General features: G+C 31.2%; 43 protein-coding genes (2 of these 43 cut by a window edge). 30 read left to right on the top strand and 13 right to left on the bottom strand.

Features of this window, described 5'->3' with window-relative positions:
- The 5 genes from ABGB03_RS06845 to ABGB03_RS06825 all read left to right on the top strand — a co-directional run.
- Positions 1-2,099, top strand: partial view of a glycosyl hydrolase gene (locus ABGB03_RS06845; protein WP_347925970.1) — the 3' portion only. It extends 1,132 nt beyond the left edge of the window; the window shows 2,099 of its 3,231 coding nt (coding positions 1,133-3,231); its start codon lies beyond the left edge, outside the window; it ends in the stop codon at positions 2,097-2,099.
- Between the two features lie 70 nt (positions 2,100-2,169).
- Entirely contained in the window at positions 2,170-4,956 is a 2,787-nt protein-coding gene (locus tag ABGB03_RS06840) for a prolyl oligopeptidase family serine peptidase (RefSeq protein ID WP_347925969.1), read from the top strand.
- A gap of 216 nt (positions 4,957-5,172) precedes the next feature.
- Positions 5,173-5,532 carry a cupin domain-containing protein gene (locus ABGB03_RS06835; protein ID WP_347925968.1) on the top strand — a complete coding sequence of 120 codons (360 nt, stop codon included), beginning with the start codon at positions 5,173-5,175 and terminating at the stop codon, positions 5,530-5,532.
- Positions 5,533-6,297 carry an SDR family oxidoreductase gene (locus ABGB03_RS06830; protein ID WP_347925966.1) on the top strand — a complete coding sequence of 255 codons (765 nt, stop codon included), beginning with the start codon at positions 5,533-5,535 and terminating at the stop codon, positions 6,295-6,297. It begins immediately after the preceding gene.
- Complete coding sequence (locus ABGB03_RS06825) at positions 6,298-7,062, top strand: SDR family oxidoreductase (protein WP_347925964.1); 765 nt, start codon at positions 6,298-6,300, stop codon at positions 7,060-7,062.
- On the opposite strand, the gene ABGB03_RS06820 is transcribed toward ABGB03_RS06825, so the two are convergent.
- The 5 genes from ABGB03_RS06820 to ABGB03_RS06800 all read right to left on the bottom strand — a co-directional run bounded on the left by ABGB03_RS06820 (position 7,063) and on the right by ABGB03_RS06800 (position 12,341).
- Complete coding sequence (locus ABGB03_RS06820) at positions 7,063-7,818, bottom strand: LytTR family DNA-binding domain-containing protein (protein WP_347925962.1); 756 nt, start codon at positions 7,816-7,818, stop codon at positions 7,063-7,065. It abuts the gene before it with no gap.
- Positions 7,815-8,840: a histidine kinase gene (locus ABGB03_RS06815; RefSeq protein ID WP_347925960.1), complete on the bottom strand. Its 1,026-nt coding sequence runs from the start codon at positions 8,838-8,840 to the stop codon at positions 7,815-7,817. Before ABGB03_RS06815 ends, ABGB03_RS06820 begins: the two co-directional genes overlap by 4 nt.
- Positions 8,833-9,888: a histidine kinase gene (locus ABGB03_RS06810; RefSeq protein ID WP_347925958.1), complete on the bottom strand. Its 1,056-nt coding sequence runs from the start codon at positions 9,886-9,888 to the stop codon at positions 8,833-8,835. Before ABGB03_RS06810 ends, ABGB03_RS06815 begins: the two co-directional genes overlap by 8 nt.
- Before the next feature lie 69 nt (positions 9,889-9,957).
- Entirely contained in the window at positions 9,958-11,310 is a 1,353-nt protein-coding gene (locus ABGB03_RS06805) for a hypothetical protein (RefSeq protein WP_347925956.1), read from the bottom strand.
- A gap of 128 nt (positions 11,311-11,438) precedes the next feature.
- Positions 11,439-12,341 (bottom strand): serine hydrolase, encoded by a 903-nt coding sequence (locus tag ABGB03_RS06800; RefSeq protein WP_347925955.1) that lies wholly within the window; start codon positions 12,339-12,341, stop codon positions 11,439-11,441.
- 130 nt (positions 12,342-12,471) lie between these two features.
- Between ABGB03_RS06800 and ABGB03_RS06795 the strand changes: the two genes are divergently transcribed.
- Entirely contained in the window at positions 12,472-15,219 is a 2,748-nt protein-coding gene (locus tag ABGB03_RS06795; protein ID WP_347925953.1) for a prolyl oligopeptidase family serine peptidase, read from the top strand.
- 53 nt (positions 15,220-15,272) lie between these two features.
- Here ABGB03_RS06795 and ABGB03_RS06790 read toward each other — a convergent pair whose 3' ends face one another.
- On the bottom strand, positions 15,273-17,399 hold the full coding sequence (locus tag ABGB03_RS06790) for a DPP IV N-terminal domain-containing protein (protein WP_347925951.1): 2,127 nt from the start codon (positions 17,397-17,399) through the stop codon (positions 15,273-15,275).
- A gap of 102 nt (positions 17,400-17,501) precedes the next feature.
- Positions 17,502-18,962, bottom strand: coding sequence for an aspartate ammonia-lyase (gene aspA, locus ABGB03_RS06785; RefSeq protein WP_347925950.1), 1,461 nt, complete (start codon positions 18,960-18,962; stop codon positions 17,502-17,504).
- Between the two features lie 57 nt (positions 18,963-19,019).
- On the opposite strand from aspA, the gene ABGB03_RS06780 reads away from it, so the two are divergent.
- Both ABGB03_RS06780 and ABGB03_RS06775 read left to right on the top strand, forming a co-directional pair.
- On the top strand, positions 19,020-22,046 hold the full coding sequence (locus tag ABGB03_RS06780) for a hypothetical protein (protein WP_347925948.1): 3,027 nt from the start codon (positions 19,020-19,022) through the stop codon (positions 22,044-22,046).
- On the top strand, positions 22,047-22,964 hold the full coding sequence (locus ABGB03_RS06775; protein WP_347925946.1) for an EamA family transporter: 918 nt from the start codon (positions 22,047-22,049) through the stop codon (positions 22,962-22,964). It begins immediately after the preceding gene.
- 40 nt (positions 22,965-23,004) lie between these two features.
- Here ABGB03_RS06775 and ABGB03_RS06770 read toward each other — a convergent pair whose 3' ends face one another.
- Complete coding sequence (locus ABGB03_RS06770) at positions 23,005-23,847, bottom strand: M23 family metallopeptidase (RefSeq protein WP_347925945.1); 843 nt, start codon at positions 23,845-23,847, stop codon at positions 23,005-23,007.
- Positions 23,848-24,167: 320 nt separating this feature from the next.
- Between ABGB03_RS06770 and ABGB03_RS06765 the strand changes: the two genes are divergently transcribed.
- The 3 genes from ABGB03_RS06765 (at position 24,168) to ABGB03_RS06755 (ending at position 25,653) form a co-directional block, all read left to right on the top strand.
- Positions 24,168-24,710 (top strand): CIA30 family protein, encoded by a 543-nt coding sequence (locus ABGB03_RS06765; RefSeq protein ID WP_347925943.1) that lies wholly within the window; start codon positions 24,168-24,170, stop codon positions 24,708-24,710.
- Positions 24,711-24,800: 90 nt separating this feature from the next.
- Positions 24,801-24,992, top strand: a complete 192-nt coding sequence (locus ABGB03_RS06760) for a cold-shock protein (RefSeq protein WP_121907488.1) — start codon at positions 24,801-24,803, stop codon at positions 24,990-24,992.
- 199 nt (positions 24,993-25,191) lie between these two features.
- A complete protein-coding gene (locus ABGB03_RS06755) occupies positions 25,192-25,653 on the top strand; it encodes a cold shock domain-containing protein (protein ID WP_347925941.1) in 462 nt (153 codons plus the stop codon).
- Between the two features lie 122 nt (positions 25,654-25,775).
- Here ABGB03_RS06755 and ABGB03_RS06750 read toward each other — a convergent pair whose 3' ends face one another.
- A complete protein-coding gene (locus tag ABGB03_RS06750) occupies positions 25,776-28,013 on the bottom strand; it encodes a hypothetical protein (protein WP_347925939.1) in 2,238 nt (745 codons plus the stop codon).
- Between the two features lie 434 nt (positions 28,014-28,447).
- Between ABGB03_RS06750 and ABGB03_RS06745 the strand changes: the two genes are divergently transcribed.
- The 4 genes from ABGB03_RS06745 to ABGB03_RS06730 all read left to right on the top strand — a co-directional run bounded on the left by ABGB03_RS06745 (position 28,448) and on the right by ABGB03_RS06730 (position 32,390).
- Positions 28,448-29,461 (top strand): histidine kinase, encoded by a 1,014-nt coding sequence (locus ABGB03_RS06745; protein WP_347925937.1) that lies wholly within the window; start codon positions 28,448-28,450, stop codon positions 29,459-29,461.
- Positions 29,461-30,165 carry a LytTR family DNA-binding domain-containing protein gene (locus ABGB03_RS06740; protein WP_347925935.1) on the top strand — a complete coding sequence of 235 codons (705 nt, stop codon included), beginning with the start codon at positions 29,461-29,463 and terminating at the stop codon, positions 30,163-30,165. Before ABGB03_RS06745 ends, ABGB03_RS06740 begins: the two co-directional genes overlap by 1 nt.
- Positions 30,166-30,274: 109 nt before the next feature.
- On the top strand, positions 30,275-31,708 hold the full coding sequence (locus ABGB03_RS06735) for a serine hydrolase (protein WP_347925933.1): 1,434 nt from the start codon (positions 30,275-30,277) through the stop codon (positions 31,706-31,708).
- 1 nt (position 31,709) lies between these two features.
- Positions 31,710-32,390: a CPBP family intramembrane glutamic endopeptidase gene (locus ABGB03_RS06730; RefSeq protein WP_347925931.1), complete on the top strand. Its 681-nt coding sequence runs from the start codon at positions 31,710-31,712 to the stop codon at positions 32,388-32,390.
- Between the two features lie 282 nt (positions 32,391-32,672).
- Here the strand turns inward: ABGB03_RS06730 and ABGB03_RS06725 are convergent, their stop codons facing one another.
- Complete coding sequence (locus ABGB03_RS06725) at positions 32,673-33,356, bottom strand: LytTR family DNA-binding domain-containing protein (protein WP_347925930.1); 684 nt, start codon at positions 33,354-33,356, stop codon at positions 32,673-32,675.
- A complete protein-coding gene (locus ABGB03_RS06720) occupies positions 33,349-34,368 on the bottom strand; it encodes a histidine kinase (protein ID WP_347925929.1) in 1,020 nt (339 codons plus the stop codon). Before ABGB03_RS06720 ends, ABGB03_RS06725 begins: the two co-directional genes overlap by 8 nt.
- A gap of 204 nt (positions 34,369-34,572) precedes the next feature.
- On the opposite strand from ABGB03_RS06720, the gene ABGB03_RS06715 reads away from it, so the two are divergent.
- The 3 genes from ABGB03_RS06715 to ABGB03_RS06705 all read left to right on the top strand — a co-directional run bounded on the left by ABGB03_RS06715 (position 34,573) and on the right by ABGB03_RS06705 (position 38,844).
- Complete coding sequence (locus ABGB03_RS06715; RefSeq protein WP_347925928.1) at positions 34,573-35,817, top strand: serine hydrolase; 1,245 nt, start codon at positions 34,573-34,575, stop codon at positions 35,815-35,817.
- Between the two features lie 44 nt (positions 35,818-35,861).
- The gene (locus ABGB03_RS06710; protein WP_347925926.1) at positions 35,862-36,782 is read left to right on the top strand and encodes a hypothetical protein; all 921 of its coding nucleotides are present in this window, start codon (positions 35,862-35,864) and stop codon (positions 36,780-36,782) included.
- 76 nt (positions 36,783-36,858) lie between these two features.
- Positions 36,859-38,844 (top strand): serine hydrolase, encoded by a 1,986-nt coding sequence (locus ABGB03_RS06705; protein ID WP_347925925.1) that lies wholly within the window; start codon positions 36,859-36,861, stop codon positions 38,842-38,844.
- Positions 38,845-39,335: 491 nt separating this feature from the next.
- Here ABGB03_RS06705 and ABGB03_RS06700 read toward each other — a convergent pair whose 3' ends face one another.
- Both ABGB03_RS06700 and ABGB03_RS06695 read right to left on the bottom strand, forming a co-directional pair.
- Positions 39,336-40,037 carry a response regulator transcription factor gene (locus tag ABGB03_RS06700; protein WP_347925923.1) on the bottom strand — a complete coding sequence of 234 codons (702 nt, stop codon included), beginning with the start codon at positions 40,035-40,037 and terminating at the stop codon, positions 39,336-39,338.
- Positions 40,034-40,828 (bottom strand): histidine kinase, encoded by a 795-nt coding sequence (locus ABGB03_RS06695; protein WP_347925921.1) that lies wholly within the window; start codon positions 40,826-40,828, stop codon positions 40,034-40,036. Before ABGB03_RS06695 ends, ABGB03_RS06700 begins: the two co-directional genes overlap by 4 nt.
- Before the next feature lie 213 nt (positions 40,829-41,041).
- Here ABGB03_RS06695 and ABGB03_RS06690 point away from each other — a divergent pair, with 213 nt between their 5' ends.
- From ABGB03_RS06690 to ABGB03_RS06635, 12 genes are all read left to right on the top strand, one after another.
- Positions 41,042-41,929, top strand: coding sequence for an ATP-binding cassette domain-containing protein (locus ABGB03_RS06690; protein WP_347925919.1), 888 nt, complete (start codon positions 41,042-41,044; stop codon positions 41,927-41,929).
- 2 nt (positions 41,930-41,931) lie between these two features.
- Complete coding sequence (locus ABGB03_RS06685; protein ID WP_347925917.1) at positions 41,932-45,219, top strand: M1 family aminopeptidase; 3,288 nt, start codon at positions 41,932-41,934, stop codon at positions 45,217-45,219.
- 198 nt (positions 45,220-45,417) lie between these two features.
- Positions 45,418-46,254: an AraC family transcriptional regulator gene (locus ABGB03_RS06680; RefSeq protein ID WP_347925915.1), complete on the top strand. Its 837-nt coding sequence runs from the start codon at positions 45,418-45,420 to the stop codon at positions 46,252-46,254.
- A gap of 109 nt (positions 46,255-46,363) precedes the next feature.
- Complete coding sequence (locus ABGB03_RS06675; RefSeq protein WP_347925914.1) at positions 46,364-47,893, top strand: serine hydrolase domain-containing protein; 1,530 nt, start codon at positions 46,364-46,366, stop codon at positions 47,891-47,893.
- Positions 47,894-48,053: 160 nt separating this feature from the next.
- Positions 48,054-48,521 (top strand): hypothetical protein, encoded by a 468-nt coding sequence (locus ABGB03_RS06670; RefSeq protein ID WP_347925912.1) that lies wholly within the window; start codon positions 48,054-48,056, stop codon positions 48,519-48,521.
- A 794-nt stretch (positions 48,522-49,315) separates the two neighbouring features.
- Positions 49,316-50,365: a histidine kinase gene (locus ABGB03_RS06665; RefSeq protein ID WP_347925911.1), complete on the top strand. Its 1,050-nt coding sequence runs from the start codon at positions 49,316-49,318 to the stop codon at positions 50,363-50,365.
- A gap of 5 nt (positions 50,366-50,370) precedes the next feature.
- Positions 50,371-51,090: a response regulator transcription factor gene (locus ABGB03_RS06660; RefSeq protein ID WP_347925909.1), complete on the top strand. Its 720-nt coding sequence runs from the start codon at positions 50,371-50,373 to the stop codon at positions 51,088-51,090.
- Between the two features lie 94 nt (positions 51,091-51,184).
- Positions 51,185-52,999 carry a CocE/NonD family hydrolase gene (locus ABGB03_RS06655; protein ID WP_347925907.1) on the top strand — a complete coding sequence of 605 codons (1,815 nt, stop codon included), beginning with the start codon at positions 51,185-51,187 and terminating at the stop codon, positions 52,997-52,999.
- Positions 53,000-54,099: 1,100 nt separating this feature from the next.
- Positions 54,100-55,206, top strand: coding sequence for a DUF262 domain-containing protein (locus ABGB03_RS06650; RefSeq protein ID WP_347925905.1), 1,107 nt, complete (start codon positions 54,100-54,102; stop codon positions 55,204-55,206).
- Positions 55,203-56,345: a DUF3696 domain-containing protein gene (locus ABGB03_RS06645; RefSeq protein WP_347925903.1), complete on the top strand. Its 1,143-nt coding sequence runs from the start codon at positions 55,203-55,205 to the stop codon at positions 56,343-56,345. Before ABGB03_RS06650 ends, ABGB03_RS06645 begins: the two co-directional genes overlap by 4 nt.
- A 6-nt stretch (positions 56,346-56,351) precedes the next feature.
- Positions 56,352-57,266: a hypothetical protein gene (locus ABGB03_RS06640; RefSeq protein ID WP_347925901.1), complete on the top strand. Its 915-nt coding sequence runs from the start codon at positions 56,352-56,354 to the stop codon at positions 57,264-57,266.
- 3 nt (positions 57,267-57,269) lie between these two features.
- Positions 57,270-57,671, top strand: the 5' end (the start) of a protein-coding gene (locus ABGB03_RS06635) for a site-specific DNA-methyltransferase (RefSeq protein ID WP_347925899.1). 1,353 nt of this gene lie beyond the right edge of the window; only the first 402 of its 1,755 coding nucleotides appear in the window; the start codon lies at positions 57,270-57,272; the stop codon falls past the right edge of the window.

The following is a 57,671-nucleotide window of genomic DNA, read 5'->3' as shown; positions in this document are numbered from 1 at the left end:
TAACTAATAGCTGGAAATATGTTAGCAATCTGCCTATTACACAATTCTTTAAAATTGCTGTAGATGATAGTGAGCCTTTTTATAAAGTATATGGAGGGACACAAGACAATGGTTCTCAAGGAGGAGCTTCTAGAACAGTGTTTGCTGATGGAATAAAAAATATCGATTGGTGGAAAACCTTAGGAGCAGATGGTCATCAATCCGCAACTGAACCTGGAAATCCTAATATCACTTATGGAGAGTTCCAACAAGGTGCCTTATGGAGAATTGATCAAACTACTAGAGAAACAGTATTTATTCAACCTCAAGCTAGAGAAGGTGATCCTTTTGAGCGTTTTAATTGGGATGCGCCAATATTAGTAAGCCCGCATAATCCAACAAGACTTTATTTTGCATCACAAAGGGTTTGGAAATCTGAAAATAGAGGAGATGGTTGGACACCGATTTCATCAGATCTAACTTTAAATCAAGAAAGAATAACATTGCCTTTTTATGATGACAAACAGCAAAGTTGGGATAATGCATGGGACATTGGAGCCATGTCAAATTATAATACAATAACATCCTTAGCTGAATCTCCAAAAGAAGAAGGATTGCTATATGCTGGGACTGATGATGGATTAATTCAAGTGACTGAAAATGGTGGTGCAAATTGGAAAAAATTTGCTTTAGGAAATATCAAAGGGGTACCATCAACAGCTTTTGTTAATGATGTAAGAGCTGATTTATTTGACGCCAATGTTGTTTATGCGGCTTTGGATAATCATAAGTATGGGGATTATAAACCATATTTAATTAAAAGTACTGATAAAGGAAAATCTTGGACACTCATGAATGGAGATTTGCCAAAAACATTGTTAACATGGCGTTTAGTTCAAGATCATATAAAGAAAGATTTATTATTTGCAGCAACTGAATTTGGGGTTTACTTTACCAGAAATGGCGGAAAAAATTGGATGCAACTTAAAAGTGGTATTCCAACAATTGCAATTAGAGATATTACTATACAAAGAAGAGAAAATGACTTAGTAGCAGCTTCATTTGGTAGAGGAATTTTTATTTTAGATGATATTACTCCTTTACGTGAATTTGAAGATTCTATGTTATCAAAAGAAGCAACTTTATTTCCAATAAAAGATGCGCTTTGGTACAGTCCTAATAGTAGAGTTGGTAGTCAAGGAGATAATGAATACTCAGCAAAAAACCCTCCTTTTGGTGCAATTTTTACTTATTATATGTCGAATAAAGTAAAATCTCTAAAGGATGAACGTAAAGCTAGAGAAAAAACCAATACAGATTTCCCTAGTTGGGATGCTATAGAAACGGAGAACAGGCAACAGGGACCACACATTTTATTAATAATAAAAGATGCGAATGGAAATGTTGTTAACACTGTAGAAGGAACAAATCGAAAAGGATTTAATAGAGTTAATTGGTCTCTTACTTATCCAAATAAAGGTGGTGAAAGATTACAATCTCGCGGTAGCGGTTTTGGTGGAGGTGGTGTTATGGCTACTCCTGGAGATTATACCCTAACTATTGTAAAACGAGTAGATGGTATTAATACTGTACTAGAAGGACCAAAGTCTTTTAAAGTAGTACCTATGTATGATGGTGCTTTAAAGAGAAAATCATATGCAGAAATGAGCGCCTTTAGAAACGAAGCTTTTGCTTTCCAGCAGGATTTAACCGCAACTAATGTTGCATTATCAAGAAGTATTCAAACAATTGATGCTATGGAAAGAGCATTGAATAAAGCAGAAAAGCCAAATGATGATTTATTCAAAAGAATTAATGATGCGCGTATTGTTTTATTAGATATTGATAAAGAACTGAATGGTGATGATACTAAAGGAGAGATTGGAGAACGATCTAACCCAAGAGCTAGTGAAGGAAATTCTCTTGGTTGGAGAGCATCAGGAAACACATACGGACCTACAGATGAACACCAAGCGATGCTGAAAAGAGTAAAAAGTCAGTTAGAAAAAGTCAAGGCTAAACTCAAAACTGTTCTTAATAACACACTACCAGAAATTGAACGAGATTTAAAGGCTACTGGTGCCCCTTGGATTGAAGGGCAAGGAATGAAAAACGATTAATAGTATATTAAAGAGCTACTAATACTATTCTAGTAGCTCTTTTAAAATTTATAAAAGCAAAATTTAAAAGATGAAACAAGTACTATACATTACTTTATTATTTATTGGAGTTAATTCATTTGCTCAAAAAAAAATATTAGATCACAAAGATTTTGATATTTGGAATACCATAAAGAATCAAGCAATTTCTATTGATGGTAAATTTGTTGTATACACCTTAGAAAAAGGAGAAAAAGACAATCATTTAAAAATTAAAGATGCGAATGCTTCATTAATTTTTGAGCATGAACGTTCAGAAAATGGGCGATTAACCTACGATTCTAACTATGCATTATTCACTATAAAAGCATGGAAAGATAGTATTACAGAAATGAAACGACGTAAAGTGAAAAAAGATAAAATGCCAAATGATACCTTGGGTATTTTTAATTTAAAAACTAAGTCTTTAACAAAAATTGCTAATGTAAAATCTTATAAAGCACCTAGTAAATGGTCAGATGTAGTTGGTTATTATTTAACAGATATAAAGAAAGAAAAATCTGAAGATACTAGTGATACTAAAAAGAATACTAGCAAAAAGAAAACTAAAAAAGTAAGTAAAGATAATGGTTACCACTTAGTCGTTAGAGATTTAGTAAGCGGTAAAGAGGATACGTTAAAGTATGTAACAGATTTTAGTTTTGCTAAAGAAGGTAAGCGTTTAGTTTATGTAACCACAGGCGAGGATAATAAAGCAAATTCAGGTGTTTATATTAAGAACTTTGATAATGGAAGTATTTCTAATGTATTTGAAGCAAATAACAAAGCTAAATATTATCAACTACAATTTAGCGATTCTGGTAAAAACTTAGGTTTCGTTGTTGATACCGATACAACTAAAACACTTGTGAGACCAAATAAGTTATACCATTGGAGTGAAGGGCAAGCGAAAGCATCTATAATTGCTGATGACATCTCTGCTCCAAAAGGCTATCGTGTATCGTCTGATGGTAATATAAGTTTTTCGCAAGATGATTCTAAATTATATTTTGGCTTAGCAACACCTCCAATTGTAAAAGATACCACACTTTTAAAAGAAGAAATAGTGGATGTAGAAGTTTGGACTTATGACGAACCGCGTTTGTATACAGTTCAAGAGATTCAAGTAAAAAATGACCAAAAGAAATCATACCAAACAGTTGTGCACTTAAACAATAAAAAACTTGTGCAACTTGCTACAACTGAATTTCCGAACGCTAGATTAACAGATAAAGGCAATGCATCAATTGCATTAATAAGTAATCCTGAGCCATATATGTTAGAAAGTCAATGGACTGGAAGAAGAAATAGTGATTATGCAGTTATCGATGTAACTAGTGGAACTAGTAAACAAGTGCTAACCAATGCTCCTTCATCGATGAGCTTGAGCCCAAAAGGGAAGTATGTGTTTGGTTATCATTCAATAGATAGTACTTGGATAGCATATAACTTAGCTACAAACAAGCGCATAAATTTAACAAAAGGGAAAGTGTTTTATAACGAGTTAAACGATTCTCCTAACTATCCAGGATCTTATGGTTCTGCTGGTTGGACTAAAAATGATGAGTCTGTGCTAATTTATGATAGATACGATATTTGGAAGTTCAATCCAAGCAATGGTTCAAGTATTAGATTAACTAAAGGAAGAGAACAAAAAGTAACCTATCGTTATGTAAGACTAGATATTGATGAAGATTTTATTGATGATTCTGGCGAGTGGCTATTAACGACTTTTGATGAAAACAATAAGAACTCTGGTTATTATGAATACAATGCTAAAAATGGAAAAGGAAAACAATTGCTGTCTGGACCTTATTCATATTCTAGACCTATTAAAGCTAGAAATAGCGATAAAGTAATTTTTTCAAGACAATCTTTTGAAGAGTTTCCAAACATTAGAATTTCCGATTTAAGTTTTAAAAATAGCAAAGTTATTAGCAATGCTAATCCGCAACAAAGTGAATATAATTGGGGAACTGCTGAGATAGTTAAATGGACATCTTTAGATGGTATGGAATTAGAAGGTATGCTTATTAAACCAGAAAATTTCGATCCAAATAAAAAATACCCAATGATTGTTAACTTTTATGAAAAGAGTTCAAATGGACTTTATAGACATAAAGCACCATCTCCAGGACGATCATCAATTAATTATAGTTTTTATGCAAGTAGAGGATATTTAATTTTTAACCCTGATGTGTATTACCGTGAAGGTTACCCAGGTGAAAGTGCTTTTAATTGCGTTATTCCTGGAATTACATCTTTAGTTGAAAAAGGCTTTGTAGATAAAGACAATATTGGAACCCAAGGGCACAGTTGGGGTGGATATCAAATAGCATATTTAGTAACAAAAACAGATATTTTCAAAGCAGCTGAATCTGGCGCTCCAGTAGTTAATATGATTAGTGCATTTGGAGGAATTAGATGGGATTCTGGTTTAAGTCGTCAATTTCAATATGAGCATACGCAAAGTAGAATAGGAGGAACGCCTTGGGAATATCCACAACGTTATGTAGAAAACTCACCAATTTATAATATGGATAAAGTAAATACTCCATTATTAATTATGCATAATGATAAAGATGGCCATGTACCATGGTATCAAGGTATTGAATATTTTACCGCTCTTAGACGATTAGGAAAGCCATCATGGTTATTAAATTATAACGGAGCAAGACATTGGCCATTAAAAATGCAAAACAGAAAAGATTTCAATATTAGAATGCAACAATTTTTTGATCATTATTTAAAAGGCGCTCCAAAACCAGTTTGGATGGAAAGAGGAGTTCCAGCTATTGAAAAAGGGATTAACCAAGGTTTAGAATTGATAAAGAATTAATGACGTTAAGTTCTTTATTGAATATTATTCTTGCTTTTGTATCCATTATTTTTGGAATAGCTTTAATATACTTTTATGAAGTAAAAATTAAGAATAGAGAATCAAAGGGAAGTTGAGAGTTCAAAATAAGAACTGGTGGAATAGGTTTTATTATGATTGGAATTGCACTTATATTACGAGAATTTGGCGTTTGTTGTTAATTAAATAAAAGATAATATGGTTAAAAAAGTTAATTGGGATGATGTACCTGTAGAACAGGTTACTGATAAAATGCAACGTAGAATGATTTATGGAGATAAGGTTATGGTTGCAAAAATGAAATTTAAAGATGGGTTTTTAGTGCCGCTTCATGAGCATCATAACGAGCAAGTTACACAGGTAATTTCTGGAACAATACGTTTTTGGTTTGGTGCCAATAAAGAGCAAACTATGGATTTAGGACCAGGAGACTCTGTAGTGATTCCAGCTCATGTACCACATGAAGCCCTAATGATTGGTGATGTTGAAGAAATTGATACTTGGTCACCAATACGTGAAGATTGGCTAGATGGTACGGACGATTATTTGCGAAAATAAATGGATTTAGGTTTAAAAGGTAAAATAGCCTTTATTGCTGCGTCTAGTGACGGTTTGGGTAAAGCTGTTGCTGTAGAATTAGCAAAGGAAGGTGCAACTGTCATTATTAATGGTAGAAATAAAGATAAATTAGAAACCACCAGAAATGAATTAGAGCATAAGTTTCAAACTAAAGTTCTAGCTATTTCTGGTGATTTAGCTAATGAAAAGGAAAGAGCTTCCGTTTTAAAAACTGTTTTTAATCATCATAAGAAAGTTGATATTTTAATAACAAATACTGGAGGGCCACCTTCAGGAAAATTTGAAGATTTATCGATGGACGACTGGGACAACACTTACAAGCTATTATTAGCAAGTACTGTGTCATTAATAAAAGCTGTTATCCCTGGTATGAAACAGCAACAATGGGGAAGAATCATTGCCATCACTTCACAAGCAGTAAAACAACCTGTTGATAATTTAATTTTGTCAAATTCCGTTAGAGCGTCGGTTGCTGGTTTAACAAAAACTTTGGCAAGCGAATTAGGGAAACACAATATTACAGTAAATAATGTGATGCCTGGATACACAAAGACTAATAGGCTTTTATCTTTAATTGATAGCAATCCTTCATTTGCATCAGCCATTAATGAAATTCCTCTTAAACGTTTCGGTAATCCAGAAGAATTCGCAGCAGCAGTCACTTTTTTAGCAAGTGAAAGAGCGAGTTATATTACTGGTACCTCCTTAGCTGTTGATGGAGGTTGGATTAAACATATTCTGTAAATGACACATATAGATTTAGCTGATAAAAACATACTAATTACTGGTGCTTCTAAAGGGATAGGACAAGCTATTGCTGAGTACAACATGAAGATGGGAGCAAGGGTAGCTATACATTATAATTCGGATAAAACATCAGCTAAAGCTTTAGTTTTAAAGTATCCAGAGACCAATTCAAAAGCATTTCAAGCAGATTTAAGTAAAACGAGAGAGGTTATCAATTTATTTGAAAATGTTGTCGCTGAATTTGGACATATAGACACTATTATCTTAAACGCTGGCGTGTTTTTGAAACATTCAATTAAAGATAGTTTTGAAGATTGGTTAAATGTTTGGAAATCTACTATAACAATTAACTTAGATTCGGTTGGTATGATGACCAAACTAGGAATTGACCACTTTAGAATTCAAAAAGGAGGACGCTTTGTTTACATTGGAAGTCGTGCTGTGTTTAGAGGTGAAACAGAAGAATACTTGGCATATGCAGCGTCAAAAGGAGGATTAACATCGTTGGCAAGAAGTGTAGCACGATCTTTTGGAAAAGAGAACATAAAATCGTTTGTTATTGCACCTGGATTTACCAGAACGCAAATGGCAGAATCGTTTATTGAAACCCATGGTGAAGAGCGTGTTTTAAATGAAATTGCTTTAAACAAATTGACAAAGCCGAGTGATATTGCACCTTTAGTTGCATTAATGTGCAGTGGCGATATGGATCATGCTACTGGAGCAACAATTGACGTGAATGCAGGAAGTCATATACGTTAATTAGTAACCGCCAAACCAAGTTTTAAACCTTGAAACACGGTCTCTACTTACAATAATATCACTATCTGTATTAACATTTAATTTAAGCTTTAATCGGCTATTTGAATAAACGATAGCATCTTTTATAGCATCAAGGTTAATAATAAAGGTTCTGTTTACTCTCATAAAGTTTTGAGGGCTTAATATTTGGTTTAAATCCTCTAGCTTATAGTCTAAAACAAATTTTTTGGTATCGTTAGTTATCAAAAATACTGTGCGTCCTTCGGCATAAAACAAAGCTATTTTATTTGTCTTGATTGAGTGGATGTGATTTCCTAGACGCACTAAAAATCTATCCTTAAATAATTTATTTACAATTGCATTTGATACACTCTTTAAAGTGTTGCTTGATAGTATCGATTTAAAATTCTTAAATTTTGTAAGTGCCTTGGAAACATCTGTAAATGTAATTGGTTTTAATATGTAATCAATACTGTTAAGCTTAAATGCATCAATAGCAAATTCGTCGAATGCTGTCGTGAAAATAATAGGTTTTTCCAGCTGAATTTGATTGAATATTTCAAAACTTAGTCCATCACTTAATTGTATATCCAAAAAAAGCATATCGACTGAATCCTTATGTCTTTGCAACCAGGTAACAGTATCTTGAATACTAGTAAGTTTTGCTAAAATATTAATAGTATTATCATATTTTAGAATATAGCGTTCTAACTTTTCTAATGCTGGAATTTCATCTTCAACAATTACTACATTCATAGGTTGGGTTTTGTTATTAATTTTGGAATACTAATAATGCGCTTATCTTGAATGTTTTTAATAGTTAATTTTTGTTTACTATAAAACGTATAGCGCTTTTTAATATCGCTTAATAAGCTAGAATTAAATTCTGAATTAATTTTATCATTCTTTACATAGCTTAGCGCTAAGCTATCATGTGTTTCATTAATTTCAATGTCTAAAGAGTCGCTACTATTTATGGTATTTTTAATAACATCCTCTAGGATTGTTAACAGGCTTCCTGGTACAATTAAAAAGTTAGAATAAGTTTGAGTAGTTAACGTTATGACTCTATAAGGCAAATAATTAAATAATTGTACTAATTCTTTTGCTGCATTAAGTTCTTCACCTAAAGTTACAAGCTGTTTATTCTTCGTTGAAAGTATATAACGATATACTATCGCAATATGGTCAATTAAGTCGTCAACATTATCAGACTTTTTTCTAGCAAGTACAATAATAGCTTCAAAGCACTCAAAAAGCAAATTAGGATTTATTCCTTTTTCAAATTGTATAAAATCATCTTCTATAAGTTGCTTTTTTATATACTCATTATTAAGAATTTTAGTATTTTCCTTATATAGATATTGATGACTTAAATGTAACATTACGTATATAAATGTAATGCTACAAAAAATACTATTAAAAAGCCATAATTCGTTTGTGCTAGGTGAAAACCCAAGTATAACCTTATAGTAAACAACAATGGCAATCGTTACTAAAATAGCACAAAGTAGCATAGAGCCAATTACTTGTATGAGTAATTTAAAAGAAGAAGATAACTTCGATGGCAATTTATTAAAAACCCATAGCAAGAGTCTAGAAAATTCTTGTATGACAAAAGATAAACCAATACAGAAATATAGTTCTTTACCTAAAAATTGTTCCTGAAGTTGCTCTACATCATTATTAATTAAAAGAATAAGTAAATACACAACAATGCCACTAAAGATAGGACTGAATAACCTAAATAACGGATTATGTATAAACAACCTAGTCATTGTCTACTATTATTGGAAGTTTTACTGTAAAATTATCGTCTTTAATGATTGATATTTGCTTGTTAAATAAAAGCTGAAACCTAGAATTTATATTGCCCAATCCAATATTAAAAGACTCTACATTTTTTGGTTTTGCAGAAATATTATTTTTAACAACTAACTGGTCTTTTTCCTGAAATATTTCTATGTTTAAATTATTTAATTCGGTAGCTTGATTATGCTTAACCGCATTTTCAATAAGCATTTGTATGCTTAATGGCGGGATTTTATTTGCAAAATTATTTTCCGACACATTAATAGAGTAGTTAAGTGCATTACCAAACCTTGTTTTTAATAAAGATAGATAGGCTTTAATTATTTCTAATTCTTTGTCAATGTTTACCAATTTAGTATGATAACTATTGAGTGTATATTTGTATATTTTTGCAAGTTCTCTAATATAATTTTCAGCCTGCACCTCATCTTTAAAAGCTAATGATGAAATAGTATTTAAATTATTGAACAAAAAATGAGGACTTAATTGAGACTTTAAAGCTTTTAACTGAAATTCGAATTGTTTTCGTTCATATTTTACAGCTTCTATTTGAAGTTTGGAATAGGTGTGGTATGAGTAAAGTGCAAAATAAAAAATGTTATATATAAGTATCAGTATAAACAGAATAATGCCTAGCTTAATAAGGTTGCTTTGGTATAACTCTTTTTCTAATACTACTTGATTGGTAAGCTTGTTGTATATAAGTACAACTAAAAGCACTACAGCATAAGTACAGGTAAATAAAGTAACAATACCAATTATAAACCTATTGGTTAATTGAGATATCCAAGGAATTAATTTATCTAACCTTTTTGAAATAGCATAAATAAGATAGGCTAATAATATGCCACAAAAAGCACTTAATATTAATTCTAGTGAATTATTAGTTTGTTCAATTAAATGGATGCTAGCATCAAAATAGTTATAAAGTAATATCCCAAATAGAATACCTAATACTGTGATGAGCAGGTGCTTTTTCACTTTTGGATTATTGAGCTGGTTAGTTAAAATCATATAACCAAGGTAATCAATCTACACTAAAATTAAGACTTAGTATAACTAATTACCTTGGTATTTGTTTGGTTAGTCTATAGCTTTTACTGCACGACCATAATAATGGTCTGATCCTATTGATTTTGCAGCTGCTCTATAAGCTGATTTTACGCGTTCTGGTGAATTCTTAACTTTATTAGCAAAAGCCATTAGAGCTTGTGACATAGAATGATCCGACTGAATATGAGTTAAAGAATTAAGTGCCGAAACTAACTGATCATCTGACAGGTTTTGATTAGCTATTTTCATGTAAATAGTAGCTGCATAATGGTCTGACCCAACACTATTCTTTACAACATCTAGTAACTTATTTAAAGAATATCTGCCACTACTTGAGCCAACATTATCAATTAATTCATTAATAACTATAGATATGTAATGATCAGATTTAATATCACTTAACGTGTTTAAAAATTCATTATAAGCATTACTTGGTAAGCTCTTATCATTAATCACTTTTTTAAGTACTTGAGTTTTATAATGATCAGACTGAATGTCTTTAGATAAAGAAATAATTTTCGAAATATTTTGAGAGTTCAACGCTCTACTATCCATTACTTCGGTTAAAACTTGAGTAACATAATGATCGGAGTTAATATTTGTAGCAATTTCAAGCAAGCTATCCATTTGGCTATCACTTATAGATTTATCATTTATTACTTTTTTAAGAACATTGGTTATATAATGATCAGACTCTAAACTTTTAGCAGCATTAATGTAGGCTGTTATAGTTTGATTACTTGATAAAAAAGCTTTTTGATTACTAGTAAGAATACTTGCCAAATAATGATCTGACTCTATTTCATTACCTGCTGTATCAATAACATTAACTAAGTCGTTGTTATTTAGGGTTTTATTTAATAATAACTTAAAATAAGCTGCCTTTACGTAGTCGCTTTCTATTCTTTTAATTTCAGTTAGTACAGCATTAGCACCACCATTATTATAAAAACGATTAACACGACTTTCCGCGCCAATTGTAGTAGTTCTAACTATTTCTTGCAAAACTTCAGCTAGCCATTTTTGACCCTCTGGTGTAAAGTTTTTTTCCGTACGTCCTTCAAAATATTTTTTAATAAGGTTACCATTTCTATCAGATTCAATAACAATACGTCTTCTATTTCCAAATGAAGAGCGTTCAATTTCTATAAAGCCACCACTAGAAATAGCAACAATATCTGTGTCATCATTAGATAAAGTTATATCCCCTTCATATTCTATTTTAAAGTCCTTACCATTATTGGAGATGCTAATTCTACTCTTACCATTGTTGTTAGAAATATTTGTATTGGTTTGAGCATATGAATTGATTGGCATAGCTAAAAGCAATGCGAAAAATAGCAAACTAAAAAAGTGCTTTTGATTAATGAGTGATTTTGTCATAATTGTTCGTTTTTTGATTTATGAGGCAAATGTATATGACAATAGTACTTCTAAAAAATAGAATGTAGTGAATTACACTTTTTATGTAGTGAGTTGCATTTTGTATTATAAATTCTTGTCAAAAAGCCTTAATGAGTATCAACATAATTATAAATTCGCTCAGATATTCTAGCCAATTTATCTGTGTCTTCATCAAAATTTTTAAGGTTTTTAGATAGTAATATAAGTACATAATCTTTTCCATTTTGTGGATAAACAACAGCTGCATCGTGACGCACACCTGCTATAGAACCTGTTTTATGAGCTACTTCAGCATTGTCTGGTAAATATTTTGGAATCAGATCATTCCATTGTTGGTCTTTAAGTATCTCTAACATTGCTTCACAATCTGCTTTTGTTCCGGCTTTTCCATTAGCAATAGCTTCCATAATAACCAATAAATCTCTTGCTGTTGTAGAATTACTCAACCCTAAATCATACGCTTTTTGGTCTTCAACACCCCGTAATACTTCAATGTTTTTAGCTCCTAAATCGCGCATAGTTTGTGTGGTTTTCTTCGCATCAACAATTTCTATTAACACATTTGTTGCTAGATTGCTACTTACAGTAATCATTGGTACCATAAGATCATATAACGTTTGTTTCGTGCCTATTTTACTATAGATAACATCATCACTATCGTCACCAATATCCATTTTATAGGGACTTCCATCCGCAATACTTTTAAATTCATTAACTAATACAATAGAATCGCTTAAGTTGATTAAACCTTGTTTTTGTTGTTTATAAAGCTCAATCATTACTGGAACTTTCATAGTACTTGCTGCATGAAACGCTTCATCAACATTAATGAGAATTGAGTTTTCTTCATTAGATAAATCAAGAAAAGCTACAGCAATATCTCCTTCTATTTCACCAATTTGCTGTTCGATATCTGTTTTAAGTATATCTAATTGATTAGTTTCTTTACATCCAAAATTGGTGAAGATGATTATTATTGTAAACCTTCTAAATAAAGCTATTTGAAGCATGATTTAAGTAAAAACTAAATTTATGAATAATAAATTGAATTATAGAATACTTATGTGACCTCTTAGTTTTAGTTAGATGAAATTTATTACTTTTAGTTTTTAAACACATAATTATATAAAACCGTTTAACATGATTTCTTTTTTCTCGAAGTATTCCAAATTAATTTTCAGTGTTATTACTATATGTTTTTCACTAATTGTAAATTCTCAAGATTCTCAATTAAAACCTGTTCCTGAACAAGATTACGGGAAATGGGAACGTATTAATTGGGGAACCTCTTTTACTGAAGATGGTTCATGGATTCAATTTGGTATAATTACCAATGATAATGATAAAACATTAACAGTAGTAAATACTAAAACAAAAGAATCAAGGCTAATAACAAATGCTGAAGCTGCTATTTTTTCTGCGGATAACAACTGGATGGCTTATAAAAAAGTACTGACAGGAAAGGCTCAAAAAAAGCTAGACATCTCTAATAGACAAAAGAAGACGAAAAAGAAAGCTCCACAAAAAATGGGTGTTGTTAATTTATCTACAGGAGATTCTTTAGAATTTATTGATGTTGTTAATTATAAGTTTAGTGGCGTTAATTCATTCCTTGCGATGAAGCGAGAAAAAGATAAAGCAAATACATTAATTGTAAAAGATTTAAAGAGTGGTCTAGAAGTTACCTTTGGAAACGTTAAGCAATATGAATGGCAGGACAAAGGAGCACTTTTGTCAATGATAATAAATACTGATGATAAGGTTGGAAACTCGGTGCAATTATATAATCCTATTACTGGAAATTTAAAGGTTTTAGATCAAAAAGAAGAAGTTTACAATGGCTTACTATGGCGAGAAAAAAGTTCAGACCTGTTGGTTTTGAGAACAGCCAAAGACACACTGTATAAAGATGATTCATTTGATATTTTGTTATGGAAAGGATTAAATAATTCTAATGTTAATAATTCGACTAAAGTTTTTAATCATATTAAACACACAAATTTTCCAAAAAACACACAAATTAAGAGTAGAGGTGTTTCGTTTTCAGATAATGGTGAAAGCATATTTTTTAGCACAGATTTTAGAGTTAGTAAAACTCCAAAAGAGAAAAACGATAAAAATGAGACTAACGATGAAGCTGCTGAAGTGGAGATATGGAATAGTGGAGATGTAGATATTATTCCAGCTCAAAAGAAAAATGTAAACTATGGTTCTAAGTTATCAGTTTGGAATACAAATAGCGACAAGTATTATCAATTAGAAAGCGATGTAATCGATCGTGTGAGAATACAAACGGAAACTTCAATTAGTATTGGTCAAGATCAAACCCCTTATGATTTTGAAGTTATGTTTGGAAGACCTGATTATGATTTATATACCGTAAACACTTTAAATGGTGCATTAGAAAAAGTAGTTACTAAAGCCAGTAGATATTGGGATGTAAGCCCAAATAATAAGCACTTTATATATTTAAGTAATGATCATTTGTACTTATACAATATAGATACTAAAGAATCAATAAATATTTCAAAAAACATAGATGCAAGTTTTATAGATGTTGACAATGATCATCCAATGGCTCAAAAACCAGCATTTGGGTTTGCTGGATGGAGTAGTGATAGTAAATCTTACCTTGTTAATTCTGAGTTTGATGTTTGGCAATTTTTCACTGATGGTAATAGTCCGAAGCGACTAACTAATGGAAAGGAGGATAATATAATCTACAGATATCAAAATTTTGACAGAACACAAAAAAGCATAGATTTTAAAAACCCAGTTTATTTTAGATTATTTGGGAGGTATAATAAAAACTCTGGAATGGCTGTGTTATCTAAAGGAAAGATGAAGACCTTAATCTATAAGGATACTATGATTTCTGGAACTATTAAGGCAAAGAAATCTGATGATATTGCATTTATGGAACAAACGTATACACAATCTCCAAATTTGTTTTTAACCAATACGTCATTTAAAAAAACAAAGCAAATTTCTAACACCAATGCTTTTCAGAAGGATTATGCTTGGGGAAAAGCGGAGTTAATTACTTACACAAATGCATTAGGGAAAGAGGCTCAAGGAATTTTGTATTATCCGGCAGATTATGTAAAGGGGGAAAAATATCCTATGATAACTTATATATATGAGAAGTTATCAGATAGATTTCATGGTTATATTAATCCGTCTAAAACGAATTACTATAATACTACAGTATGGTCCCAAAATGGCTATTTTGTATTGAATCCAGATATTGAGTTTATCGCTGGAGACCCAGGAATTTCTTCTGCTAAGAACTTAGAGAATGTGGTAAAATCTATTATTGAAAAAGGTGATGTTGATGCTAAAAAAGTTGGTTTAATTGGACATTCTTGGGGTGGTTACCAAGCTGGTTTTGTGCCAACGCAAACAGATATTTTTGCGGCAAGTGTCGCTGGTGCTGGTTTAACAGAGCTTATTAGTATGAACTTAGCTGTAACACCTGCTTTTGGAGGTACGCCAGAAAACGCTCATTTTGAAGTAAGTCAAGAACGTATGGAAGTTGCGCCATGGAAAGCTCCAGATAGTTATTTAAGAAATTCATCTGTGATGAATATTGAAAAACTAAATACACCAATCATGTTTGAAGTTGGTGATAATGATGAGAATGTCAATTGGTTTCAAGGAATAGCTTATTATAATGCAGCTAGAAGAGCAGCTAAACCTTTTGTTCTACTTGTGTATGCAAAAGAGGGACATGGTTTGCGTCAGGATAAAAACAGAATAGATTATCAGCAACGTATATTAAAATGGTTTGGACATTATTTAAAAGACGAACCAGCAGAAGATTGGATGACAGAAGGAATACCTTATGCTGAACAACAACGTAGATTGAAAAACAAATCTAAAGACTAATAAAAAAGGGAAGCAATAATGCTTCCCTTTTTTATTATCAATAATATTTTAAACTAGTTCTTAAATTGATCAGCTTTACTTTGATTTACATCTGGAGTAAAGTTGTTAATTACTAAGTGTGTAATAAAAAATTCCATCATGCGATCTCTATTCACAGCAGTATGTCCTTGATCAGGACCAACTTGTACTTCAAAGCTTTTACCAGCTTTTTGTAATGCTTGAATTAATTGTAATGAATTCGCAGGATGTACATTGTTATCATTTGTTCCGTAGAAAATCATTAATTCACCTTTAAGATTGTCTGCATACTTCATAATACTACCAGCATCATATCCTTCTTTGTTATTTTCAATAAGGTTCATATATCTTTCGGTATATACATTGTCGTAGTTTCTCCAATCCGTTACAGCAGAGTTTGCAACAGCTGCATGATAAACCTCTGGGAAACGTAATAGGCTAGTAGCTGCGGTTGTACCACCATAAGAAGTTCCTACAACACCTACTTTGTTTTTATTAAAATATGGCCTATCATGTAGCGATTTAATACCTTCGGCAAAATCGTCCATTTCAACAATTCCTAAATTACCATATAGTTTATCTAACATCTTTTTTCCTCTTCCACCAACATTTCTACCATCAAGATTTACAACTAAAAAACCATATTCAGTCATAGCATTTGGCAGTGTGAAGTTTTCTCTAAAACCATTAGTTGAAGGACCTCCATATATAGCTAAAATCGAAGGGTACTTTTTATTAGGATCAAAATTAGAAGGGAAGTGTAGCATCCCATGTAATTCTGTAACACCATCTGCTGATGTAAAAGTAAATGCTTCAACCTTTTTTAAACCAAGTTCGTTAAACTTCGTCATATCACTTTTTGTAAGCTCATCAATTACTTTACCCTTTGAATTTACCAAACTAGTAAATGGTGGTATATCGTGTGTTTGAGCTACATCAACAAAATATTTGCCATTAGGGGAAATAGTAACGCTATGATTAAACGCAGGATCTGTTAATCGCGTATTTTGAGTCCCGTCAAGCTTTACACGATGTAATTGCATTTTCATATGATTATCACCACTTCTAGCATAGTAATATACATATCCATTTTTTTCGTCAACATCTATAATTCTTGAGACTTCATAATTATGAGTTGTTATTGGATTTATTAATGTACCATCAATATTGTATAAGTAGTAGTTATTAAATCCGTTTCTTTCTGACGCCCAAATAAATCGTTTTCCATCTTCTAGGAAACGCATTTCTGGAGAGTTTCTAGTAAAACTTGCTGGCCATTCCTCACGAACCACAACTCTTGTTTTTCCTGTGTTTGGGTCTGCTGCTTTATACTCCATAATATCCTGCTTTCTATTTGTGCTATGGAATAATAGTTCTTTACCATCAGGAGACCAATCTATGTTGTAGATATAAGTTCCGATTGCTCCATCGTTATAAGGTTGTCCATCTCTTATATCTAGCGTTATCGTCTTTTTAGAATCTAAGTCATAAACTATTAAGTCTACAGGTAAATTTTTAGCACCTACTTTTGGATAGGCTTCAATTTCTACAGAATCTTGAATTTTTGTTTGGTTGTAAATAACATAATATTTTTTAGCATCTTTTTCTTCAAATCTATAAAAAGCCACTTTCTTACTATCTGGAGACCACCACATCGCAGTGTTTTGTCCTAATTCTTCACCATATACCCAAGTTGCAATTCCAAACTTAATTTGGTTATCATCATTACCCTCGGTTGTGATAGGTATTACATTAGTACCATCAGGATTACTGATGTACATATTTCTATCTTTAGTAAATGCTTTTAGCTTTTTATTTGGAGATTCAGCTGAAGCATACTGACGTCCTCTTGCTGGTCTGTTCCCAAAACTTCTTCTAGGTCTTGGTTGGGCATCACCTATTTCGGTAGCCTTCTTCTTTTTTACATCATATTTATACTGCTTACCATCTTGATTATAGGTAAAAGAATTACCATCTTCACTCCAGGTTGCAGATAAGCTTCCATACTTAACAGAGCTACGAATTTGTGGTGCCATTTTTTGATATTGTTCATACCCTGGCATCCTTTTTAACTTGTCTTGTGCAAAACTTGAGTTGAAAGGAATAACTAGTGTTGCTACAAATGCCATTAATGCTATGGCTCTAAAACGATTTTTAAACATTTTGGTTGGATTTATTAAATTTTAGTAAAGGTAATTGAATTAATAAGATTGATAAATTGATTTTAAGACGAATAAGGTTAATGATATGTTAAAATTAGTTTACTATTTTTTATAGAGTTGAGCTTTGTATTGAGGGTGCATTAAATTTTCAAAACTTAAAACTTCATCAAGTTCTTCTTCTGACAGTAATTGTTTTTCCAATACAAGTTTCTTAACTGTTTTGCCAGTAAGCACAGCTTCTTTACCAATAACATCACCCATATGATGCCCAATATACGGGTTTAAAAAAGTAATTAAACCAATAGAATTAAGAACCATATTTTTAGTGTGCTCAGCATTTGCTGTTATACCAATAATACACTTATCCGTTAATGTAGCAAATGCATTTGACAGTAAATCTATAGACTCAAATAATGATTGTGCAATTACTGGTTCCATAACGTTTAATTGTAATTGTCCAGCTTCTGCAGCAAAAGAGATAGTGACATCGTTACCAATAATTTTAAAACAAACTTGGTTTACAACTTCTGGAATAACAGGATTTACTTTTGCTGGCATGATAGAAGAACCTGCTTGCATTTCTGGAAGATTTATTTCATTAAATCCACATCTTGGACCAGAAGATAGTAACCTTAAATCATTACAAATTTTTGACAATTTTACGGCTGTTCTTTTTAATGCTCCAGAAATCATAACATAAGCACCACAATCAGAAGTTGCTTCTATTAAGTTTTCTGCTTTAATAAAGTTTGCATTAGTTAATTCTTTTAAATACTCAATAGATTTCTCTGAATATCCTTTTGGCGCGTTAAGTCCTGTACCAATAGCTGTAGCTCCTAAGTTAACTTCTAAAACTAAATCGCGACACATTTTAAGGTTTTTAATTTCCTCAGTAAGATTTGCTCCCCAAGCTTTAAATTCATCACCAAGTGACATGGGCACTGCATCTTGTAATTGAGTTCTTCCCATTTTTAAAACTTTTGAAAATTCAATAGACTTTTTATCTAACTGAATTACAATATGTTCAATATGTTTAAGTAAACTATTAATGTAAAAATATGTAGCAACTCTAAAACCAGTAGGGTAGGCATCATTTGTCGATTGTGATTTGTTAACGTGATCATTTGGGTTTAAAACATTATAATTCCCTTTTTTATAACCATGAAGTTCAAGAGCAACATTTGCAATCACCTCGTTCGTATTCATATTTACTGAAGTTCCAGCACCTCCTTGAAATACGTCTGTCGGAAAATAATCTGAATATTGTATAAGATTATTTAATATCTCATCGCATGCACTAATAATCATGTCTGCTTTATCATCTGCTATGGCTCCAATTTCCTTATTAGCCATTGCACAGGCTTTTTTAGTAATAACCAGACCTTTTATAAACAAAGGGTAATCTCCAATTTTTGAGTTAGATATATTAAAATTATTAATAGCTCTTTGAGTATGGATTCCATAATAGCTGTCTTGATGAATATCTAATTCACCTAATAAGTCAATTTCTTTTCTAAATTCCATAAGTAAAAATGAATAAAAACATTTGTTGAATTTTAACATTAAATATAGCACTAATTTTACTTAACTTTGGATTCTAACCAACCAATTTTTTGTCGTATGAAGACTCGATTTTATTCTGTTCAATTTCTATTATCATTTTTTATTACTAGTGCATTAATCGCCCAAGATTTTAAGGCTTTTAAATACCGCACAGTTGGACCGGAAAGAGGTGGAAGAGTTACCACAGTAACTGGTACACCAATGCTACCTGGAACATTTTATTTAGGTGCTTCTGGTGCTGGTGTATGGAAATCTGACGATTATGGAACTACTTGGAATAATGTATCTGATGGCTTTTTTGCAACACCATCCATTGGTGCAATTGAAGTTGCAGTTAATGACCCAAACATTGTCTATGTTGGTACAGGATCTGACGGATTACGAAGCAACGTCATTAGTGGTAAAGGTGTTTATAAATCTATAGATGCAGGAAAAACATGGGAACATATTGGTTTAAGAGAAACTGGACAAATTGGTGCTGTAGAAATAGATCCAACGAATAATAATGTAGTTTGGGTTGCAGCTATTGGAAATGCATTTAAAGCAAATGAAGAACGTGGAATTTATAAAACGACAGATGGTGGTCAAAACTGGGAGAAAGTATTCTTTATTTCAGATAAAGTGGGATTTTCCGATTTAGAACTACTTCCAGGAAATCCAAATATAGTCTATGCAGCAGCTTGGAAAGCTGAACGCAAACCTTGGACAATCATTTCTGGAGGGAATAACGATGAAGGTGGAATTTACAAATCAATTAATGGAGGAAAAGATTGGATTAAACTAGAAAAGGGTTTGCCTAAGGGGTTAATTGGTAAAATAGATTTAGCTGTATCTCCTGTAAACTCAAGTATTTTATATGCAGTAATTGAAGCCCCTGGAAAGGAGGGTGGACTATACAAATCTGTTGACCAAGGAAAATCATTTAAGCAAGTGTCTAGTAATATAGGTTTAGTAAACAGACCTTTTTATTACACTAATATTGAATTAGATCCAACAAATCCTGATATTATTTACTCAAATGCTAACCCTTTATTAAAGTCAATAGATGGAGGAAAAACGTGGAAGCGTATGAGTGTGCCACATGGTGATAATCATGATATTTGGATAAACCCAAATAATCCTGATTTATTGATTCAAGCAAATGATGGTGGAGCAAACGTTACTCATAATGGAGGAAAAACATGGTCGACACAGTTTAACCAACCAACAGCAGAATTGTATCAAGTAGAAGTTGACGATCAATACCCATATTGGCTGTATGCAGGACAACAAGATAACTCGTCTACTATTGCTGTCCCTAGTTTTCCACCTAGCGCCATTCAAAATGCAGGAACAGGGTGGATAATTAATACAGGAGGTTGTGAAACTGGACCTGCTGTTCCAAAACCAGGTAATCATAATACTGTGTATGCGAATTGTAAAGGTCGTTTCGGAGTATTTAATAAACTTACTGGTGTTGAACGAGGTTACTATGTAGGTGCATCAAATATTTATGGACATAACCCTAAAGACTTAAAATATAGATTCCAGCGAGTAGCACCAATCCATGTATCTCCTCATAATCCTAATGTTGTGTATCACGGATCACAATACCTACATAAAACGGTAACAGATGGACTTATTTGGGAAACCATTTCTCCAGATCTTACCGCTTTTGAAGAAGATAAGCAAGTGATTTCTGGAAGCCCTATTACAAGAGATATTACAGGTGAAGAATACTATAGCACTCTATATTCTATTAGAGAATCAAAACTAGTAGAAGGACTTATTTGGACAGGATCTAATGATGGTGTTGTGTCTGTTACTAGAGATGGAGGTAAAACTTGGTCAAATGTAACGCCAAAAAAATTACCAAAAGGTGGTAGAGTAGAATCTGTGGAGCCTTCTCAATTTAATCCAGCTAAAGCATATATAGCTGTTGATAGACATTTGCTAGGAGACGCTAAACCATATATTTATGTTACTAATAATTATGGTGAGAAATGGGAGTTATTATCAACCGATAAAAATGGTATTCCTACCGATTTCACAACGCGTGTTGTACGCGAAGATCCCGTTCGTGAAGGGCTATTATATGCTGGAACAGAGTTTGGAATATTCGTATCATTTAATGATGGAGAGTCATGGGAAAAATTCCAGCAAAATTTACCAGTAACTCCAATAACAGATCTTAAAATTTTTAGAGGAGATATAGTTATTAGTACTATGGGTCGTGGATTCTGGATTTTAGACAATATTACTTCGTTAAGACAAAGCCAAATTAATAATCTAAAAGAAACACCATATTTATTCAAACCAGATAATACAATTCGTTATAGATATCCAAATGCACGTAGTTCATTTCCAAGATATCCACGAACAAGTGTTACTATAGATTATTATCTTCCAAAAGACACTAAAGGAGGTGTGCAGTTAGAAATTTTAAACTCAAATAAAGAAGTTATAAGTACAATATTAAGTGATAGTACAAAACTAAAATCTACAGTGAAAGAAGTAGAAGATATGAACTTAAGCCAAATACTCCGTTTTGTTGATAAAAAACTAGTTGGAAAACCTGGGCTACATCGTTTTGATTGGGATTTAAGTCAAAAAGGAGCTTGGAACAAAAATAAGGCACGACGTTATAAAGGAGGGCCAATGGTAGCTCCTGGAGTATATACAGCTAGATTAACAGTTGGAGAACAGTCGTTTGAGCAAAGTTTTGAAATTCTTTTGGATCCTAGAGTCAAAAAAGAAGGTATTACAGCTACAAATATAGAAGAGCAAATAACTATGCAAAATAAAGTTATGGATTTGCTTTCTGATGCTAGAAAATTAGAAGCTAGTCTTGAAAAAGAGGCTAAATCTTTAAAAAAGAAAAAAGCCAAAGCTAAAGTTGAACGTTTAGAACAAATAAATGTAGTTTTAAAACAATTGCAAAACGAAAAAAAAGGTGCTTATCCGCAACAAATGATGCTATCGCAAATTTCATATTTATTGAATATGATAAGTAGAGCAGACCAATTACCAGGAGAAGAAGCAAAAAACAGATATGAAGAGTTAGTTATACAATTCAATAAGCTTAAGCAAGAAGCAACGGAATAGATGCAAAAACCTCATAATACGCTCTTAATAGTATTAGCATTTTTTTCAATCTATGTGATTTGGGGTTCTACGTACTTGTTTAATAAAATTGCTGTTGGTGAATTACCTCCTTTTATGCTTGCTTCAGTACGATTCGTTACTGCTGGAGTGTTCATTTTTGTTATTGCTAAAGCACTTGGAATTTCACTAAAAATCACCAAACGGCAGTTAATAAATGCGACTATCGCTGGTTTTTTGTTTTTGACATTTGGAAATGGTATTGTTGTTTGGGCTCTTAAATATGTAGATAGTGGTTTTGCTGCTTTAGAGATATCTGCTCAACCCTTAGTGATACTTTTATTAATGCGTATTCATCAAGGAAAGAAAATTCAATTAATGTCCTTTATTGGAGTAGTTCTAGGCTTTATTGGTATTTATTTGTTAGTAAGTCAGAAGCAAATAATTGGTCAAGAAAACTCAATTATTGGCATGCTCATGATTTTTGTGTGCATGTTGAGTTGGGCTTATGGAAGTTTGTTTGTTGGAAAAGCAGATTTACCTTCCAATTATTTTATTAATACAGGTTATCAAATGTTTACAGGTGGTATAATGCTATTAATAGTTAGTGCATTATTTGGTGAGTCTTGGTCATTACCTACGGAATGGAGTAGTGAAGTACAACTTTCTATTCTATTATTAATATTACTTGGAAGCATTGTTGCTTTTACATCTTTTAACTACTTACTTAAGATTGTATCACCAGAAAAAGTGGCGACTTCAACATATGTAAACCCAATTGTAGCACTTTTTTTAGGATGGTATTTTTTAGATGAGCAAATTACAATGCAGTCTATAATCGCAGCAGTAGTGTTGTTGACAGGTGTTTATTTTATAAATACCAAGAAAAAATTGGCCATATTTTCAAGGTTTAGAAGATAAAATTTGTACGATTAGAAAGTGATATACTTTTTAAGTATGACTACATTTCTAGTTTAAGCTTTTGCCCAACCTTTAAAAGCGTTGTGCTTTTTATATTATTTGCGATACAAATTGATCGAATTGAAACATTGTTTCTTCTTGAAATGTGAGAAAGCGTATCTCCACGCTTAACCACATATATTTTTATCTCTTTAACAAGACTTGCTTTTGCTTCATCTTCAGTGCTTAACAGCTCTAGCTTAGTTCTTCGCTTTGAACTATGCAAATACGGAGTTGCCCATCGGCGTGTAACCCATATCTCAGATGATCTAATTTTATTTGCCTCTTTAAAGTCAAATAAATATTCAGGGTTAATAGCTATACCTTTATAGTTCACAATTAAGTGCAAATGGCTACCCCGTGCATTTCCAGTAGCACCACCTTTACCAAGAATTTGTCCACGTTTTACAGAATCGTTCACTTTTACAGCATAAGAAGATAAGTGTGCATAAACGGTTTCCAAACCATTGTAATGTCTCACAATTACTGTTTTTCCATGACCTGAATTATATCTAGTAAAACGTACAACGCCATCCAAAATTGATACCACATCATCACCAGTAATAAGATCTATATCTATACCTTTATGAGCTCTTCTATTACGCCATCCAAATCGTGAAGTAATAACCATGCTATCGAGTATAGGAGACCTATATATGCTATCCTCAAACTTAATTTGTATCGGGAACTTAACAACTTCATCTTTAAAAGGATTAAATTTCTGAGTATCCCAAAATTCTCCTTTAATATCAATCGTATTTGCTGATTTTTCTATAAAAGAACTCTTTAGTGAATCATTATCAATAGTTATACTTGCTATGGGTTTCGCATTTGGAAATTTCATGTTAGACTGCGAAAACGCCTTAAATGACAGGCAAAAAAATAAAAACGAATAAATTATTAATTTCATTTACTAAAACTAATCAGTAGTAAAACAATGTGTAGATTTTGGATTGTAAGGAATGCGAATTTAGCAAAAAATTTAAATAGTGGATAATATATAAACATTTAAACCTAATTAAGTACCCCAATAACAAAGATTCAATATTTTTCAACAAGCCTTTTTTACTCGTAACCAAAACGTTAAAGAAGAAAACTAACAGTTAAATTGGTTAAAAGAAACTATACGATTTGTTATTTTTGTTAAATTAATTTTTTAACAAAATGAAAATAAATGTACTTATGGTGCTACTTATATTATTAAATCAAGACACTTCTTCAAATATCATTTTTGATTATAAGGATTCCAAAACGCTAAAAAACTGGTTTATTCTAGATGATAGGGTAATGGGTGGTTTATCTAGGGGGAATGTTAAAATGAGTAAAACTGGAAATATAATTTATTATGGAGATGTGACAACCGAAAATAATGGTGGCTTTTCTTCTTTGCGATATCAATTCAAACCAAAAGATGTTTCAGCCTTTAATAAAATAGCGATTAGAGTAAAAGGAGATGGTATACCTTATCAGTTTAGAATAAAGAGCGACAAGCGTCAACGCTATTCATATGTTTCAAACTTTGAAACAACTGGAGACTGGGAAACAATTATAATTCCTTTCAAGAAGTTTATACCTCAATTTAGAGGTAACAAAGTAAATGCACCAAATTATAAAGGGGAAAAGATGGAGGAAATTGCGTTTTTAATTGGTAATAAAACCAACGAATCCTTTCAACTAAATATAGCAAGTATCATGTTGATTAAATGACTATTTTGAATTTATTGTACAAAAAATAGTTTTATAAACTTTCTGGCACTATCTTTGCCTACTAAATAGTAATTATTAAATATTTTAACAATGAGTAAAGGAACAGTAAAATTCTTCAATGATACCAAAGGTTTTGGATTCATTACTGAAGAAGGTTCAAACAAAGAACATTTTGTACACATTTCTGGATTAATAGATGAAATTCGTGAAGGCGATGAAGTTGAATTTGATCTTACAGAAGGTAAAAAAGGATTGAATGCAGTAAACGTAAAAGTTTTATAACATATACGCTTAACTATGTTACAAAAGCCCATCTATAATTAGATGGGCTTTTTATTTTTAAGTATTTTCAATAATTATTATTCATAAAACAATGCTTTAAATAAAAGATATGTTTGCATTATTCTTTGCATAGTTTTAGCGTATGCGGTATCTTTGAAGAATTAAGACTATTATTAGTTAAAACATTTTAAAAATATAAATGGCAAAATCACAGCAAACATTTAACAAGAGTGAAAAAGAAAAAAAGCGTTTAAAAAAGCGTGAGGATAAGAGAAAGAAAATGGAAGCTCGAAAACTTGAAAGAGAAGAAGGCGGGAAGAAAGGCATTGAGTTTGCTTATGTAGATCATAATGGTAATTTAACTGATACACCTCCAGATCCATCAAAAAAAATTAAAGTAAAGGCAAAACACATAGAAATAAGTATTCCTAGAACTTTAGAAAGCGATAGAGAAGAAATAGATCCAGTTAGAAATGGAACTGTATCTTTTTTCGATTCATCAAAAGGATTTGGATTTATAGTAGATTCCGAAAATCAAGAAAAATATTTTACGCACATAAGTGGTATTATTGATGAAGTTACCGAAAACGACAAAGTATCTTTTGAGCTTGAAAAAGGAATGAAAGGTATGAATGCCGTAAAAGTAACATTAATCAAGTAATTTTTTTATTAAACACTTTCAATTCGCTTGTGCATTGCAGTTTCTTTTTATATGATAAAACAAGAAGGATTATCATATGAGTCAATAAATGAATAAAAGGTTAAAAAACGATTAATAAATACTCAATTAACATCATTTCTTGAAGAATTAAAAATAATCGGGATTTCGTTTACCATTCCATTATTTTGAACAAAAATAACAGACCTTAATTTGGAGGCAATATGCTCCAAAACTTCAATACGTTTATCCAAATTATTATTACCACGAGCTAATCCAGAAAAGACAAGATCGGCTTTACTACTTTTTTCAATAAGTAAGGCTACTATGTCTTCATTGTTTTTAATTAAAACATGTATTTCAGCATCTATACGTGCTTCACGTGTTGAAAATTGAATGTACTGATCCATTCTATGCTTTTCTTCTTCTGAATCTACAATAGAGAAAATATTTATTTCAGCTTTTTTCCACTTATTATTTAGTTTAATTAAGTAGGAGAGAAGAAGCATTAAATCAGCATTATTATCTTTACCTCTCCACCAAATGTCAATACGTTTTTTTGCACGATCATTAAAAGGTTTATTAAAATGTGCCATTAAAATATTCTTTCCTGTTAATGATAACTCGTTAATAATTTGTAATTCTTGAACTTTCCCTTCTTTCGAACTCGACCAACCAAATACTACAGTATTGGTTTTTATTCCAGCAACACCATGTGAAGTAGCTACTTCTAACATACCTCGTTTAAAATCATCAACTACATTTATTTCTGTTAAAGCTTGCAATCCTTGTTTGGCAAGATCTTTTTGCATTTCAAAAGCTAATTCATTTCGACGTTCAAATTCAACTGTGTCATTAATTGTTACAAGTTTAGAAATAGTTAATAAACCACTATTTTGACCTAGCATTTCAGTAAATTTTACTAATTGAATATGCTCTTTAATATCTCGAATAAATAATATGATAATAGGACGCCAATTTCTAGAATGTATCTTTTTTGTGTTTAATCGTAATAAAGCATATCTACTCATATGCATCCATATTCCAGTTGAGGCATCTCCCCATTGTTGTTCTAGTTTTTTGCTTATTAAATAAATAAAAATTAGTGCTTCTAATCCAAGCGCAAATAAAAATGCTAAAGGATTTATTAACCACATAACTACCATTGCTGCAATAGCTCCCAAAAGTGAAATCATCCAATGCACATGAATCTTTGGACGATAAGAAGGCTCTTTAATAAGTTGCTCGGTAGCTGCACTCACATTAACTGCAACATAAAGTGTTAAAAATAATACAGAAACATATTGTGCAATTGTATTTAAACCACCCAGAAAAACAGCGGCTATTGCAATAATGCCACTTATCCAAGTAGCGATTGTTGGTTGTCCTGATTTAGAAAGCTTTGATAAAAACTTAGGAACAATACCATCCATAGACAATGCTTGAAGAATTCTAGGGCCACCCAAAATACTTCCAAATGCTGAAGATAAAACAGCTCCCCAAACTGCTGGGTAAACAATCCAAGGTCCAAAAATTGCTAAACGTGTCCAAATAGTGACGCCTGCTTCTGGGTCTGCTATTTGTTCTAAAGTTAAAGCTCCAGTTATGGCTAGAAGTAATGGAATGATAAGATAAATAATTGCGCCACTTACTACTGCACCCAATGTCCCCTTTGGAATTGATTTTTGAGGGTTCTTTAAATCACCACTTAATCCAATTCCAGCCGTAAACCCTGTAACTGCAGGAAAAAACACAGCAAACACATACCAAAACCCTTCAGGTGCAGTTTGATAGGTTGCTTCAGTAATTGGCATGTGAATATCATTACTAAGTACGCCTATTATTAAAGCAAGAATAGAAGCACCTACAATAATCATTATTGGAATTTGTGATTTTAACACTAGTTTAGCACTTTTACCAGATAATGCTGTTACTATAACTATGAAACCAATAGTTAACCCTTGTAAGGCATATGAAGGCAAAATGCCTCGACTTTCTGGCCATAATACTAAAATTGCTTCAGAAAGACCATAACAATAAAATGTAACACTTAAAGTTCTACATAAATATAAAGGAATACCAATAGCGCCTCCAGGTTCGAGACCGAGACTTCGAGAAATCATAAAATATTCGCCACCAACACCAACTTTAATATTTGTTGCTATAGCTGAAGCACTCAATCCAGTAATAAACGTAATAGAACTAGCCATTAAAACAATAATGACTGTCTTAGTAAAGCCTACATTACCAACAACCCAACCAAATCTCAAATACATAATTAGACCGAGTATTGTTAATATACTAGGTGTATAAACACCTAAAAAGGTGCCAAACTTATGTGGTTTATTTATGGGGTTTGCCATAAAGATTTTTTTTAAAATGTATAAGTGATTTAGCTAATTAACTATAAAGTGCTCTTAGTAAATATAATACAATTTTAAATGTGATACTATTCTCAAGTTAATGTACTATAATGGTCAGCATTATGTTACTTTGCTTTGGCAAAAGCAATAGTTTCATTTACTAATTTATCTTTAAAGAGTTTTCTTCTCCAAAGCTTTTTTACAATCTTAATGGAACACTTATTACACGAAACGACAATAAGAGAATAATGCAATGTATGTGGAATGCCATTTATGTTGTTATTAGTAAGGTGATTATGTAATTATAGTTTTGGGATGCTACTTTACACCAATTAGTAGATAAAAGCTCATCAAACTTCCATAATAAATTATAGATCATCTATTAAATTATAACACAAACATTCTTTATATTACTTTAGTCTTTTAAATTAAAAATGAAATTAAATTATCTAAAAATAGGGTTGCATTTTATTTTGTGGTTGATATTGTTCATTTATCCGTTGGCATCTTTAAATGATCAATATCTTATTTATAGAAATTGGTTGTCTTTAACAAGTATTTTTATAGCTTTTTATGTTAACTATTTTGTTTTAGTCGAACATTTTTTTCTAAAAAATAAAAAGCTTCAATTTTATATACTAAATGTATTTCTTATTGTAATTCTATTTATCTTAATAGGTTTTATAGTAGGTAATGCTATATTTCATCCATCATTAAATGGAGAGCCACTACGCGAAATAAGAAGCGGTGCAATGACCACGGTTCAAGTCATTTTACCCATAATTTTAAGTATTGGTATGTGTGTAGCGTTGAAAGTAAATGCACATTTAAATAAAAATAAGTTATTACTGCAACAAATAAAACAAACTCAATTAAACGCAGAAATTAAATATTTAAAGTATCAAGTTCAACCACACTTTCTATTTAATACACTGAATAATATATATGCATTGATTGATATATCTCCGGTTAAAGCCAAACAATCCATACATACTATGAGTAAAATGATGCGCTATGTTTTGCATGATGCTTCTAATAATAAAGTTCCACTAGTTAAAGAAATAGAATTTCTAGTGCGTTATATAGATTTAATGCAATTACGAGTATCTTCTAATCTAACCCTTGAGAAAAACTTCCCAATTGTGAATCAACCTATAAAAATAGCGCCACTGATATTAATTACTTTTGTAGAAAATGCTTTTAAACACGGAATTGATGCAATAAAAGATAGTTTTATAACTATTGATTTGACAATTGAAAAAGACCACATAAACTATTCAGTAATCAATTCATCCTTTCCAGAAAAAGAAAAAATCACAGATTCTGGAATTGGGTTAGAAAACTTAAAAAAGCGGTTAGATATTTTATATCCAAATAAATTCAATTTGATTACTAAAGAAGAAAATAGTACCTATAGTGCACAACTAACACTTAAATATAAAGCATAATGTTAACTTGTATTTTAATTGATGACGAGCCTTTAGCGCTTAACTTGTTAGAAGATTATGTTAGAGCTACACCATTTTTAAAGCTAATAGCTAAATGTAATAGTGCTATTGCTGCTATAGAACTATTAGAAAAAGAATCTGTTGATTTAATTTTTTCAGATATACAAATGCCAAATTTATCAGGGATGGAGTTTTCAAAATTAATTTTAAATAGCAAGGCTAAAATTATTTTTACGACTGCGTTTGAAGAATTTGCACTAGAAAGTTATAAAGTAAATGCCATTGATTATTTAGTAAAACCAATCAGTTATCCCGAATTTCTCACAGCTGCTAGTAAAGCGAAACTGCAAATACTTCAAGGCTCTACTCAAGTGGCAATTGATGATTATATTTTTGTCAAATCAGATTATAAATTAATTAAGATTGATTTAAAAGATTTGATTTATGTTGAAGGTCTTAAAGACTATTTAAAGCTTTATACTGTTCATTCAGAAAAACCTATTCTTACCTTAAAAAGCATGAAATCTTTAGAAGAAGAATTGCCCAAAAGCCAGTTTATGCGTGTACATCGCTCGTTTATGGTAAACCTAAAAAAGATTACAACTATTGAGCGCAATCGTATTGTTTTTGGAGATAAATACATTCCTGTTTCAGAAAAATATAAAAATAATTTTTTGAAATTCATCAAATCTGATTTTCAATAATAGATGAAATACCCTTAAACGTCTATTTATCTTCTGTAGATATCTATTTCATTTTAAAAAATAAGTAAGATTATTCAATTTTGATGTATTCATTTTAAAATATACATCAATGATTCGAGTATTAATTATTACCATTATTTTCTTATCTTCAACTATATACGCACAAACAATCAATCAAAAGATTGAGGAAATGATGCAAGAACATATAGCATTAGATCAATTCTCTGGAACCGTACTTCTAGCTAAAGAAGGAAAAATATTATACGCAAAAGCCTTTGGATATGCAAATAAGAGTTACGGGATAAAAAACAACATAGATACTAAGTTTAACATTGCATCAATGGGGAAAATGTTTACCGGAGTTTCTATAATGCAGTTGCATGAAAGAGGGATGCTAAATATCAATGATCCTGTTATTAAATATTTGAAAGATTTTCCTTTAGGAGATAAAATCACAATTTTTCATTTACTATCCCATACATCAGGCGTAGGAAGTTATATGAGACATCCAGATTATCGATCAAACAGACATGGATACAAAAGCATAAATGATTTATTGCCTGTTATTTATGAGCAAAAAATGGAGTTTACAATCCCTGGTAAACGATTTGCATATTCAAATTCAGGAATGGTATTATTAGGTGCAGTGATTGAAGAAATTACGGGTCAATCTTATGCTGAATATATAACTAAAAATATTCTCGAACCAACTCAAATGCAAAACACAGCAATGAGATTTGGTGATGAAGTAGTTAAAAATAGAGCAACAGGATATATGAAATCTATTTCAGGTAAATATCAGAATAATTACTTTCTAAGTAGCTCTCCATATCCAGATGGAGGAATTCTATCTACAGTAGGAGATATGCTAAAATTTGACCAAGCGCTTTATGGTTCTAGCTTAATTAATGAAGCTTCCAAAAAAAAGATGTTCAAAGCACTAAAAGTTACCTACGGTTTAGCATTTCAGGTAGAAAACAGGCAAGAGAATCTTGTTATTGGTCATAGCGGAGGAATGCCTGGGTTTTCATCGTATTTCTCTAGATATTTAAAGGATAAATATACCATCATTGTACTATCAAATTACGATATGATAGCCAAAAACATAGCGCATTATATTGAATATATTTTATATAATAAAGCATATCAATTACCCAAAGAAAGATTACGCTTTTTTATATATAAAAATAAAAACAAGATAAAAGCTTTTAGACAATTTGAAGATATTACCGAGTACATTACAAAAAATAACTATTCGTTAAAACACCCACAAAGACTGAATAGTATTGCATACGAATTTATTAAAGAAAATGATATAGAATTTGCAATTAAACTATTTAAGCTAAATGCACATTTATTTCCTAATGAGGCTAATATGTATGACAGTTTAGGTGAAGCTTATGAAAAAAATGAGCAATACGATTTAGCACTTAAAAACTACGAAAAAGCAGTTGAGTTAGCAAAAAAACACTCTCACAGATTGTTAAGTTCTTTTCAATCTACTTTAGAAAGATTTAAGAAAAAACTAAGTAAAGATTTATAAAATGAGGTTAGAACTAAAAAAGGAATTGAGGTTAAGTTATTTTATTGATTTAGTTGCATACATAGCAATAATGTTTTTAATTAGGGAAACATCCATTCCAAATACACATTATTTAGTAACAGGTTTTTTATATTCAGGAACTACTTTATTAGTCGCTACTTGGATGATGAAAAGACGAGGTGTAACCTGGAAAATTTTAGGTTTATCTCGTCCCAAAAACATAAAAAAAGCACTATTAAGTTCGGTAATAATTTTTGTTACTGTTATAGCAACGTTTCTTATTTTTAATATTATACAAGATCAATTTGCTGTAGTTAAAGAAAGTAGTGAGGCTGCTAAAGGTACAATTAAAGGGTATTCTTTGAGTAATGGCGATTATGGCTATGTCTTTTCGATTATCATTTTTGTATGGTTACAATCTGCTTTAGAAGAATTATTAGAACGCGGATTCCTAATCACTTGGGTTGAGGGCTTATTCTCAAATGTAAAATTTAAAACCGTAATTGCCATAATAATTCAAGCTTGCATTTGGGGATTTAGACATTCATATGATATCTCTGAACGATCAATTTCTGTAGCTTTAATCGGAATTATTATGGGAATCGCTTACGTGAAGTTAGATCGTAATCTATGGCCAGTTATTATTGCGCATTGTGCTATGAATACGATGTCTTTGATATAATTTAAAAATCAAAACCCATGAGAATCGGGTAATTAAATTTTAATGAACCAAGCTCTAATTATTAATAAGAAAATGAATGTTTCTAGGATATTTACATAATATGGAATTATAGCGATATAGAAATGAATGCACATTGGCCAGCGCGCTGTCTTTCCTAAATATTGCTTTATCCACAAGATAAATAAAATAGTTGAAATATACTATAATGGCCTGTGTGTGAAGTAGAAGTGTAGGAGGGAAAAAGGGTATGTAGAATGGAAATTAACTATTTTATAATTTCGCTTATGCTTCCAATTTTTCAAATACAATTACCTTATACATAGCACTTACTGGCACTTTTTTGTTTTCAATTAACAAATGTGTTCTGCTTGCTTCTGAAACTCTATTTAAATTGACAATGTATGATTTATGTGTGCGTTGGAAATTTTCAGATAATAATGTAGTGATATTAATTAGTGTTTCAGATATAAGGTACATTCTTGAATCTGTAAAAATTTTCAAATAATTTCCAAAACTTTGAATATACAGAATGGACTTAAATGAGATATTCACAGGTATGCCGTCATGTTTTATTTGAAGTTCATCAGTGCTACTATTTTTTTTTGGCTGTGCTATTTTTGAAGCTGACACTTTGTTGATGGCTTTTAAAAAGCGCTCAATTTTTATAGGTTTTAATAAATAATCTACAACACTGTAATTATAACTTTCCAATGCATATTCAGAATAAGCTGTAGTTAAAATAACCTTAGGTGGTTTTATCATAGAGCGTAAAATTTCCATACCATTAAGTTCGGGCATTTCAATATCTAGAAAGATGAGATCAACATTATTTTGTTGAGCGAAATTGATAAATTCAAGCGGATTCCCTGTACTTAGTACTATTTCTAAGTTGTCAATTTTAGAACAATACTCCTCTAGCACTTTACGCGCTAATATTTCATCATCTACAATACCTACTTTAATCATTAACTGTATTTTTTAATTTTGAAACTTTAAAATCTATTGATAAATTCACATGATAACCTTCTTCGGTATCCTCAATTTTTAATGCGTGAGAATTAGGATATAAAAGGTTTAAACGCCTTTTTACATTTTCAAGACCGAGACCTTTTCTTTTAGATGTAGAGACCATGGGAGGCTTCGAATTATCTACATAAAAATGAAGGACAGAATTTTTTATAGAGACAGAAATATCAATGGTACTCTGCTCGTTAGTGCTTTGAGCGCCATGTTTAACAGCATTTTCAATAAATGGGATGAGTAACATTGGAGCAATTCTTAACTCCGACAGATCTCCTCCAATTAAAAATTCAATAGTACAACGTTTACTTAGTCTTTTTTCTTCAAGTAACAAATAATTTTCTATAAACTCAATCTCTTCTTTTAATAAAACAGTATCTTTTTTAGAACTCTCTAATTGATATCTCATTAATTCTGAGAGTTGCATGACAAGATCTGGAGTTTCTGGCGATTGTTGTCTGGCAAGTGAATAAATACTATTTAAGGAGTTAAATAAAAAATGAGGATTCACCTGCTCCTTTAAATAGGTAAGCTCCATCTCCTTTTGTAAATTTTCTTTCTCAGCATTTTCTCTTTGGATGATTATATTTCTTCTTAAAAAAAAGGCAGCCATTCCAGTACCTGTAGTATAAAAATGAAATAAAAAAGTTTTAGTAACACCAGGCCAACTGTTGTTAGCATAAGCTTCTAAATATGCCACAAGAAATATACTCCCAATAACCAAGAGTCCGTATATAAAATATCTTTTCTTATCAAAAAAATAAGGAATAAGAACAAAATGATTTACCCATATAACTGCCATAATATTAATGGCATATTTAAGTGCCCATAAAAAAAAAGAAAAAGGTGAATCATATCGATCTATGCTCATCCATCCACTTAATAGTTCAAGGATGAGCACCAATACAAAAGCTCCTATGTTAAGGAGTATGGTATCCTTAAAAGTCTTTTTAATCATAAACTCTTTTATTAAATATCTGATAAAGATAATATCTACAAAAACAATATTCTTTAATTTCTTACAAAAGGGTTATATCAATGACGAAATGGTTTTATCATTTATTTGTTGGGTTTGTCCTATTTAAGGTCTTAAGCATGTATTATGCTATATTTTTATACAACATTTAATTATGGTGTCGAACTTTTATAAACTATGAAAATAATGAAAAACATAACAGGACTACTACTTTTAATACTTCTTTTTCTAGCCTGTAAAAACGATCCAAAAAATGACTCCGATACCTTAAGCATTGCACCTCCAAAATATGAAACGTATAATTATTCTGGATTTACAAAAGAAGAGATTTATGGATTCCATAAACGCATTTTTGAAGGAGGCAATTGGACCGAATATGGTGATCTGGAACGATATTATTATTTAAACTTCTCCGAAATAAAGGAACACTCGCGCATACTTAGGTCAAATACACCAAAAATCCTTGAAGAAACGCCAAGAGATGATGTGAAACATTTTATAACCACGACAGATTTAAAAAAAGGTGGTGGACTATCATTAAACGACTATGCACAGCAAGTAGAAGTTAATGGGTTAATTATAATTCATAAAGGCAACATCGTCTTTGAAGGCTATCCGAGAATGTTTCCTACCGATTTGCATATTAATATGGTAATAACCCAAGTTTTTGTTAGTACATCCATTGCTATTTTGGAGGATCGCCATTTAATCGATACTAGCAAACCTATAGATTACTACTTTGATGCCCTTAAAAATTCTGGTTGGGAAGGTGTTTCAGTACTAGATATACTTTCTATGAGTTCCGGAATTGATCGCATCCCATTAGAGAACTATGAGGTAAGTTTTGACCCCATTAAAGATTTAGCTAAAGCAAAGTCTGCTAAGCCATCAGGAACGGAGTTCCAATGGTCGAATGCCGATGCTATGGTATTAACATTACTAGTTGAAAAAATTAGTGGTCTTACCTTCCGCGATTTTGTAGAACAGGAAATATGGAGAAAGATAGGTTCAGAACATAGTGCCCTTTTAGGATTCAATAAAAATGGGACCTCTATTTCATATGCCGATGGCATGTCAACAACACTTCGAGACCTTGCTAGATTTGGTCTTGCTTTTACACCTAGTGGAAGAAAGAGCGCCAATCCAATAATTTCTGATGCGCACTTATCTAAAATCCGAAATGTAAATATAAACCTCAGGGCGATGTCACGGAATTTTAAAGAAACGATATATAGCAGTTATCAATGGGGTGCCGTATTCGATGATGGCGATTTTTACAAAGGAGCACATGGAGGTCAAGGCCTTTATATCTCACCTTCGAAAGATTTGGTTATTGCATTTTTCGGAACTGCCAATACAGATCGGGAAAGCAATCAACTTCATGTCATTTCTCGACAGCTTTCCAAATCTGGACTGTTTGATCTTGAATGAAATAACCAATAGGTGAGTTGGTAGTAACTAAAATAAATTAGGAAATGAAAAACCACATAATTAAATTCTCAGTACTAGTATCGATATTATTTTTAATTGCTTGCAAAACTGAAAAATCGAGCGCAAAAGAGGATGGCTCTTCAATAGAAGAAAGTTTTTATTTTGATCAAAAACCACCAGATTTAATTCCTCAATTGTTTGCACCTGGTATCGTTTCAATTGATGGAAGGTTTGAAGGCACGGTTTCGTTTTCTCCTGAATTGACTGAAATGTATTTTGCAGCTAAAAACGAAGCCGAGATAACATCTATCTATTTCTCAAAACTCGAAGATGATAAATGGACTCCCATAAAAAGAGTGGGTTTTACTAATGGGAAAAAAAAGGAAGAATTTCATCCATTTGTTAGCCCTGATGGTGAAAGGATTTATTTCACAGCTATGGACTCTGCTTTTGCAGATGAAAAAATCTGGTATGTAAACCGTTTAGAAGATTCTTGGAGTGATGCAATGCTGCTCGACTCACCTGTGAACGACGATCTTGTGTTTTTTCCTAATCAGGCCAAAAATGGTGACCTTTATTATTTCAATTTGTCAAAATTCAAAATGTATCATGCACCCAATAAAAATGGCGAATTTCCCGAAGCACGGGAAGTTGACATTGAATTTGGTCATCATGCTTTCATTTCCCCATCTCAAGATTACCTGATCGTAACTGAACGGAACAACGAAGAAGATGGAAGAAAGGATAATGATATGTATGTTTATTTCAAAGAGAAAGACGAAACGTGGACAAAACCAATAAATCTTGGAAATTCTATAAACACTATCCTTAATGAAAAGGCTCCAAGAATCAGTCCAGATGGAAAGTATTTGTTTTTTGGCAGAGACGAAAGAAATATTGAGCCTGGGTTGGCAGATATCTATTGGGTAAGCACAGAAGTTATTGAAAAACTTAGACCAAAATAGGTCGGAACTTATAGAAAAGAGTAAACGAGCTAGCTGGCGGGTTGGAATTATAAATTGCAAACACAAATAACAAAACATGAAAATTACTAAATTACTAATAGTGGCATTTGCTATATCGCTAAACACTGCCTTTGCACAAGAAAGCAATGAAAAAGAGTTCACATCAAATGGAGAAGGAACTTCCTTGGTATTACCACAAATTCAGGTCGTCCCAATAAAAGATACTAAGACCGAAAGAAACTACGAGCTTTATATAGAATTGCCAGAAGATTATTCTGAGAATACTAATAAAACCTATCCTGTTCTTTATTATACAGATGCTATGTGGCATCTCGAAATGTTATCTGGGGCAACAGAATACATATTAGAAGATATAATTCTAGTTGGAATTTCCTGGCAATTAGATATCAATGAAGACCTAAAAAAAGAGAGAGGAGCGCATGTTAGCCGGTTTCGAGATTACTCAATAAGCAAACACAGCAAGCCAGAAATTCAAGCAAAATACCAAATGGGTCAAGCCAAAACACATTTAGACTTTATTCGCAATGATGTCATTAAATATGTCGATAATACCTATAGAACCAATCCAAACAGTCGCTCGTATTTTGGGTATTCACTGAGTGGTGAATTTGGTGCATATATACTAATGACGCAACCTAATACCTTTAACAATTACATTATTGGTAGTCCAACGATTAAAGATGAAGTTGATTATTTATCTGAACTTAATACTAAATTTGGACCTTATGAGGCCTCAAATAGAAGCTCGAGTCTGGAGGCCAATGTATTCATTTCACATGGTTCATTAGAAGAAAACATGGTGGAACCTATCGATGCGTTTGTTAAATTATTAAAGGATAGAAGAGATGACGGTTTAGCCGTATTAAAAGAAGTGATTCATGGTAATCATGGAACTGCATTTCCTATGTCAGCAGTTCGTAGTGTCGCTTGGTTGTCATCCTTGATGAATCCTGTGGCTAGTGAAAACTATGATGTCTCATTCTGGGATATGCCGCATCTCAATAATGCATTTGTCACTACAACGCCAGAGGACAGAAACGACGGTATATTAGTTGATACATTATCGGTAAACAGCAATGATCAAAAGGCCATTCTCAACCTGTCAAAAGAGATTTTTGATGGTAAACATGGAAGCTATGATGCGGTACTCATTTCACACAAAAACAAATTAGTTTTTGAATCCTATTATAAAAAAGGTCGTATCAACTTGCCTCATGGACAAGCATCAGCAGTAAAAGCTTATACCAGTTTGGTTTTGGGTAGAGCTATTCAAATGGGTTACCTATCCATGGAAGATTTAGACAAACCTTTGATTAGTTTTCTAAAAGATGTTGATCCAAAAAAAATCACCAAAGGTGCCGAAAGCATCACACTTCATAAGGCATTGACCATGCACGGAGGATTGACTATAGATAACGATAAATGGAAAGACATTGAGAAAGATTCGGTTCGACTAAAAGGCCAGGGGCTGGTTCAGACGCTTCTGGAGCAAAGCGGACCTATAACCCAAGAGTCTCAGACGTATTTATATGGTAATTTTAATCCGATGTTGGTGATGACGGTCATTGACGCCGTTGTCCCTGGAACAGCTGAGAACTTTATTAAAACTGAGCTACTTGACAAACTTGGTATTACAGAATATAAATGGTCAAATCATATTAGCGGCTTTCCAGAAGCTGGGTGGCGTGTAAGTATCTTGTCTCGCGACATGCTCAAATTGGGTAATTTGGTTCTCAATAAGGGTAAATTAAATGGCGAACAGCTTATTTCTGTAGAATATCTTGCCAAAGCCACCAGTGGAATTGTGAAACCTACTCAAGATTGGATGCCTAAAGACTATCGTTACGGCTATTTTTGGTACCAAACACTCGTAAAGATAGGTGACAAAAGTTATGATACTGCATTTGCTTGGGGAGGTGGTGGACAACGTGTAATAGTGATAGAAGAACTTGATTTAACTATTGTAATTTCAGGTCATGATGGAGAAGATAAAATAATGACTCAAATTTCTGAGATTATTATCCCAGCCTTTGTAAAGTAATAATTCCAATAAAACAATATCTCACTATATAAGTCGTTAAGAAGCTATTTTATGTAACGTTTAATTATAGATACAAATGTTTTATAAACTCTGCGAAACAAACCGCTTAACAGTTTAATGACCCAAATTCTAATTATTCTAATGAAAACAGATGTTTCTGGGATATTTTACATAATAGAGAATTATAGCTAAATAGTAACACACATCGAATTTATAACTCAATGTTGTTTTAATATAATGTTCTCGTGTTATGTAACTTGAGCTTTGGTTAAAAGCGAAAGTTGTTACTACTGTTTTTGAAAAAATTTATTCTAAAAAATTTCTTCTACGATGTTAATGAAATCGAGTTTACGAGATTCATGAACTCCTCTAAAACAATATTAACTTTGTGAATAAACACTTTTTATGCGACTAGCCTGTGCTGGGCGAAGTCGAAGCATAGGAAGAAAGCATAATGTGTGTGGAATGAAAAAGCAATACTCAATTCAAATCTACGTTAAAAGCTTATTGACATTAGCCTTATAAAGTTTGCCAATAGGTATAACATAATCTCCTATATAAATCCTATTACCTTCAATACTGTTTATATGCATTTTTGCAATGGCAAAAGATTTATGAACTTGTAGAATATCATTATCAGAAAGCAATTGTATAGTATCAGATATTTTTTCACGAATACTTATGGTATTATCACTCGTAATAATTTTGGTATAATTACCAGAGGCTTCAATAAATAAGATAGTATCTAAATCTACTTGAATATGACTATTGTTTTGCTTTAAAAAAATATACTTTTCTTCAGGTTTTAGGTTTGCATTATTTTCTTTTTTTAATGTGCTAGTCTTTGAAGATGTTACTTTATTAATAGCACTTAAAAAACGTTCAAAACTAAATGGCTTTAATAAATAATCTACAATATTTAGCTCGTAGCCTTCCAAAGCAAACTCACTATATGCTGTAGTTACAATAACTTTCGGAGGATTGGATAAGGTTTTTAAAAATTCAAAACCTTTTAGCTTGGGCATATTTAAATCTAAAAAGATGAGATCAATATCATACTCGCTTAAATAGTCAATGGCTTCAATAGCATCATAGCAATCTGCTTTGAATTCTAAATTTGGTAACATATCACAATACTTTTTTATGATATCATGTGCAATATGTTCGTCATCAATAATGAGATATTTAATCATAATCCATTAATATTCAATTTAGCGTTATAGGTATTATCAGTTTTTGTAATTGTTAAAGTATGATTTTTTGGATACACTAACTCTAATCTTCGTTTTAGGTTTCTTAAACCTATCCCAGATTCTTGATTATCTTCTATAGCATCAAAGTTATTTTCAATTTCAAATTTCACTTCATTATTGTGTGCTACTAAATTAATATGCACATAAGCATTATCTCTTAAATTTTCGACACCATGTTTAAATGCATTTTCTAAAAGAATAATAAAAAGTAGCGGCATTATTTCATAATCATTATCCTTTGTTTCAATATTGAATTGCATATCAATAACTTTATGATAGCGCATTTTATGAAGCTCAATATAATTCTGTAGATAGCTTATTTCTTCAGATAATAATACAGTTTCATTTTGACCTTCATAAATACTATAGCGCATCATATCAGAAAGCTTTAAAATTAATTCTTGTGCTTTTTTAGAGTCTTTTTCAACCAATCCATAAAGGTTATTAAGCATGTTAAAAAAGAAGTGAGGATTTACCTGATTTTTTAAGTGCATGAGTTCGGTTTGAGACTTTTCATTTTTTAATCGAATAATTGATTTGATTTGAATAAAAAGCCAATGACAAATAGTGGCAATTAAAATTAGAAAATAGAAAAGTATAAACTCTGCAAACCCTTCAAGCTTACCAAAGGTGTCATTGAAAATGATAATGATTATACCAATAAGAATAAGTGCTATTCTATAAATGCGCTTTATAATTTTCTTTTTTCTATCGGTTATTTTAAACTTCATAAGTCAATATTAATTAAATAAAACACCTTGCACAAATTAGTTGATAAACAATATGTAATTCGTGATAAACTAATGTAAAAGTGATTTAAGCATCCTTTGTAAATCAATTTAATCTGTTTGTCCCATATATATCTATTCGTGTCACTAACATTTTTGTCAGGTTGAAAACACGCATAAGTTTGCGTCAAATAGTAACTCAAAAAACGAACAATTATGGAACTCATTATTAACAATCTATCAAAAACCTATTCTAATGGTGTTAAGGCATTGCAAAACATTTCTTTAGAAATTCCAATAGGAATGTTTGGTTTACTAGGACCAAATGGCGCTGGAAAATCTACTTTGATGAGAACCATTGCAACATTACAAGAAGCAGATACTGGATCTATTACGCTTGGAGATATAGACGTATTAAAACAAAAAAATGAATTGCGTCAGGTATTAGGTTATTTACCACAACAGTTTGGTTTGTATCCTAAAATCTCTGCCGAAGTATTACTCAATCATTTTGCTGTTCTAAAAGGAATTACTCATAAAGGTGAGCGTAAAGATTTAGTAGATGCATTGTTGCATAAAACTAATTTGTACGATGTGCGACAACAAAATCTTAAAGGCTATTCTGGTGGAATGAAGCAACGCTTTGGTATTGCACAAGCCTTACTTAATAATCCGAAATTACTTATTGTAGATGAACCAACTGCTGGGTTGGATCCTGTAGAGAGAAATCGATTTTATAATATTTTAAGTGAATTAGGAGAGCATACAGTTGTGATCTTATCTACACATATTGTTGATGATGTTAAGGAGCTTTGCACAAATATGGCAATCATTAATCAAGGAGAAGTTAGCTTAAAAGGAAATCCGTTACAAATACTGGAAGACCTAAAAGGTAAAGTCTATAAAAAAACAATACATAAGCAAGAATTAAAGGCTTATAAACAAAATTATAAAGTCATTAGTGAAAAGCTATTTCTTGGAAAACCAACCATTCATGTCTTAAGTGATGTGAATCCAGGAGATGGCTTTTCTCTTATTAATACAGAATTAGAAGATGTGTATTTCTCAGAAATTTTTAATAATGATAACTCTAAATCTAACTAATTATGTGGTATGCTATTTTTAAATTCGAATTACAATATCGAATTAAACGACCAGACACGTATGTGTTCTTTCTGTTTCTCTTTTTATTTTCAATTGTTGGAGTAGACTTTATTTTTCAAGGTTCAGAAATGGGGCTCATGAAAAAAAATTCACCCATAGTAATTGCAAAAACGATGGGAGCAATTACTGGTATATTTATGATTTTAGCCTCTATGATTATGGGAGTTTCTGTGTTAAGAGATTTTGAATACAATATAGAGTCATTGATGTTTACTACGACAATCAACAAAAAAGACTATTTATTAGGTCGATTTTTAGGGTCGTTTACTGTGTTACTATTTGCATTTACAGGCATTTTATTTGGTATGATATTAGGTGAATTTATGCCATGGCAAAATCCAGAAGACTTTTTAGCATTTAATGTCATGGTTTATGTAAAGACATTTATAATGATAACCTTGCCAACCTTATTTTTTGGAGCAGCACTCTTTTTTGTCACTGGAGCGTTAAGCAGAAATCTAGTTGTCGTATATACACAAGGCATCTTTTTATTTGTTCTGTTTATGCTAACCAAATCTATTACCAATGAGTTTTGGCAAGCCATTCTAGATCCATTTTCATTGACAACAACAACTTTTGTTACAAAGTCTTGGTCAGTTTTAGAAAAGAGTACACAGAGTATTCCTTTTATAGGAGCACTTATGTATAACAAATTGTTTTGGTTGTCTATTGGGATAGTTGCGTTGCTATATGGTTATAAAAAATTCAACTTTAATGTGGTTAAAGAAAAGCGATCTAAAAGAAAGCAAGCGTTAGCTATTAAATATACAAATGCAAAGGATAATGTAGTGATACCTGAAGCTAAAAAGCAATATGGTTTACTATCTAAATGGAACCAATTAAAACAATTTTCTTGGTTCTATTTCATAAGTATTTGCAAGCAATCATCTTTTTGGGGAATTGTTATTTGTGGAATGATTATCATTCTTATTAATTCTGTAAATCTAGGAACTGTATATGGAGTGGATAGTTATCCAGCTACATATTTTATTGTAGAAGAACTTAAAGAAACTTCCATGTATTTCTTTCTTATCCTTTTAGTATTTTATTCAGGAGAATTGGTATGGAAAGAGCGAGTTGCAAAACTAGATCTTATTTATGATACTACACCAATGTCAAGCTTTATAAAGCTGTTAGGTAAGTTTATTGGATTGAACTTAATCTATGTAGTTTTAATGCTTGCTTTAATTGGTTCAGGAATTATATTCCAAACAGTAAATGGTTATTATGAATATAAATTTCAAGTTTACTTTAATGGATTCTTTCTAGAAATTTTACCATTTTTAGCATTATATACCTGTGTTGCATTTTTTATTCAATCTGTTGTTAATCATAAGTTTGTTGGTGTTATGTTGGTAATTATATTCTTTGCTGTCAATATAGCTTTAGGCTTATTTGGGTTTGATCACGATTTATACTTTTTCGGTGGAAGCGCTTTAGGAGCATATTCAGATATGAATGGTTACGGTCATTTTCTAAAACCATATCTATGGATTAAATCGTATTGGTTTCTCTTCGGAATGCTATTGCTAATCATAGGATCTTTAGTAATCGTTCGAGGTACAGAAACTAACTTGGTAAAGCGTCTTAGAGCAAGCAAATACAGGTTAAGCAAGCCACTTTTTAAACTCGTCAGTGTTGTTTGTTTAGCATTTATAACTATTGGAAGTTTTATCTTTTACAATACCAATATTTTAAACACCTATTGGACTAACTCAGATGCGACTGACTTTAGAGTTGCATATGAAAAAGAGCTTAAGCAATTTGAATATATACCACAACCTAAGTTAATAGATGTGAACTTACAATTAGAACTGTATCCTGAAACTAGAGATTATAAAGTTGAAGGCTATTACATATTGAAAAACACCAATTCGGAAGACATCAAATCCATTCACATTCAAAAACTTATTGAAGAGAATGCCATGATTGATAGCATAGCTTTTGAAGGTGGAGCAATGTTAGATAATCAATATAAAAAGTTTGATTATTACATTTTCAATCTAAATACAGCTTTAAAGTCTGGGGATTCTGTAAAAATGTATTTCAAGCAAAGCTTTACCACTAAAGGTTTTGAATTGGGAAACTCTAATGTGAATATTAATAATAATGGAACATTTTTCAATAATTCAGATTTACCAACCATAGGATACAATCGTAAATATGAACTTAACAATACTAGTGATCGTGAAGACTATAATTTACCTATTCGATTTAATAAAGCAGACAGAGAAGATGCAAATGAGCTTATAAATGCGAGGTCTGGTAGTGATTCAGATGGTATTCATTTTGAAATGATTATTGGCACATCTAAAGATCAAACAGCTTTAGTCCCTGGGAATTTATTGAGACAGTGGACAGAAAATAAACGTAACTATTTTCATTATAAAATGGAGATTCCAATGATTAATTTTTACTCCATAGTATCTGCTAACTATGAAATAAAGAAGGATAAATGGACTTCAAATAAGGATTCAATAAAAAAATTTGTAGATCTTGAAATTTACTACCATAAAGGGCACGATTATAATATTGATAGAATGATAACCTCTATGAAAGCTTCTCTAAACTATTACAGTAAAAATTTTAACCCATATCAATACGAGCAATTGCGTATTATGGAGTTTCCACGTTATGCAGAATTTGCACAATCATTTCCTGGTACCATTCCATTTTCAGAAGCTATCGGTTTTGTTTTGGATATAGATGATGAAAAAGATGTAGATATGGCATTTTACGTAACAGCTCATGAAATTGCGCATCAATGGTTTGGTATGCAAGTAGAAGCAGCAAATGTTAAGGGACGACTGATGATATTAGAAACCTTGTCGCAATACGCAGCGATTATGGTATTAAAGCAAAAGTATTCCGAAGAAAAAGTATTACAGTTTTTAGAAACCCAAAAAGAGGTTTATACAAAAGGAAAAGATAGAGAAGCAGGAAAAGAACCATCCCTTGCCTTGGTGGAGAATCAAGACTATGTGTATTATGCAAAAGGAGCTATCAATATGTATGAGTTTCAAAAAGCAATAGGAGAGGAGCGAGTAAATAAAGCATTAAAGTGTTTTCTTGAAGATTGGAATACTATAGATGGTTCATTAAAGTTAAAAACGGACAGATACGCCACAACGCAAGACTTATTAGGCTATTTTAGAGAGGTAACACCAGATTCGCTTCAGTATCTGATAACAGATCTGTTTGAAAAGGTGAAGCCTCTATTAGAAGAGTAACTTTGTGAATTAAAAAGCTATATCCAGTTTACCCTTAATAAATAACAAATAGAAAATACTTTTGATTATTTGATTGAGATAAACTAATAGGTGTAAAGCGACAATAAATATTAATTCCTGAGTTATTATCTTTAGCCAGACATAAAATTTAAGCTTAAGTTAAAAAGACTACTAGAACTATATATAATTTTTTAAGCATTGGATACATTTAAAACAATACAACCTAAGTGTAAAGATTTATCAAAGAGGATTGCTTATTATTATTTTCATGAATCAAAAAATGAGAATTTTAGTAAAGATATTATATATCACCCTCATTATTTGGTGGCTCTAAATGTTTACAAAAATGTTAGAGTTGTATTGAATGAAAAAGGAAGGACGTATATACCTGTTAAATCTAATCAAGCAGAAGTCCTTTTAACAATAAATAATAAAACTAGTAAAGTAGTGCGTTTAAGAGGAAGTTTTAATAAAATTGGTATTGTCTTCTACCCCCTTGGAATCAATCATTTCATTAATCGTCCATTGAGTGAAGTTGTTACTGATAACCGAGTTTCTCGTTTTGACTATTTTGGCAAAGATTTCATAACTATTTCTGATTTAGCGTTTAGGGAATCAAATTTGAAAAATAAACGAGAAATATTAGACTCTTTTTTTAAATCACACTTTAAAAAAATAGAAGAAGAGCGTATTGTTAAGGCTGTGAATATTATTTTTAATGCTACAGAAATCCCCAAAGTTAAAGAACTTGCCAGTAACCTTTCTATTAGCAGAAAAACGTTGTTAAGATTATTTAGAAAGCATTTATGTTTTTCTGTTGAAGAATTTAAATCTGTTGTAAAATTTAGGAGAGCGCTTACGCTGTACGAAGCAGCTGTTAAAAAACCAAGTTTAACTCAAGTTGCGATTGAAAATCAATATTATGATCAACCGGAGTTTATTAATCATTTCAAATCTCTTACAGGCTTTAATCCAAAAAAGTTTTTCTCTTCAACAAAACAAATTCATACTAATGGCCCTCATTGGACATTTTAGTCTAGCCTGAGTTGTCCCAATTAACCAATTTTTTCTACATATTATTCTCTTTATTTGATGCTATAATTTATTATAGCTAATATTTTCATTTATACCTATTAAATTTATTATGACACTAAAACACATACTTTTAATTTTTTGCACATTATTAATTGTTACTATTTCTCATGGTCAAAAAAAGGAATTACCAATTTTTATTACTGATAGTTTGGATAACTATATTAAAAGAGGCTTAAAAGCATGGAACATTCCTGGATTAGCGATTGCAATAGTTCAAAATGATGAAGTGCTATTTATGAAAGGCTATGGTATTTCTTCTATTAGTAGCTCACAAAAAGTTAACAAAAATACGCTGTTTCAAATTGGTTCAATCACCAAATCGTTCACAGCAACCACAGCAACTATTTTACATACTGAAAAAAAACTATCATTAAAAGATAATATCAAAAAATGGCTTCCCTATTTTAAGCTAAAGAATCCATTTATATCTAATGAAGTAAATGTATTAGACTTCTTGTCTCATAGAACGGGTTTTGAAAGTTATAAAGGAGATTTGATAACTTATTTTTCAGATTATAATAGAAAGGAAGTCGTTGAAAGCATGGCCTTGCTAGATATCAATAAAAGTTTTCGCGATAGTTATGGTTATTCTAATTCGGCATATACGGCAATTGGAGAAGTAATAGAAGCTGCTACCAATTCTAGTTGGGAAAACACTGTCCGAGAAAAAATTCTTGCACCTTTAGAAATGAATCGTACAAAAATGGTTTACGATTATGAAGAAGATTATACAAATATTGCTTTCCCTCATACAGTTATTAATAATGAAGTAAAAGAGTTAAATTATACAACAACCAAGAATATATCGCCTGCAGGCTCTATGCTTTCATCTGTTGAAGATTTAAGCCATTGGCTAATTGCTCAAATAAATGAAGGGAAATATAATAGCAAACAAGCAATTGCTAGACAGGCAATAAGAATTACAAGAAGGCCTTTTTCCATTCAGGGATTTAATCAATCAAATCATGCTAGAACCCATTTTTATCAATATGGATTAGGCTTTTTTGTACGTGATATTAATGGTATTTTAACATATCAACATAGTGGTGGATTAACAGGATTCTCAGCAAATCATATAATTATTCCAGAAGAAGAACTTGGAATTGTTATCCTTACTAATAATGACACAAATAACTTTTTTATCGATTTAACAAATGTAGTAGTTGATTCTTTTTTAGGCTTGCCGTTTGAAGATTACTCGTCAAATTCTTTAAAACTCTATCATGAAGAGTTAGCTAGAAAATCAGCAGAAATAGATTCACTAAATACTTTGGTGCGAAAAAATCGGAATAGATATAATGCAAAACAATTTCTAGGTACTTATAACAATGACGCTTATGGAAATGTTATGATTTTTCAAAAATCCGATGAGTTACATATAAGATTGGAAAATCAAAAAAATATAACTGGTATATTAGAATATATAGGAGAGGATAAGTTTTTATGCAAATTTTCACATTATGAGTTTGGTGAAGTAATAATTCCATTTACTATAGAAAACGAATCTGTTATTCGATTTGAACTTTTAATAGAAAGCATTGAAGGTAACGAGTACACTTTTACAAAACTTAAAAATTAATTCTTTTTATAAGGGTAATTCTTCAAGAACTAAGAAGAAATTGTGAAAGAGAGAAGATAATTAATACTTTATATAATGATGTCTTCGAGTGTTTTGAACCATTAAAAAAATATTATTTGTGATTTATATAAATAGGCAGCTTTTAATTTTTATAGCATTAATGCTTTTTAACTCTTGCTATAAAAATGATAAAAGCACTAAAATAGTTATAGCCTTAAGAACTGATAAGCAAGGAAATGTGATAGCAGGTTCTAAAGAGCAACTAATAACAAGTATTAGAAATGGCGTAGATATAAAAGTTGGTTGGGGTGGTAAAGGCCTTAATCACTCTATAGAGCATCTTGCCGTACCAATTTGGTTATCTATTCTGGATGAAACAGAAGTTGTAGCACATCTTGATCCACAAGTATTATCACACATTAACTGGGATAGTTTAGATGCCAATTATAGTGATACAAAAATGCTTAAAGAAGAATGGAGAGTTGTTATCACTTCTAAGGGGACTTTTGATGCAGTATGGTATGATAGGGAACTAGATACTGTTATTAAGCGTGTCCCTCAACGACATGTTATGACTTGGTTAGTAAAAGATGTAAAAAGTGAAAAGTCGAGTCCATTTTTTAATTAAATAAAATACAAATATGAAATTAAATGCATTTTTCATTTTAATTATTACATCAATTATAATTGGATGCAATGGTAATTATAAATTAGATACAGTAAACGAAAACAATAGTGGGGCTGGCAATTGACATACAGAAATGATAAGTCAGGAAATGCTACTTTTGGAAGCAAGTAAAAATTAATTGACGCTGTTAGAAAAGGATATCCCGTTAGAGTTGGTTGGGGAGGTGTTCGAGTTGAACATGTAGCGCAAGCCGACTTCCTAACCATTTTTCAAGGAGAAGTTTTTGCACAAGTCAACACAATCATTGGCCAAGAACCACGAATTGATGGTGATTCAATCAAAATTAGATTTAGAACGCAAAATCATTGGACTAAAATTACTGGCTCCAATGGATATACGACTTCTTTTATGTCCGATTATATACAATAAAGACAAAGCAATACATTTGTACTATAATGTTCTGCGTTATGTAACTTGAGCTTTGATTAAAAGCGAAAGTTGTTACTACTTTTCTTGAAAAAATTTACTCCAAAAGTTTCTTCTACAATGCTAATGAAACCGCTTGCGGTTCACGAGCACCTATTTATTAAAATAGTTCGTGCGAGTAAACACTCTTTTTATGAGACTAGCCTGTGCTGAGCGAAGTAGAAGCATAGGAGGGAAGCATAATGTGTGTGTAATGGAAACAAATCACACTCATCAACTTATATCGACGCTTATGTATTTTATCTTTTCAAACCTATTTATATTTAGTTATTTTGTACGCGAATATGATACAAAAAGGAAATATAGAATTGAAAAACACAAATTCTCAATATTGGAGATACCAAATATTAGGATGGAGCTTTGCTTCTTTATATTGGGCATACATTGCCTATTTCATACAAGATTATTCAATGTTTCATACCACTATTAATTTCATTTTAGATGTTTGCATTGGTGTTTTTTTAACACATTTATATAAATTAACAGTAAGTAAAGTAGCTTATATACCTTTTAAGAAGTTTGCTTTCATTCAGGTAGGAGTATCAATCATAATTTTGGCTATTTTATTTATGCTTCTTAACAATGTAAAATGGTATATATATTGGGTGATTATTCAACAAAGAGATTTTGGTTTTATAAACTCATTATTTTTTTGGAACCCTCCATTAATAACAGGCTTACGATTAATGTCAATATGGGTGTTAGCTTATCACTTATATCATTATTATAAACAACAAATAATAATAACAAAGCGTAGTGCAAAATTATCTGTTCTAGCCAAACAAGAACAATTAAATCATTTGTCAAAACAATTAAAACCTCATTTCTTATTTAATTCTTTGAATAGTGTTAAATCTCTAATTTCAGAAAACCCTTCTAAAGCTAGACGATCAATTGATTTATTGTCTGATTTATTACGTTCATCCATCTATACTAAAGACAGTTTAATAACGATAGAAAATGAACTACAATTAGTGTACGATTACATAGAACTGGAAAAACTTCGTTTTGAAGAACGGTTACAATTAAAAATGATAATAGATAAAATGGTATTAAACTATAAAATCCCATCTTTATCCATCCAAACTTTAGTTGAAAACGCAGTAAAATATGGAATTCAAAGCTCAGTAAAAGGAGGAACAATCGAAATCAATATGTCGAAACAGTCAGGTAGTATATTAATACAAGTTAAAAACCCTGGTCAATTAATTGTTAACAAAAACACTGATGAGCGTTTAGGGCTGAATAACTTAACAAAAAGGCTTCAATTACATTATAAAGAAAAGGCAAAGTTCACTTTAGTTGAAACTTCTGATTCAATAGTAGTTGCAACTATTATAATACCCATAAATGAGTAAGTATTATGGAAAAATATAAAGTAATAATTATTGATGATGAACGGTTGGCTCGTGAAGAGGTAAAGCGATATTTACAACCGTTACCAGAATTTGAAATTGTAGGTGAAGCAAATAATGCGGATAGCGGAAAAGAGCTTATAGAAACAAAAAAACCACATCTTATTTTTCTAGATATCCAAATGCCAAAAAAAACAGGCTTTGATTTATTAGATGAATTAACTACAGTTCCTGAAATTATATTTACCACTGCGTATAGTGAATATGCAACAAAAGCATTTGATGTAAATGCATTAGATTATTTAGTAAAGCCAATTAGAGAAGAGCGATTTATAAAAAGTATAGAAAAAGTTAAGGAGGAATTTTCTAAAATAAGACAAGAAAGAAAAACCTTTTCTATACAGCATAAAATATTTATTAAAGATGGAGCAAAATGTTATTTCATTCCTTTAGGTGATATTAAATATATTGATTCATTGGAAAATTATGCTAGGTTTCATTTTAATGGAAATAAAGCAATGTTAAAACAATCACTAAATACAATTGAAAAGAAGTTAGATGCAACTGTGTTTTTTAGAGTTAATAGAAGTCAAATTATCAACACACAATATATAAAAGACGTATATCCACATTTAAAAAATAGACTGAAAATAGTTTTTACTACTGGTGAAACATTTGATGTTTCAAGTCGACAATCAGTACGTTTTAAAAACTGGAATAGTTTATAGAGCGCAAATAATACAAACAATATAATAATTTTAATAATAGCTGTTTTCAAAACAACTATATGGCATACCTATGCCCAAACATAATCAAGAAAAAATGAAAAAAACATTGAATAATTTCAGAATAATATTTCTATTAGTCTTTATAGGTATCTCTTCTTGTAGTACCAAAGACTCGCTGTCAAAAGTCAAAATAATCAACGAACAAGGTGAGCAATATTTAGTACAAGATAGCCTGTTAATAGAAACCCCAGATGGAGCACAAATAGCGGCAATTGTTGTAAGAAACACAAAAATTACAAAGCCAAACACAAGCATATTGGTACATACAATTTATGCACGTCCTAAAGAAGATTTAGAAAAAGCTAAAACTGCCGCAAAAAAAGGATATATCGGAATTGTAAGCTACTCCAGAGGAAAAGCTTGGAGTCCAGATAAAATGGTACATCGAGAGTTTGAACCTAATGATACATATGCTGTTATTGATTGGATTAGTAAGCAGCCTTGGAGTAATGGTAAGGTTGGAATGTATGGTGGTAGTTACAACGGATTTACACAATGGGCAGCTACAAAAAAAATGCATCCAGCTTTAAAAACCATAGTACCATCAGTTTCTTCTGCGCCAGGAATTGCAGAACCAATGGAAAATGGTGTGTATATGAATTTTCAATATTCTTGGTTTCATTATGTGATGAATAACAAGTATTTAGACACCACATTATACAACCAATATCAAAGATGGGGGAAATTGAACAATACTTGGTATGAGAAAGGAACGTCTTATCGTTCCCTTGATAGTTTAGATGGATTACCAAATCCTGAATTTCAAAATAAACTAAACCATCCAACCTATGATGCTTATTGGCAAAAAATGATTCCTTATAAAGAAGAATTTTCTAAAATAAATATTCCAATATTAAGTACAACAGGTTACTATGATGGTGGACAAATAGGAGCAATGTATTACCTAAAACAACACTATAAATACAATAAAAATGTAGAGCATTATTTAGTGATTGGACCTTATGGGCATTTTGGGGCTCAAAAAGTACCTGAACATAATTTTAATGGTTATGAAATAGATAAAGTAGCACAAATAAGTATTACTGATTTAATTTGGGATTGGTTCGATTATATTTTCAAGGGAGCTAAAAAACCTGAGATACTGAAAGATAAAATAAACTTCCAAGTTATGGGAGCAAATCAATGGAAACACGTTGCCTCTTTGAAGGAAGTAGCCAATGATACACTAACATTTTATTTAAGTGACAAATTATCAAATATTAAAACTACAAAAGTATTTACACCTGGAAATAATGGATATGATTTCCACTATACTTTAGCTTCAGAAAAACCCAAAGAAAAAGGTTTTATTTCTCAAAGTGTTGATTTTAAAGATAGAACATTGGAGGGGCAAAATAACTACTATGCACCTTCTATAGTAAATGATTCACTCTCTATAGGAAATGGTTTCTCATTTGTAACTGATATTTTTACAAAAGATTTTGAGTTAAACGGTTCATATCTTGGAGAATTAAGCATTTCAATTAATAAAAAAGATATGGATTGTTCCATTGTGCTATATGAAGAAACTCCAGAAGGAAAATATTTTAAACTAACACTTCAATATATTGGTCGTTCAAGTCTTGCTAGAAATCGGGAAAATAGAGAATTATTAACTCCAAATAAAATTACTAAAATCCCTTTTAATAATGTAAGAATGACTAGTAAGAAAATTAAAAAGGGAAGCAGGTTAATATTAGTGTTAAATATAAATAAGCATCCTTTTGAACAATTGAATTATGGAACAGGAAAGGATGTGAGTGATGAAACTATCAAAGATGCTAAAATACCTTTAGAAGTTAAATGGTACAATAATAGCTATATCAAAATACCTACTTCCTCTAACTAAATTTTGATTTAATACTAAACTCCTTTTTAAAGTCGACCTCATAAAACTTTGGCTAAAACAATAGGTGAGTGGAGCGACCATATTTTAGGCTATACAAATGCAATTATCCTGTGGATGATTGCATTTGAATACAACACTTTACTAAAATCACGTTTCAAATCGTATTTAGCTAAAAATGTACACTGTACATTTTCTTAACGCCAAATAGTCTAAAATATAGCGAATGAGCCGTTAATTGTTTCCAAAAGTTTATGCAGCCTTGAATTTTTGTTTTAGGTATTTAGTTTTCGCTAAATAGTGTTTCAAGACACTATTTTAAAGAATTGATTGAGTATCAATTTTTAAAATACATAATAATGAAACATTAAAATCAAGGATTAATAGAAGTACTAAAAAAAACAAGTTCATAGAATTTTATTTTTTTTAAAATTTATGCTCTAGTGGCAATCCACGAGAAATGCGCAGCATTCACGAACACGTCCAAAACAATATTAAAGACGTGAGTAATTGCTTAAAAATTTTGGCGTTGGCAAGCGTTGGATAATTGTGTGTAAAATAAATTGCCAGAGCAATTTGATTTTATAAAACAATCGAGCGCTTTGTAGCGGCTATTTTACATAACGGCTAATTATAGATACATAATGTTTTAAAAACTCTGCGAAGCAAACCGCTTATTAGTTTAATGACCCAAGTTCCAATTATTCTTATGAAAACGAATGCTTCTGGGATATTTTACATAATACTACATTATAGCTATCAAATGGATAAACCACTCTTATCAACTAAACAATACATTTGTACTATAATGTTCTGCGTTATGTAACTTGAGCTTTGGTTAAAAGCGAAAGTTGTTACATCATTTTCTTTATTTTTTTCTTGATAAATGTTTCTCTACGATGTTAATGGAACACTCTTTTTACGAAGCGACGTAGGAGAGGAGTGGAATGTGTGTGAAATGACATTAAGGACTAAATATATTAATTAAAATACTGATGGAATTCTAACAAAAATGACAAGAATTCTTTTGAAAAAATGCCGTATCCGATTATTTTCAAATCATCGTAATTAAAAGTATATTTGAAATGTGAACATGCATAAATATGGAGGAGTTAAAAAAACCTAAAATTATTGAACTTGATAAAGATACAAAGACTGCTGATGGAAAAACAGGAGGCCTTTATCCTTATGACCCAGCTTACGAAAATATTGAAATAGGAGAAGACCCTTTTTCAATTTTCGAATATTTAAGACAACTTGAGAAAGGTAAAATTACTATTCAACCCGATTTTCAAAGAAATCAAGTTTGGAATTTAACTCAAAAAAGTAAATTTATAGAATCTATTATTTTAAATTTTCCATTACCACCTATATATCTAAATGAAACAAAAGAGTCGACTTATATTGTAATTGATGGATTACAAAGGTCTACTGCATTACGTCAATTTTATAATGGTGAATTTGCATTAAAAGGAATTGAAGCAATTCCTAAATACAATGGATATAAATTTAAAGACTTACCAGAATCATTACAATATAAATTTGAAGATAAAAAACTAACAGTTTTTATTTTAAAACCATCAACTCCAATGGTTGTAATTTATGACCTGTTTAATCGTATTAATACTGGTGGGACACAATTAAATAGGCAAGAGGTAAGAAACTGTATTTATATTGGTAAAGCTACTAAATTATTAAAAAGACTTTCTGAAGAAGAATATTATAAAAAGGCTATTTGGTGGGGAGTAAGTGATAAAAGAATGAAAGACAGAGAAGTTGCTTTAAGATATATTGCATTCAGATGGTTCGATTATGAAAATGAGTATACAGGAGACATGAGTGAATTTGTTGAAAATGCAATGAAAAGAATAAATCACATGCAGGATATACAAATTAATGAAATTGAAAATGATTTTGAAAGGGTTATGAAATGGTCATTTGATATTTGGGATAATAAAAATTTCAGAATACCTACAGAATATACACGAGGAACTATCAATACAGCAATTTTGGAGTCAGTTTGTAATTATTTATCTACTCAAAATGATGACTTTCTCAAAAGAAATAAGAAACGAATTAAGAATAATTATTCACTGTTAATAAAAGATTATGAATATTTTCAAGCAGTCACAAAATCAACAGGAAATAAAGCTAAAGTAATAGATAGATTTAGAATTGCTCACAATATCTTAAGCCAAAACACACAATGATTACTGCTCTTGAATTAAGAAACTTTAAATGCTTTAAAGAACCAACAAAATTTAACTTTAGTAAATTAAATTTATTAACTGGAATTAATGGAAGGGGGAAATCCTCTGTGCTTCAAGCTTTATTAGTTTTATCACAATCTACACGTGAAGATTTTAAATTTGATGAATTAATAATTAATGGCTCTCTGGTTAGTTTAGGAAATTTTGATGATATAAAAAATAGAGATACACCAAAAGGAGAAAGTGTTTATTTCAAAATATTTTATGATACCCCTTTTTTAGAAAACATACAATTGGCATTTAATGAAAATTTAGATAAACCATTAATTGGCAACTTGGGTAAAGTTGAAATTGGACCAACTGCTCAAACACAAAAAAATGATTCAGTCGACTACACGAGTGAGTTAAATCTTTTTTCAAATAAAATAAAGAAAATCCATTATGTAAGTGCTGATAGGTTAGGACCAGTTAAATATGTTGAAAAAAGTAACCTTCCAGATTTTCCACATGTTGGTCCTAGAGGAGAACATTGTATTAATATTCTTGCTAATTCTATTCAGTTTGGACCTGTAAGGCCAAATTTATATTTAGGTAAAGACGCAGCATCACTGATACAACAAACTGCTGAATGGATAAATTATATTCTTGAAGGAGCTAAAATTAATATTAAAGGAAAAGAGAAAGATAGTAGTGTTTTATACATGCTTTTAAATAATAAAAGTGATAGTCATGAATATAAACCAATAAATGTTGGCTTTGGATATAGTTACATTTTACCACTAATTGTGACGGGTTTAATTGCAAAACCTAATGATATTATTATTGTTGAAAACCCTGAAGCTCACTTACATCCAAGAGCACAATCCAAGATAGCAGAATTTTTCGCAAGAGTGGCTTCTTCAGGTGTTCAAATTTTTATTGAATCTCATAGTGAACATATTTTGAATGGCTTAAGAGTTAATGCACTTAATAAGGAGGTTGAAATTAATAACACCGATTTAAAAGTGCATTATTTTAGTGAAGATTTTAATTCAGTAGAACTTGAGATTAATGAAAAAGGGAAAATTGCTAATTGGCCGAATGGCTTTTTCGACCAACAAGAGATTGATTTAGCAGATATTTTTAAATTCTCAAGATGATTTTCTATGGTTGCAGAATTTTACATTATAGCTGAATCATTTGAGCATAATTCCAATTTTACCAAAGAGGAAATTGAAAACAAAGTAAAATCTTTAGCTCAAGATTTTGTATATATTAAAAGATATAGGGATACTAATCAATTATTTGTGCACCCAGATATATACAATGTTAATTTTATAGAAGATATCCCTCTTTTAGATTTAATGTTCAATGAAGAAATAGCGAATAAAAATCTTGATAGAGATGTTCGTTTAGCTATTAAAAAAATAATCATTGAATCAAAAGAAACTACTTGTACTTCTGAAGAAGTTATAGAAGTTTTACTTCCTGAACATGATGAAAATAAATGTCATGGGTTAATTGGTTTTAATACAGTTGATAGTGTCGAACCAGAATATCAAGTTGTTTATAATTTAAATGGCTGGTTTCAATTTAGAAGACATTATTTAGGTTTATACCCAAAGGATGAAAATTTTTTCTTGGATGAATGTGAGAAGTATTTTCCAAATGTAGTGTTTCATGAGAATAACAGAAATACAATTGGAGCTATTTTAGATAATTTTCCAAAGAAGATAGTTTATCACTTAACAGCATTAAATGATAAATTTAGAGAATCTGAAGATGGGATTCGTCACAGAACTCAAGTTCTTGATCATTTTAGTGGGAATTGTAATCTTGATGAAACAGCAACTTTAGAAGGTCATGCTGAAAGAAAACCTTACTTTACATATGATTTTAGAAATGATGAGAAAATAATGCAACCCGTGTGTTGCGAACCTCATATGAAGCTATCTTCAAGTGATGTAAATGGAGATAACACATATTATCAACATCGCATTTATTTTCACGAAGGATTTGAAAATATAAGTAATCATAAAATTCTTGTTGGCCATATTGGTGAACATATAAAATTCGAATAAAATATGCCAACACTCAATTGGATAGGAAAAGACAAAGTTACAAGCCATCACCAAGATGTGCCTTACAGAGTTTTGGAACACAAATACGGTTTTACCGCTAAAAAAGGAGAACAAACTGAACCAACTCAAAGCGGAAATAAAATAATACACGGAGACAACCTTGAAGCACTTAAAAGTTTATTACCTGAATACGAAGGAAGAGTAAATGCTATTTACATTGACCCACCATATAATACTGGAAATGAAGGCTGGCAATATAATGACAATGTTAATCATCCAAAAATTAAAAAATGGTTGGGTGAAACAGTTGGTCAAGAAGGAGACGATTTAACAAGACACGACAAATGGTTGTGTATGATGTATCCAAGATTAATGCTTCTGAATAAGCTATTATCAACAGAAGGA

The organism is Pontimicrobium sp. SW4, from assembly GCF_039954625.1.
In the GTDB taxonomy this organism is placed as follows: Bacteria; Bacteroidota; Bacteroidia; order Flavobacteriales; family Flavobacteriaceae; genus Pontimicrobium.
Note: the sequence above shows the minus strand (reverse complement) of the source record. Positions and strands in the feature narration are given on the sequence as shown.

Coding starts and splice junctions, on each gene's coding strand:
- ABGB03_RS06840 (WP_347925969.1), top strand. CDS start 2,170: ATGAAACAAGTACTATACATTACTTTATTATTTATTGGAGTTAATTCA.
- ABGB03_RS06835 (WP_347925968.1), top strand. CDS start 5,173: ATGGTTAAAAAAGTTAATTGGGATGATGTACCTGTAGAACAGGTTACT.
- ABGB03_RS06830 (WP_347925966.1), top strand. CDS start 5,533: ATGGATTTAGGTTTAAAAGGTAAAATAGCCTTTATTGCTGCGTCTAGT.
- ABGB03_RS06825 (WP_347925964.1), top strand. CDS start 6,298: ATGACACATATAGATTTAGCTGATAAAAACATACTAATTACTGGTGCT.
- ABGB03_RS06820 (WP_347925962.1), bottom strand. CDS start 7,818: ATGAATGTAGTAATTGTTGAAGATGAAATTCCAGCATTAGAAAAGTTA.
- ABGB03_RS06815 (WP_347925960.1), bottom strand. CDS start 8,840: ATGACTAGGTTGTTTATACATAATCCGTTATTTAGGTTATTCAGTCCT.
- ABGB03_RS06810 (WP_347925958.1), bottom strand. CDS start 9,888: ATGATTTTAACTAACCAGCTCAATAATCCAAAAGTGAAAAAGCACCTG.
- ABGB03_RS06805 (WP_347925956.1), bottom strand. CDS start 11,310: ATGACAAAATCACTCATTAATCAAAAGCACTTTTTTAGTTTGCTATTT.
- ABGB03_RS06800 (WP_347925955.1), bottom strand. CDS start 12,341: ATGCTTCAAATAGCTTTATTTAGAAGGTTTACAATAATAATCATCTTC.
- ABGB03_RS06795 (WP_347925953.1), top strand. CDS start 12,472: ATGATTTCTTTTTTCTCGAAGTATTCCAAATTAATTTTCAGTGTTATT.
- ABGB03_RS06790 (WP_347925951.1), bottom strand. CDS start 17,399: ATGTTTAAAAATCGTTTTAGAGCCATAGCATTAATGGCATTTGTAGCA.
- aspA (WP_347925950.1), bottom strand. CDS start 18,962: ATGTTAAAATTCAACAAATGTTTTTATTCATTTTTACTTATGGAATTT.
- ABGB03_RS06780 (WP_347925948.1), top strand. CDS start 19,020: ATGAAGACTCGATTTTATTCTGTTCAATTTCTATTATCATTTTTTATT.
- ABGB03_RS06775 (WP_347925946.1), top strand. CDS start 22,047: ATGCAAAAACCTCATAATACGCTCTTAATAGTATTAGCATTTTTTTCA.
- ABGB03_RS06770 (WP_347925945.1), bottom strand. CDS start 23,847: ATGAAATTTCCAAATGCGAAACCCATAGCAAGTATAACTATTGATAAT.
- ABGB03_RS06765 (WP_347925943.1), top strand. CDS start 24,168: ATGAAAATAAATGTACTTATGGTGCTACTTATATTATTAAATCAAGAC.
- ABGB03_RS06760 (WP_121907488.1), top strand. CDS start 24,801: ATGAGTAAAGGAACAGTAAAATTCTTCAATGATACCAAAGGTTTTGGA.
- ABGB03_RS06755 (WP_347925941.1), top strand. CDS start 25,192: ATGGCAAAATCACAGCAAACATTTAACAAGAGTGAAAAAGAAAAAAAG.
- ABGB03_RS06750 (WP_347925939.1), bottom strand. CDS start 28,013: ATGGCAAACCCCATAAATAAACCACATAAGTTTGGCACCTTTTTAGGT.
- ABGB03_RS06745 (WP_347925937.1), top strand. CDS start 28,448: ATGAAATTAAATTATCTAAAAATAGGGTTGCATTTTATTTTGTGGTTG.
- ABGB03_RS06740 (WP_347925935.1), top strand. CDS start 29,461: ATGTTAACTTGTATTTTAATTGATGACGAGCCTTTAGCGCTTAACTTG.
- ABGB03_RS06735 (WP_347925933.1), top strand. CDS start 30,275: ATGATTCGAGTATTAATTATTACCATTATTTTCTTATCTTCAACTATA.
- ABGB03_RS06730 (WP_347925931.1), top strand. CDS start 31,710: ATGAGGTTAGAACTAAAAAAGGAATTGAGGTTAAGTTATTTTATTGAT.
- ABGB03_RS06725 (WP_347925930.1), bottom strand. CDS start 33,356: ATGATTAAAGTAGGTATTGTAGATGATGAAATATTAGCGCGTAAAGTG.
- ABGB03_RS06720 (WP_347925929.1), bottom strand. CDS start 34,368: ATGATTAAAAAGACTTTTAAGGATACCATACTCCTTAACATAGGAGCT.
- ABGB03_RS06715 (WP_347925928.1), top strand. CDS start 34,573: ATGAAAAACATAACAGGACTACTACTTTTAATACTTCTTTTTCTAGCC.
- ABGB03_RS06710 (WP_347925926.1), top strand. CDS start 35,862: ATGAAAAACCACATAATTAAATTCTCAGTACTAGTATCGATATTATTT.
- ABGB03_RS06705 (WP_347925925.1), top strand. CDS start 36,859: ATGAAAATTACTAAATTACTAATAGTGGCATTTGCTATATCGCTAAAC.
- ABGB03_RS06700 (WP_347925923.1), bottom strand. CDS start 40,037: ATGATTAAATATCTCATTATTGATGACGAACATATTGCACATGATATC.
- ABGB03_RS06695 (WP_347925921.1), bottom strand. CDS start 40,828: ATGAAGTTTAAAATAACCGATAGAAAAAAGAAAATTATAAAGCGCATT.
- ABGB03_RS06690 (WP_347925919.1), top strand. CDS start 41,042: ATGGAACTCATTATTAACAATCTATCAAAAACCTATTCTAATGGTGTT.
- ABGB03_RS06685 (WP_347925917.1), top strand. CDS start 41,932: ATGTGGTATGCTATTTTTAAATTCGAATTACAATATCGAATTAAACGA.
- ABGB03_RS06675 (WP_347925914.1), top strand. CDS start 46,364: ATGACACTAAAACACATACTTTTAATTTTTTGCACATTATTAATTGTT.
- ABGB03_RS06670 (WP_347925912.1), top strand. CDS start 48,054: ATGCTTTTTAACTCTTGCTATAAAAATGATAAAAGCACTAAAATAGTT.
- ABGB03_RS06660 (WP_347925909.1), top strand. CDS start 50,371: ATGGAAAAATATAAAGTAATAATTATTGATGATGAACGGTTGGCTCGT.
- ABGB03_RS06655 (WP_347925907.1), top strand. CDS start 51,185: ATGAAAAAAACATTGAATAATTTCAGAATAATATTTCTATTAGTCTTT.
- ABGB03_RS06650 (WP_347925905.1), top strand. CDS start 54,100: ATGGAGGAGTTAAAAAAACCTAAAATTATTGAACTTGATAAAGATACA.
- ABGB03_RS06645 (WP_347925903.1), top strand. CDS start 55,203: ATGATTACTGCTCTTGAATTAAGAAACTTTAAATGCTTTAAAGAACCA.
- ABGB03_RS06640 (WP_347925901.1), top strand. CDS start 56,352: ATGGTTGCAGAATTTTACATTATAGCTGAATCATTTGAGCATAATTCC.